This is a genomic window from Paenibacillus sp. FSL R10-2788 (assembly GCF_038003885.1).
Classification (GTDB): domain Bacteria; phylum Bacillota; class Bacilli; order Paenibacillales; family Paenibacillaceae; genus Paenibacillus_AQ; species Paenibacillus_AQ odorifer.
The window spans coordinates 4785174-4842844 of the sequence record NZ_JBBOQA010000001.1 but is presented as its reverse complement, the minus strand read 5'-3'; the positions used below and the strand labels follow the sequence as shown (position 1 = coordinate 4842844).

Annotated in this window: 59 protein-coding genes and 1 pseudogene (1 of these 60 only partly in view); 47 read left to right on the top strand and 13 right to left on the bottom strand. The window is 42.8% G+C overall.

The window, feature by feature from the left end:
* Nucleotides 1-61: 61 nt before the first annotated feature.
* Together NSQ50_RS21650 and NSQ50_RS21645 are read right to left on the bottom strand one after the other, a co-directional pair.
* Nucleotides 62-400 carry a hypothetical protein gene (locus NSQ50_RS21650; protein WP_036682871.1) on the bottom strand — a complete coding sequence of 113 codons (339 nt, stop codon included), beginning with the start codon at nt 398-400 and terminating at the stop codon, nt 62-64.
* A 7-nt stretch (nt 401-407) separates the two neighbouring features.
* Nucleotides 408-1448, bottom strand: a complete 1041-nt coding sequence (locus tag NSQ50_RS21645) for a DUF1385 domain-containing protein (RefSeq protein ID WP_370510857.1) — start codon at nt 1446-1448, stop codon at nt 408-410.
* A 113-nt stretch (nt 1449-1561) separates the two neighbouring features.
* Here NSQ50_RS21645 and NSQ50_RS21640 point away from each other — a divergent pair, with 113 nt between their 5' ends.
* From NSQ50_RS21640 to NSQ50_RS21620, 5 genes are all read left to right on the top strand, one after another.
* Entirely contained in the window at nt 1562-2053 is a 492-nt protein-coding gene (locus NSQ50_RS21640; RefSeq protein WP_036682865.1) for a YqhR family membrane protein, read from the top strand.
* A gap of 74 nt (nt 2054-2127) precedes the next feature.
* Nucleotides 2128-3198 carry a M24 family metallopeptidase gene (locus NSQ50_RS21635; RefSeq protein WP_076223552.1) on the top strand — a complete coding sequence of 357 codons (1071 nt, stop codon included), beginning with the start codon at nt 2128-2130 and terminating at the stop codon, nt 3196-3198.
* A 47-nt stretch (nt 3199-3245) separates the two neighbouring features.
* The gene (gene efp / locus NSQ50_RS21630) at nt 3246-3803 is read left to right on the top strand and encodes an elongation factor P (protein ID WP_038572538.1); all 558 of its coding nucleotides are present in this window, start codon (nt 3246-3248) and stop codon (nt 3801-3803) included.
* A 147-nt stretch (nt 3804-3950) separates the two neighbouring features.
* A complete protein-coding gene (locus tag NSQ50_RS21625) occupies nt 3951-4499 on the top strand; it encodes a dihydrofolate reductase family protein (protein WP_076223549.1) in 549 nt (182 codons plus the stop codon).
* A gap of 193 nt (nt 4500-4692) precedes the next feature.
* Entirely contained in the window at nt 4693-5946 is a 1254-nt protein-coding gene (locus tag NSQ50_RS21620; protein ID WP_036682855.1) for an aspartate kinase, read from the top strand.
* A gap of 134 nt (nt 5947-6080) precedes the next feature.
* Here the strand turns inward: NSQ50_RS21620 and NSQ50_RS21615 are convergent, their stop codons facing one another.
* A complete protein-coding gene (locus tag NSQ50_RS21615; protein ID WP_081382367.1) occupies nt 6081-6947 on the bottom strand; it encodes a YitT family protein in 867 nt (288 codons plus the stop codon).
* Between the two features lie 302 nt (nt 6948-7249).
* On the opposite strand from NSQ50_RS21615, the gene NSQ50_RS21610 reads away from it, so the two are divergent.
* The 29 genes from NSQ50_RS21610 (at nt 7250) to NSQ50_RS21470 (ending at nt 32299) form a co-directional block, all read left to right on the top strand.
* On the top strand, nt 7250-7513 hold the full coding sequence (locus NSQ50_RS21610; RefSeq protein ID WP_371915730.1) for a YqhV family protein: 264 nt from the start codon (nt 7250-7252) through the stop codon (nt 7511-7513).
* An 82-nt stretch (nt 7514-7595) separates the two neighbouring features.
* Nucleotides 7596-8597: a stage III sporulation protein AA gene (gene spoIIIAA / locus NSQ50_RS21605; RefSeq protein ID WP_036682854.1), complete on the top strand. Its 1002-nt coding sequence runs from the start codon at nt 7596-7598 to the stop codon at nt 8595-8597.
* A complete protein-coding gene (gene spoIIIAB / locus NSQ50_RS21600) occupies nt 8590-9108 on the top strand; it encodes a stage III sporulation protein SpoIIIAB (RefSeq protein WP_036682851.1) in 519 nt (172 codons plus the stop codon). The genes spoIIIAA and spoIIIAB overlap by 8 nt, the downstream gene beginning before the upstream one ends.
* A gap of 13 nt (nt 9109-9121) precedes the next feature.
* Nucleotides 9122-9325 carry a stage III sporulation protein AC gene (gene spoIIIAC, locus NSQ50_RS21595; protein ID WP_036682849.1) on the top strand — a complete coding sequence of 68 codons (204 nt, stop codon included), beginning with the start codon at nt 9122-9124 and terminating at the stop codon, nt 9323-9325.
* Between the two features lie 7 nt (nt 9326-9332).
* A complete protein-coding gene (spoIIIAD, locus tag NSQ50_RS21590) occupies nt 9333-9722 on the top strand; it encodes a stage III sporulation protein AD (protein WP_036682847.1) in 390 nt (129 codons plus the stop codon).
* A gap of 44 nt (nt 9723-9766) precedes the next feature.
* The gene (spoIIIAE, locus tag NSQ50_RS21585) at nt 9767-10999 is read left to right on the top strand and encodes a stage III sporulation protein AE (protein WP_036682845.1); all 1233 of its coding nucleotides are present in this window, start codon (nt 9767-9769) and stop codon (nt 10997-10999) included.
* A 27-nt stretch (nt 11000-11026) separates the two neighbouring features.
* On the top strand, nt 11027-11803 hold the full coding sequence (gene spoIIIAF, locus NSQ50_RS21580) for a stage III sporulation protein AF (protein ID WP_076223547.1): 777 nt from the start codon (nt 11027-11029) through the stop codon (nt 11801-11803).
* A gap of 43 nt (nt 11804-11846) precedes the next feature.
* Nucleotides 11847-12491 carry a stage III sporulation protein AG gene (spoIIIAG, locus tag NSQ50_RS21575; RefSeq protein ID WP_036682839.1) on the top strand — a complete coding sequence of 215 codons (645 nt, stop codon included), beginning with the start codon at nt 11847-11849 and terminating at the stop codon, nt 12489-12491.
* A 67-nt stretch (nt 12492-12558) separates the two neighbouring features.
* Entirely contained in the window at nt 12559-13476 is a 918-nt protein-coding gene (locus tag NSQ50_RS21570) for a SpoIIIAH-like family protein (protein ID WP_076223544.1), read from the top strand.
* Between the two features lie 147 nt (nt 13477-13623).
* Nucleotides 13624-14133, top strand: coding sequence for an acetyl-CoA carboxylase biotin carboxyl carrier protein (accB, locus tag NSQ50_RS21565; RefSeq protein WP_036682835.1), 510 nt, complete (start codon nt 13624-13626; stop codon nt 14131-14133).
* Nucleotides 14134-14187: 54 nt separating this feature from the next.
* Nucleotides 14188-15531 (top strand): acetyl-CoA carboxylase biotin carboxylase subunit, encoded by a 1344-nt coding sequence (accC, locus tag NSQ50_RS21560; RefSeq protein WP_038572530.1) that lies wholly within the window; start codon nt 14188-14190, stop codon nt 15529-15531.
* A gap of 115 nt (nt 15532-15646) precedes the next feature.
* Nucleotides 15647-16063 (top strand): Asp23/Gls24 family envelope stress response protein, encoded by a 417-nt coding sequence (locus NSQ50_RS21555; RefSeq protein WP_076129649.1) that lies wholly within the window; start codon nt 15647-15649, stop codon nt 16061-16063.
* Nucleotides 16064-16137: 74 nt separating this feature from the next.
* A complete protein-coding gene (gene amaP / locus NSQ50_RS21550; protein ID WP_036682827.1) occupies nt 16138-16677 on the top strand; it encodes an alkaline shock response membrane anchor protein AmaP in 540 nt (179 codons plus the stop codon).
* A 15-nt stretch (nt 16678-16692) separates the two neighbouring features.
* Nucleotides 16693-16926: a DUF2273 domain-containing protein gene (locus NSQ50_RS21545; protein ID WP_036682825.1), complete on the top strand. Its 234-nt coding sequence runs from the start codon at nt 16693-16695 to the stop codon at nt 16924-16926.
* 257 nt (nt 16927-17183) lie between these two features.
* Nucleotides 17184-17636, top strand: coding sequence for a transcription antitermination factor NusB (gene nusB, locus NSQ50_RS21540; protein ID WP_036682824.1), 453 nt, complete (start codon nt 17184-17186; stop codon nt 17634-17636).
* A gap of 42 nt (nt 17637-17678) precedes the next feature.
* The gene (gene folD, locus NSQ50_RS21535) at nt 17679-18536 is read left to right on the top strand and encodes a bifunctional methylenetetrahydrofolate dehydrogenase/methenyltetrahydrofolate cyclohydrolase FolD (protein WP_036682821.1); all 858 of its coding nucleotides are present in this window, start codon (nt 17679-17681) and stop codon (nt 18534-18536) included.
* Between the two features lie 11 nt (nt 18537-18547).
* Nucleotides 18548-19927: an exodeoxyribonuclease VII large subunit gene (gene xseA / locus NSQ50_RS21530; protein WP_076146804.1), complete on the top strand. Its 1380-nt coding sequence runs from the start codon at nt 18548-18550 to the stop codon at nt 19925-19927.
* The gene (xseB, locus tag NSQ50_RS21525) at nt 19905-20162 is read left to right on the top strand and encodes an exodeoxyribonuclease VII small subunit (RefSeq protein ID WP_036682818.1); all 258 of its coding nucleotides are present in this window, start codon (nt 19905-19907) and stop codon (nt 20160-20162) included. Before xseA ends, xseB begins: the two co-directional genes overlap by 23 nt.
* Complete coding sequence (locus tag NSQ50_RS21520) at nt 20149-21096, top strand: polyprenyl synthetase family protein (RefSeq protein ID WP_076098644.1); 948 nt, start codon at nt 20149-20151, stop codon at nt 21094-21096. The genes xseB and NSQ50_RS21520 overlap by 14 nt, the downstream gene beginning before the upstream one ends.
* 99 nt (nt 21097-21195) lie before the next feature.
* Nucleotides 21196-23100 (top strand): 1-deoxy-D-xylulose-5-phosphate synthase, encoded by a 1905-nt coding sequence (gene dxs, locus NSQ50_RS21515; RefSeq protein WP_036682816.1) that lies wholly within the window; start codon nt 21196-21198, stop codon nt 23098-23100.
* A gap of 45 nt (nt 23101-23145) precedes the next feature.
* Nucleotides 23146-24048, top strand: a complete 903-nt coding sequence (locus tag NSQ50_RS21510; protein ID WP_036682815.1) for a TlyA family RNA methyltransferase — start codon at nt 23146-23148, stop codon at nt 24046-24048.
* Nucleotides 24049-24313: 265 nt separating this feature from the next.
* Entirely contained in the window at nt 24314-24787 is a 474-nt protein-coding gene (locus NSQ50_RS21505; protein ID WP_235219482.1) for a hypothetical protein, read from the top strand.
* A 31-nt stretch (nt 24788-24818) separates the two neighbouring features.
* Nucleotides 24819-25268, top strand: a complete 450-nt coding sequence (gene ahrC, locus NSQ50_RS21500; RefSeq protein WP_036682813.1) for a transcriptional regulator AhrC/ArgR — start codon at nt 24819-24821, stop codon at nt 25266-25268.
* A gap of 46 nt (nt 25269-25314) precedes the next feature.
* On the top strand, nt 25315-27042 hold the full coding sequence (gene recN / locus NSQ50_RS21495; protein WP_036682812.1) for a DNA repair protein RecN: 1728 nt from the start codon (nt 25315-25317) through the stop codon (nt 27040-27042).
* A 138-nt stretch (nt 27043-27180) separates the two neighbouring features.
* Nucleotides 27181-28293, top strand: coding sequence for a SpoIVB peptidase (gene spoIVB / locus NSQ50_RS21490; protein WP_081386897.1), 1113 nt, complete (start codon nt 27181-27183; stop codon nt 28291-28293).
* Nucleotides 28294-28490: 197 nt separating this feature from the next.
* Nucleotides 28491-29306 (top strand): sporulation transcription factor Spo0A, encoded by an 816-nt coding sequence (gene spo0A / locus NSQ50_RS21485; protein ID WP_036682806.1) that lies wholly within the window; start codon nt 28491-28493, stop codon nt 29304-29306.
* Between the two features lie 182 nt (nt 29307-29488).
* Nucleotides 29489-30463: a tyrosine-type recombinase/integrase gene (locus tag NSQ50_RS21480; RefSeq protein ID WP_076141579.1), complete on the top strand. Its 975-nt coding sequence runs from the start codon at nt 29489-29491 to the stop codon at nt 30461-30463.
* A 509-nt stretch (nt 30464-30972) separates the two neighbouring features.
* A complete protein-coding gene (locus NSQ50_RS21475; RefSeq protein ID WP_076223542.1) occupies nt 30973-31842 on the top strand; it encodes a hypothetical protein in 870 nt (289 codons plus the stop codon).
* Nucleotides 31823-32299 (top strand): hypothetical protein, encoded by a 477-nt coding sequence (locus NSQ50_RS21470; RefSeq protein WP_076223538.1) that lies wholly within the window; start codon nt 31823-31825, stop codon nt 32297-32299. Before NSQ50_RS21475 ends, NSQ50_RS21470 begins: the two co-directional genes overlap by 20 nt.
* A gap of 744 nt (nt 32300-33043) precedes the next feature.
* Here NSQ50_RS21470 and NSQ50_RS21465 read toward each other — a convergent pair.
* The 4 genes from NSQ50_RS21465 to NSQ50_RS21450 all read right to left on the bottom strand — a co-directional run bounded on the left by NSQ50_RS21465 (nt 33044) and on the right by NSQ50_RS21450 (nt 36777).
* Nucleotides 33044-34741, bottom strand: a complete 1698-nt coding sequence (locus NSQ50_RS21465) for an AIPR family protein (RefSeq protein WP_076223536.1) — start codon at nt 34739-34741, stop codon at nt 33044-33046.
* 311 nt (nt 34742-35052) lie between these two features.
* Nucleotides 35053-35448 (bottom strand): hypothetical protein, encoded by a 396-nt coding sequence (locus tag NSQ50_RS21460; RefSeq protein WP_076141575.1) that lies wholly within the window; start codon nt 35446-35448, stop codon nt 35053-35055.
* Nucleotides 35448-36197, bottom strand: coding sequence for an abortive infection family protein (locus NSQ50_RS21455; protein WP_076223613.1), 750 nt, complete (start codon nt 36195-36197; stop codon nt 35448-35450). Before NSQ50_RS21455 ends, NSQ50_RS21460 begins: the two co-directional genes overlap by 1 nt.
* 238 nt (nt 36198-36435) lie before the next feature.
* Nucleotides 36436-36777, bottom strand: coding sequence for a restriction endonuclease (locus NSQ50_RS21450; RefSeq protein ID WP_076141574.1), 342 nt, complete (start codon nt 36775-36777; stop codon nt 36436-36438).
* 707 nt (nt 36778-37484) lie between these two features.
* On the opposite strand from NSQ50_RS21450, the gene NSQ50_RS21445 reads away from it, so the two are divergent.
* On the top strand, nt 37485-39329 hold the full coding sequence (locus NSQ50_RS21445; RefSeq protein ID WP_076141573.1) for an NACHT domain-containing protein: 1845 nt from the start codon (nt 37485-37487) through the stop codon (nt 39327-39329).
* Nucleotides 39330-39797: 468 nt separating this feature from the next.
* On the opposite strand, the gene NSQ50_RS21440 is transcribed toward NSQ50_RS21445, so the two are convergent.
* On the bottom strand, nt 39798-40289 hold the full coding sequence (locus NSQ50_RS21440; protein ID WP_076141572.1) for a GIY-YIG nuclease family protein: 492 nt from the start codon (nt 40287-40289) through the stop codon (nt 39798-39800).
* 66 nt (nt 40290-40355) lie between these two features.
* Entirely contained in the window at nt 40356-40550 is a 195-nt protein-coding gene (locus tag NSQ50_RS21435; protein WP_076141571.1) for a hypothetical protein, read from the bottom strand.
* Nucleotides 40551-41210: 660 nt separating this feature from the next.
* On the opposite strand from NSQ50_RS21435, the pseudogene NSQ50_RS21430 reads away from it, so the two are divergent.
* The 4 genes and pseudogenes from NSQ50_RS21430 to NSQ50_RS21415 form a co-directional block, all read left to right on the top strand.
* Nucleotides 41211-41336, top strand: a pseudogene (locus tag NSQ50_RS21430) (sporulation initiation factor Spo0A C-terminal domain-containing protein); the annotation flags it as partial.
* Between the two features lie 719 nt (nt 41337-42055).
* On the top strand, nt 42056-42418 hold the full coding sequence (locus NSQ50_RS21425; protein WP_340949711.1) for a hypothetical protein: 363 nt from the start codon (nt 42056-42058) through the stop codon (nt 42416-42418).
* Complete coding sequence (locus NSQ50_RS21420; RefSeq protein WP_340949709.1) at nt 42403-43215, top strand: YrpD family protein; 813 nt, start codon at nt 42403-42405, stop codon at nt 43213-43215. Before NSQ50_RS21425 ends, NSQ50_RS21420 begins: the two co-directional genes overlap by 16 nt.
* 60 nt (nt 43216-43275) lie before the next feature.
* Nucleotides 43276-43719, top strand: coding sequence for a stalk domain-containing protein (locus tag NSQ50_RS21415; RefSeq protein ID WP_076141569.1), 444 nt, complete (start codon nt 43276-43278; stop codon nt 43717-43719).
* Nucleotides 43720-44084: 365 nt separating this feature from the next.
* Here the strand turns inward: NSQ50_RS21415 and NSQ50_RS21410 are convergent, their stop codons facing one another.
* The 3 genes from NSQ50_RS21410 to NSQ50_RS21400 form a co-directional block, all read right to left on the bottom strand.
* The gene (locus NSQ50_RS21410; RefSeq protein ID WP_340900762.1) at nt 44085-44939 is read right to left on the bottom strand and encodes an IS3 family transposase; all 855 of its coding nucleotides are present in this window, start codon (nt 44937-44939) and stop codon (nt 44085-44087) included.
* Between the two features lie 20 nt (nt 44940-44959).
* Nucleotides 44960-45649, bottom strand: a complete 690-nt coding sequence (locus NSQ50_RS21405; protein ID WP_340900311.1) for a helix-turn-helix domain-containing protein — start codon at nt 45647-45649, stop codon at nt 44960-44962.
* A 163-nt stretch (nt 45650-45812) separates the two neighbouring features.
* Nucleotides 45813-47555, bottom strand: a complete 1743-nt coding sequence (locus tag NSQ50_RS21400; protein WP_076146975.1) for an ABC-F family ATP-binding cassette domain-containing protein — start codon at nt 47553-47555, stop codon at nt 45813-45815.
* Nucleotides 47556-47941: 386 nt separating this feature from the next.
* Between NSQ50_RS21400 and NSQ50_RS21395 the strand changes: the two genes are divergently transcribed.
* The 4 genes from NSQ50_RS21395 to NSQ50_RS21380 all read left to right on the top strand — a co-directional run bounded on the left by NSQ50_RS21395 (nt 47942) and on the right by NSQ50_RS21380 (nt 50735).
* Nucleotides 47942-48415: a hypothetical protein gene (locus NSQ50_RS21395; protein WP_076223001.1), complete on the top strand. Its 474-nt coding sequence runs from the start codon at nt 47942-47944 to the stop codon at nt 48413-48415.
* Between the two features lie 416 nt (nt 48416-48831).
* On the top strand, nt 48832-49608 hold the full coding sequence (locus NSQ50_RS21390; protein ID WP_076223003.1) for an RNA ligase family protein: 777 nt from the start codon (nt 48832-48834) through the stop codon (nt 49606-49608).
* Between the two features lie 38 nt (nt 49609-49646).
* Entirely contained in the window at nt 49647-50000 is a 354-nt protein-coding gene (locus NSQ50_RS21385) for a cyclic-phosphate processing receiver domain-containing protein (protein WP_076223005.1), read from the top strand.
* 339 nt (nt 50001-50339) lie between these two features.
* Nucleotides 50340-50735, top strand: a complete 396-nt coding sequence (locus NSQ50_RS21380) for a DUF488 domain-containing protein (protein ID WP_076223007.1) — start codon at nt 50340-50342, stop codon at nt 50733-50735.
* Nucleotides 50736-51011: 276 nt separating this feature from the next.
* Here NSQ50_RS21380 and NSQ50_RS21375 read toward each other — a convergent pair whose 3' ends face one another.
* Complete coding sequence (locus NSQ50_RS21375) at nt 51012-51431, bottom strand: hemerythrin domain-containing protein (RefSeq protein ID WP_076223009.1); 420 nt, start codon at nt 51429-51431, stop codon at nt 51012-51014.
* Between the two features lie 387 nt (nt 51432-51818).
* Here NSQ50_RS21375 and NSQ50_RS21370 point away from each other — a divergent pair, with 387 nt between their 5' ends.
* The 4 genes in view from NSQ50_RS21370 to narI are tightly spaced (each overlapping or abutting the next) and all read left to right on the top strand, a layout consistent with a single transcriptional unit that may run on beyond the window.
* Nucleotides 51819-55493, top strand: coding sequence for a nitrate reductase subunit alpha (locus NSQ50_RS21370; protein ID WP_076223011.1), 3675 nt, complete (start codon nt 51819-51821; stop codon nt 55491-55493).
* Nucleotides 55483-57054 (top strand): nitrate reductase subunit beta, encoded by a 1572-nt coding sequence (narH, locus tag NSQ50_RS21365; protein ID WP_076223013.1) that lies wholly within the window; start codon nt 55483-55485, stop codon nt 57052-57054. The genes NSQ50_RS21370 and narH overlap by 11 nt, the downstream gene beginning before the upstream one ends.
* Nucleotides 57047-57613 carry a nitrate reductase molybdenum cofactor assembly chaperone gene (gene narJ, locus NSQ50_RS21360; RefSeq protein WP_036675989.1) on the top strand — a complete coding sequence of 189 codons (567 nt, stop codon included), beginning with the start codon at nt 57047-57049 and terminating at the stop codon, nt 57611-57613. The genes narH and narJ overlap by 8 nt, the downstream gene beginning before the upstream one ends.
* On the top strand, nt 57610-57671 hold the start of the coding sequence (gene narI / locus NSQ50_RS21355; RefSeq protein WP_036675990.1) for a respiratory nitrate reductase subunit gamma. The gene runs 625 nt beyond the window's last position; 62 of the gene's 687 nt are visible here — the first part of the coding sequence; its start codon is at nt 57610-57612; its stop codon lies beyond the right edge, outside the window. Before narJ ends, narI begins: the two co-directional genes overlap by 4 nt.

The following is a 57671-nucleotide window of genomic DNA, read 5'->3' as shown; positions in this document are numbered from 1 at the left end:
AAAGCATCCCGCACGTTATTTTGAAACGTGGAGATGCTTTTTTGTGCTTGTCATAATTTAGTTAATGGTACTTCGGAAGCTGATCATCGTTTTTCCCTTTATTTCCTTCGATGACTTGGAAGGGATAACTTTTGCGTTTGCCTGGTGCTGCTTGTGTCTTGCGAATCCCAGCTACCTTGGTCATGGTTTTCTGCGAAGGTTTGACTTTGATTCTAGATCCATTACTGCTGCGAGCGTATTTCCCTGGTCCCATTTTGTAAGCATAATAGATAATCGCTAACAATACTAAGGGGAGAATCAGCTTCGACAGCGTGTAGAAAGGCTCAGTCAAGACTCCAATCACAAAACCGAATATTGCAAGAATTACTGAAATCCAAAAAATTAAAGCATGCCTGATCATAGGACACTCATCCTTTCGCAGGATCCAATATGCCGCCTGACACACTTGCCTCCGTATATCCTCTGGCTTCAATCTCTGCATCAAGCTCACGCATACGATTGAAAGAGGCGATGGATACTTCTACCTGATCATCCTTTGGTTCTTTGGTAGTGAGCAGCTGCAGCCATAGTCCAGGATATCCCAAGTATTTAAGACCTGGAATTTCTCTTACTGCGTTGGTACCCTTCAGAACCTCAAACGAAACACCGATTACGACAGGCAACAGAATAATCCGTTGGATCACACGTTCCCAAAGATTATCCCATGGTACTACGGAGTAAATAATAACGCCGAGGATAATCGTCAGCATCATAAAACTGCTTCCGCAGCGGTAATGCAGACGGCTGTATTTCTGAACGTTCTGGACAGTCAGCTCTTCGCCTGCTTCAAAGGCGCTGATGACTTTGTGTTCCGCACCGTGATACTGGAATAGCCGCTTGATCACAGGTGTTTGCGAAATCGCCCATAAATAGACCAGCAAGAGGACCATTTTAATGCCGCCTTCTATGAGGTTGTGCAGTACATAGTTATCAAATGCATTCTTGAATAAAAAATCTTCGACAAATACTGGGACAAGCGTAAAAATGAGCTTTCCGAATAAGAAGGAGAGAATACCCATTACAGCAACGCCAAAAATCATTCCGAGGCTCCAGCCTTCGTCCTTTTTCTTCGGCTTAGCTTTCTCTTTCGCCAGTTCTTCGGGTTCCAATTCATCTTCGGCATAGGATTCAGCTGAATAGTTCAAGTGCTTAGAGCCTTTGGCGCTGGCATCTATAATACTGACAAGGCCGCGAAGCAGCGGAATCTTGCGCAGTTTAGTGACCCAGCTCTTATCGCTTCTTGGCACCTCCAAAAATGTAATCTCCTGATTCTTTCGTCGCACGGCTGTTACATTAATATGCTTGCCGCCGAACATGACGCCTTCAATGACGGCTTGGCCGCCATAGCTGGGAGTTTCCTGGGACAACCAATTCACCTTCCCGTAATTAATATGATTTATATAATACATTGTAACTAATTTTTGAAGACATTACTAGTTGGATCGCCTTTTGCTGCACATACTACCTTATAGGGACAAGGAGAGACAAATCGGTATTAAAATACGGAAAGCGAGGCAATTCTATGAGCAAATCACATCAACAACAATCAGATCATACTAATATTTGGTTTTTTGCGCTCGAATTAGGTTTTTTCGCAGGTTTGATTTGGGGAGGGCTGCACTGGTTAATCTACTGGTTCAGCTTTACCAAGGTTAGTCCTGGTTATTTAGCAGAGCCGTTTTTTAAACATACTTTTCTGACAACAATGTATGGACATCTCGTGGGTTATTTGTTTTTCATCTTATTTTCAGTGATAGCCTCACTGCTATATGTGCTTATTCTGCGCAAGCTGAAGGGACCTTGGCCAGGATTGGTTTATGGTGTTTTGTGGTGGGTAGTTATATTTATTCCCGGCTCGCAAATGTTTCTTATGCAGCCGCCTTTTAAGCTGCCGTGGAACACTGTGATTAGTGAGTTCTGCCTTTTTTTACTTTGGGGGATGTTCATTGGATACACAGCGGCGATTGAGTATACCGACGAACGAAAGCGTGAGCAAGCGACTGCACTTGCCTAACGGCTCGAAAAAACTTCTCAAGGGGATATCCCTATGTTAAAATACAATGTGGCTATTTCGAGAGGAGAATGAAAATGGGTAACGAGCGCGTCTCCAAGCTGCGTAAGGTTTTGCAGGATAAAGGATTGGAAGCAATGTTGATAACCAGCGGTTATAACCGCCGCTATTTAAGTGGATTTACCGGATCGTCCGGTTATGTATTGGTGACAAGCGATGATTGTTATCTGCTAACTGACTTCAGGTACATGACACAGGCTGCGGATCAAGCGGTAGGAGTTAAGGTTGTAGAGCATGGTCCTAAATTTATTGATACAGTACGCGAGTTGCTGCCAACAGGCAGTGAGGTACGTGTTGGTTTCGAACAGGATGATGTCTCATTCAGCGCTTATACCTCATATGCGGAAACCCTTAAGCCGGCAGTGTTAGTTCCAGTTTCCAAAGCCGTGGAAGACCTCCGTATGTTCAAGGATGCTGAAGAGCTTGCTGTTATGCAACGTGCAGCTGATCTGGCTGATGCTACATTCAATCATATTCTGAATGTGATCAAACCAGGCATGACTGAAAGAGACGTCGATTTGGAAATGGAATTCTATATGCGTACCCACGGGGCAACTGCGTCATCTTTTGATACGATTGTTGCTTCAGGTGAACGTTCGTCCATGCCGCATGGCGTAGCAAGCAGCCGTGTAATTCAAGGTAATGAATTTATTACGCTTGATTTCGGCGCATTACTCGATGGATACTGCTCAGATGTGACTCGTACCATTGCACTCGGAGCTCCAGATCCGAAGCTGAAAGAAATCTATGATATTGTGCTGGAAGCTCAGCTACATACGTTGGCACATATCAAACCGGGTATGACTGGACGGGAATGTGATGCACTGGCACGTGATATCATCGCTAGCTACGGATATGGTGATCAATTTGGACATAGTACGGGTCATGGACTTGGAATGGAAGTTCATGAATGGCCGCGTTTGTCCAAGCTGAGTGACGATATCATGCAGCCGGGAATGGTGGTTACTGTGGAACCAGGTATCTATTTGCCGGGGATTGGCGGAGTACGTATTGAAGACGATATTGTGATCACCGAGAGCGGAATATCGCTGCTGACCCATTCGTCCAAAGAATATACAGTACTGTAAGTATGAAAAAGTAGTGGTTTAATTATCGAATTCAGGAGGGATTTTTAGTGATTTCAGTAAACGATTTTAAGACAGGCTTGACCGTAGAGGTGGACGGTGATATTTTTACCGTTCTTGATTTCCAGCACGTTAAACCAGGTAAAGGTGCAGCGTTCGTTCGCTCTAAGCTGAAAAACCTGCGCAATGGTAACACTGTAGAGCGTACTTTCCGTGCAGGTGAAACTATTGGCCGTGCTATTATTGAGAACCGTGGCGTGCAATATTTGTATGCAAGCGGATCTGAGCATGCTTTCATGGACAACGAAACCTATGACCAATTCGAATTGTCCAGCAAGCAGCTTGAATGGGAATTGAACTTCCTTAAAGAGAACATGACTGTAAACATCATCAGTTACCAAGGTGAAATCCTTGGGATCAACCTGCCTACCAGTGTAGAGCTGAAGGTTGTTGAAACTGAGCCAGGTGTGAAGGGAAATACAGCTCAAGGCGCTACTAAATCGGCCAAGCTTGAAACAGGTCATTCTGTACAAGTTCCTTTGTTCATCAATGAAGGAGATGTGCTGCTTATTGATACTCGCGAAGGTAAATATATCTCCCGCGCGTAGGAAGCATCATACTTGCTGAACTTATAACCAATCAGCCTCCCCCGTTATTACGGTGGGGGGTTTTTGGTATATAAACGAGGATGCATGAGGAACAGTATAGGTGTGGGATATTATACTTACGAATTAAAGGATTAGAAGGAGGCGCATATGAGAAAATTAATTATATCTGAGTTCATATCCCTTGATGGTGTTATGGAAAATCCACAATGGACCTTCTCATTCGGAAGTGAAGAACAGGAGCATTTCAAATTTGCTGAACTGAAAGCTGCTGACGCTCTAATGTTAGGACGGACAACCTACGAAGGTTTTGCAGAGGCTTGGCCAAATATGGTTGAGCAGACGGGTGAGTACGGTGAAATGATGAATGGATACGCTAAGTACGTAGTCTCCACAACTCTCGAAGAAACAACATGGAGCAATTCAAGCTTGATCAAGGGCGATCTTGTTCAGGAGGTGTCCAAGCTGAAGGAGCAGCCGGGGAGAGATATTCTCGTTTTTGGCAGTCGTACGCTTGCGCAGAGCCTCATGCAGCTTGGCCTTGTCGATAAATATCAGCTTCTGGTCTTCCCGATTCTGCTGGGTAGCGGTCAGCGACTGTTCGATAACGTTGGTGAAGAGAAGACGTTGGAGCTAGTGGACTCCAAAAGATTCAGTTCTGGAGTGATGGCCTTGACTTATCGACCAGCTTCCCATTGAAATATTGGAAGACGAGTGAAATGAGGTCAGCTAGTGTGTTGAAGCTGACCTTATCTTTTTGTTAGCTTCTGGAAAATCAATAATTTTTTAATGAAATCATTAACGCATTACGCTATTTTCGTATTATACTGGTTTAAAGCGGGAAACCGATTAGAAGCAACTACATAGACCGATATGGGGAGTGAGTGGGACTTTGTCACTTTATGTTATGAAATTCGGAGGCAGCTCCGTCGGCGACACAGAACGCATGCAACGTGTTGCCAAGCGCATCGCAGACAAGCAGGATGAGGGACATCGCTGCGTTGTAGTTGTATCTGCTATGGGGGATACAACAGATGATTTGATCGATACGGCGAAGCAATTAAACGGGCAGCCGCCTGCACGTGAAATGGATATGCTGATGACAACAGGAGAGCAGATTTCCGTTGCTCTTTTGTCCATAGCTCTTCATGGGATCGGGCGGAATGCAGTATCTTATACAGGATGGCAGGCCGGGTTCCGTACAGACGAAACCCACGGTAGAGCTCGTATCAATGATATTGATCCACACCGTGTAGTAGCGTCTTTGGAACGCGAACAGATCGTTATCGTTGCCGGTTTCCAAGGTATGACTTTGGATGGTGAGATCACTACCCTGGGCCGCGGAGGATCGGACACGACAGCTGTAGCCCTTGCGGCTGCTATTCAAGCAGATGTATGTGAGATTTATACCGACGTTGATGGTATCTATTCTACAGATCCACGCATTGTGAAAACAGCCCGTAAGCTGAACGAAATCTCTTACGATGAGATGCTAGAGCTTGCCAATCTGGGAGCGGCCGTACTACATCCGCGTGCAGTGGAGTATGCTAAGCGTCATCAAGTTAAGCTGGTCGTTAGATCGAGCTTTAATCATAATGAAGGTACTGTTGTGAAGGAGGAAGCAAGCATGGAGCAAGGTGTCGTAGTTAGTGGGATTGCTTATGATAAGAATGTAGCGCGTGTCAGTATTCTAGGAGTACCTGATGTACCGGGTGTACTCGCTCAAGTCTTCGGCAAGCTGGCTGAAGAAGGCGTAAACGTAGATATCATTGTACAAAGTGGTGTGCAGAATGAGCAGGCTGACTTCTCATTTACAGTTTCACTTGATGAACTGGATCGTGCGAAGGAAGTAATTAAAGAAATCCATAAAACTTTACCTTACCGTGAAGTGACGTCCGAGGATAACCTCGTGAAGGTTTCTATTGTTGGCGCGGGTATGGTTAGCCATCCTGGTGTTGCAGCTCAAATGTTTGATGTACTCTCCCAAGAGGGCGTAAGCATTAAGATGGTCAGCACGTCAGAGATTAAGGTTTCTTGTGTAATCGAATCCGGCAATTTGCCATCGATCATTCAGGCGCTTCACACCGCTTATAATCTGGATACAACTGAGCAGGCCTTTGTTGGTGGTCCTAAGGATCGTCGTTAAGAGCCGTTTAATCAATAAAAAGGGAGATCCTACAGCTACTTAGCTACGGGGTCTCCTTTTTGGGCATCAGCTATAAATGAAAAGGAACGCTGCAGGTTTGAATGCAGCGTTCCTTTTTACATCTATATGGGTATTTATCCTAAACGTCTAAATCGGCCTAGAATTTCAACAGTCTCAAGTACATTGACGAAAGAGCTTGGATCCGTCTCAAGGATAGTCTTACGCAGCTCTGACAGCTCATAGCGGGTCGTTACGGTCATCAGCATTGTATTGCCCTCGTGACTGTAACCGCCCTCTGCGTTGACTACTGTGATGCCATGAGGCAGCTCTCTAAGACGATTCAGCATTTTATCCCGTTCCTTGGTAACAATGAAGCAGGTTAGCTTGACATGACGAATATGAATCATATCAACCACTCTGCTTTTCACAAAAATACAGAGCATAGCGTATAAGGCTGAGTCCCAGCTTTTAAAGAAGCCTAAACTCAGAATAACGATCCCATCCATTACGAAGAGTACATTCCCAATAGGAATATCCCGCTTACGTGTAATAATCGAGCCTAATATATCAAATCCTCCAGATGAGCCCCCGGCACGGAGAGAAAATCCAACCCCGCCAGCAATAATTACGCCGCCAAAAATACTAGCCAAAATCGGGTCTTTGGTCACTTTCACCGCAGGAATAATTGTCATGAACCAGGTGGTAGCTAAAACGGAAAGCATGCTTAGTAAGATGTACTTTTTCCCCACTGCAATAAATCCCCAGATCAGAACAGGAAGGTTTATCGCAAAATAAATGATTGAGATGTACTTCGGATTAGTTACATACCCGATGACTGAAGCCACCCCCGCTACCCCGCCGCTTAGCAGTTGATGAGGAATTAGAAATAATCTCATCCCTGCGGCGACTAAAAAAGCTGAAAAAATAATGATTGCCGCTTCTCTTACTGGTCTGACTACGGACCGCATGCTGAGCGGTAGCCCGTAATTTCGAACGTGCATGACACAAATCCCCTCTTTTTCTTATGTCTTTTTAGTTTGCCTTTTTTTGAAAATATAAACTCACTATATTTCCTATTAAAAAGGATACCACAGATGAAGGCGTTCGTAAAAATTATTTTATCATACTGATTATATTTATTTATGAACCCACTCACTATGAATTCTTTCACAGTCTGATCTGTAAATCTGTCATTTCTCATTGTCTAAAGTGAAAAAGCCACGCATATCCATGAATAATAGAAAGCTAAACAAGCCTCAGATGTCTTTTGGTATGAATGAATTAGTAAAAGGAGTTGAGTTGATTGGACAAGTATGTGAGTTGGATGGCGACTCTGCGGTTGTTCTCGGGCAGTGCAGAGATTATAGCTGCCCTGATAATGCTCAGATTAAATCAGGTCGATAAGGCACTCGCTGTCAATTCTGGACTGGCTTTGGTAGGCCCGACCATATTGATATTGACGACAGCAATTGGCCTGACTGGGATGGCGCAGCAGCTGTCATGGAGCAAATTAGGCTGGGTGGGCTGCGGTGTAGCCTTTCTCTTAATCGGGATTTTGAAAAAATGATAGATGATAGGCATATTAGGCGCGTACAAGCATAAATATGGAATAAAGCAATTAAGTAGAGGACAGCTTGGGGGTACTTTGTATGGCAGATGACTGGCTGCAATTGTTTCCTGAAAAAGTAAGAGCACTGTTAAAGTGCCTTCCCCTTCCGCTGCTAGGAATGGTGGAGGAGATTCGTGTCCGTGAAGGTCGTCCGCTGGAAATTAACTACTCTGGTAAATATCACTTTCTAAGAGTGAATGGCAGTTTGACGCAGAGGCCTGAAGAAGCTTACAAGCCGGATCGGGAAGACACTCATCGACTGCTAGATCTGATCAGCAACCATTCGCTATATACGATGGAAGAAGAGCTGAGAAAAGGATTTATTACGATTCCCGGCGGTCATCGGATAGGACTTGCTGGTAGGACAGTACTGAGTGGCGGAGGTGTAGAGCATCTTCGTGATATCACTGGCTTTAATGTCCGTATTGCTCGTGAAGTACCTGGAATCGCAGATGGAGTGCTGCCTTATTTACTGGACAAGGGGCGGCAGCGAATGATGCACACCTTGATTCTCTCCCCTCCACAACATGGCAAGACTACCCTACTCCGCGATCTCGCAAGACAAATCTCCTTAGGAGAATTGGGCAAGCGCGAAGGGAGTAGACCGGGGCTGAAGGTGGGAATTGTTGACGAACGGTCTGAAATTGCTGGCAGCCGGCGTGGTGTTCCCGCCTTTGACGTGGGTCCGCGGACAGACGTTCTTGATGGGTGTCCCAAGGCAGAAGGCATGATGATGATGATCCGGTCGCTATCTCCAGATGTATTAATCGCGGATGAGATTGGCCGTCCTGAAGATGCCGAAGCGGTTACCGAGGCACTGCATGCCGGAATATCTGTCATTGCTTCCGCTCACGGAAAAGATGTAACAGAGTTGGCTCGTAGGCCGGGTCTTGGAGGACTGCTGGAACAAAAGATGTTCGAGAGATATGTCATACTCCATCGTTCAGAAGCAGGCCTCACGTTTCGTATTCTGGATGGCCAGAAAAGAGGAATGCTGCTTATCTCTCCCGGGGATCGACTAGGTGGTGATTTGCATGCTTAAGCTGTTCGGTGCTGTGCTCATTGTGGTGGCTGGTACGCTTGCAGGTCTCCAGTTTGCTCGTCAATATGCAGACAGGCCCAGACATATCAGAGGTTTAATAGCAGCACTACAGCGGTTGGAAACAGAGATCATGTACGGCTTCACCCCACTGCCGGAAGCCATGCGGCGGATTGGGAATCAGTCTAAGGACCCGCTGAAATCGTTGTTTGTCAAAACAGCGGAGGAGATGAGCCCTCCCTATGACAGAAGCGCCCAGGATGCCATCCAGCGGGCGATGGAAGCATATTGGAAGTCTACCGCTATGAAGGGGACAGAAAAAGAGATTCTTCGCCAGCTCAGCTGTACTCTCGGCACAAGCGATAGGTCGAATCAGAGCACTCATATCGCGTTAGCATTGCAGCAATTGAAGCAGGAGGAGTCGGTGGCCAGAGAGGATCAAGGCAAATATGAAAAGTTAAGTAAAAGCCTGGGTCTGCTGCTTGGAGTACTGATCGTCATTTTGATCTTTTAGCGAGGTGCCAGGAATGAATATTGAAGTCAATGCGATTTTTCAAATTGCCGGCATTGGCATAATTATCGCCATGATACACACGGTGCTCAAACAGATGGGAAAAGAGGATTTCGCACATTGGGTCACCGTGATCGGGTTCGTAGTCGTGCTGTTCATGGTGATTCGTATGCTGGACGGGTTGCTGCAGGAAATAAAAACGATCTTTCTTTTTCAATAGGCGTGCTATGGAGATTATTCAAGTTGTTGGGATTGGGCTGATATCGACCATATTGATTCTCGTACTGAAGGAACAAAAACCGATGTTCGCCTTTCTTCTTGCTACTACAACAGGAATTCTAATTTTTATGTTTCTGATCGGCAAGATCGGAATGATCCTCTCTACACTGGAGCGGGTGGCTGAGTCATCGGGGATGGAAATGATTTATTTGAAGACTGTTTTCAAAATCATCGGCATTTCCTATATCGCAGAGTTTGGTGCACAGATTGTACGAGATGCCGGTCAGGAATCCATTGCTTCCAAAATAGAACTCGCCGGCAAAGTGCTAATTATGGTACTAGCCGTACCCATCATCAGCATCATTATCGAAACCGTCATGAAGCTACTGCCTGCTTAAAGCAATCGTAAAGAGAGCTGAGCAACGAATCGGGAGGAGAAATTATGCAAGAGCGCAGTGTTTTCCGTCCTCCAAAACTAAAAATAATACTGCTGCTGCTTCCATTCTTTTTCATTCTATGGTTTGCAGGTACAGCTCAGAGTGTGCAAGCTTCCTCAACACCAGAATCCGGCAGTTCTTCCCCGGTAGACCAGTGGGTCAAGAGCCAGGTGAATAATTTGCCAAAAGATAAAGTGGAGTCGTATTGGGATCAGCTGATGAAGGATTATGGTGGTTTTTTCCCGGACGGGGCCACACCTACGCTAATGGACATGCTGCTTCCAGGAGATAAGGGGCTCAGCTTGAAGGGTGTGTTATCTGGGCTTCTAGGCTTTATGTGGCATGAGGTGCTGTACAACGGAAAGCTGCTCGTGACGATTGTGATGATCAGTGTGCTCAGCATGATTCTGGAGACGCTGCAAACCGCTTTTGAGCGAAAAACGGTCAGTAAGGTCGCTTATACGCTCTGTTATATGGTGGTGCTGGTAATTGCCGTGAACAGCTTCAATATCGCTATTGGTTATGCAAAGGATGCTATCGACCGGATGATCGATTTCATGATGGCGATGATTCCACTGCTGTTCGCGCTGCTGGCTTCGATGGGGAATATCGTTACGGTCTCTGTCACCCATCCGTTAATTGTTTTTATGATTCATACGGTTGGCACCATGATCCACACCCTTGTTTTTCCGCTTCTGTTCTTCTCGGCTGTGCTGCATCTGGTCAGCGCATTGTCGGAGAAATATAAACTAACCCAGCTGGCTAACCTGCTGCGAAACATCGGTGCTGGACTGTTAGGTGTACTGCTAACTGTGTTCCTAGGTGTAATTTCCGTTCGAGGGATAACAAGCTCAGTAACGGATGGAGTCACCATTCGGGCCGCTAAATATATTACAGGGAATTTTGTTCCGGTCATCGGCAAAATGTTCGCGGATGCCACAGACACAGTAATCTCAGCTTCACTGCTGGTGAAGAATGCGATCGGGTTATCGGGTGTCATTATCATATTGTTCCTGTGTGCTTTTCCGGCAATCAAAATCCTGGTGCTTGCCCTTATCTACAACATAGCCGCCGCTGTGATGCAGCCGCTGGGAGAGACACCGATTGTAGTCTGTCTCCAGACGATTGGAAAAAGCATGGTGTACGTATTCGCTGCTTTGGCTGCTGTTTCCTTAATGTTTTTTATGGCGGTTACGATCATGCTGACTGCGGGCAACTTGACCGTAATGATGAGGTGAAGCAACAAAACCTTTAGGAGGGAAACCATGAGCTGGTTGGGCGGTTGGCTGCGGGAGATCATCCTGGTTGTGCTGTTGGCGTCATTTGTTGAATTGCTGCTCCCAAGCAAATCCATGGAGCGTTATGCAAGATTGGTGCTAAGTCTCCTAATCCTGCTCACGATGCTCAGCCCTATCGTCTCTCTCCTGAAAGGTGATGCAATCTCCGAACTGAGTGTCGCTATGGGACAGCAAGAGAAAGAAGGCGGTTTGTTCACTGGCGGAGGGAAGGGAGACCCATCCTTGGAACAGATTCTGGCAGATGGGCAAAAGCTTGCACAAGGCCGTCAGGAACAGAGTCTGCAGCTCGCTGCCGAAGAGGTGGCGGGTCAGATGAAAGAGCAGATTATCAGCGAGACCGGCAAACGCGGGGTTAATGTCACCGTAACGCTGGGCATGGGGAAGTCTGGCGGCACCGGTAACGAAGATGTTCCTGTCATTTCTAATGTAAAGGTCTCTATGCCTCAGACATCGGCTAACTCCCCGGGTACTTCCGGAGCTTCCAGCACAGCGACTACAGCACCCATTACAATCACTCCTGTAGCACCTGTAGAAGTTAAAATTGGCGCTAATCCGGCAGATAACGTAGAGAGTGAAGCAACATCATCAGATGAACCTAATAAAGCAGTGAACGGAACTGTGGCGGAAGACAGCGCGTCCTCGAGTGAAATGGAGTCCATTGTAAAGCTGCTGGAACTGAAGTGGGATTTGGATCCCAAAGTCATTCAGGTGGATGGCAGCGTGGCTAGTAACGTCAAATCATGAGCTTGCAGTTTCTAAATAACTATAATTTTTAGGAGGGATGGGAGTGGGCAATTGGCTGAAAAAGCTTGAGCAGTGGGCTGGGGGTGGGGCCGGCAGTCCAAAGAGAAGCCATACCTTTCGCTGGCTGATCATTCTGGGTCTGCTGGGCGCAGCGATCATGCTATTCAATTCCTTCGTCAATGTGAAGAGGATTGATAACGAGAATACAGGGCGCGAGCCGCCGCTGAATCAGTCCTCACAAACGGCGTTGGTGCAGAGTGATCCAACCACAACAACCAATTCGTTCGACAGCATCGAACTAGCGATGGAGAACCGGATGAAGGAGATTTTGGAGAAAATCGTTGGCGTTGGTACAGTCGATATCATGGTTACAGTGGAGTCTACAGAAGAAATTGTCGTGGTGCGTAATATGAATGACTCCCAGCAGCTTAGTGAAGAGACGGATGCCAGTGGGGGAAAACGTCATACGACACAATATACGAGGGATGGCGAAATCGTAACCTACTCGCAATCAGGGGACGAAACACCCATTGTGACGAAGCGGATTAAACCTCAGGTACGCGGCGTACTGGTAGTTGCCAAAGGGGCAGAGAACAAGGTTGTTCGTGGACTCGTCGAGCAGGCTATAGAAAAAGGCTTGAACGTCCCGATCCAGCGCATTTCAGTAGTACCACGCAAACAAGAGTAGCAGGAGAAAGTCAATAAGTGAGTGCTTCCGAAGCAGCCACTAGATTAAATTTTAGGAGGAATATGGAATGAACGGCAAAAGACAAACGATATGGTTGGTTTCTATGCTCAGCTTGATGGTGGTCCTCTCTGCATACTATTTATTCACTGAAGACTCAGGTGCTTCGATTCCAAAAGACACGGCTGGCACAATGCAGGTTGATTCCCTGAAAGACACAGCAGGTGCAGCGTTGCCAACGGTTGGTGACAAAGGTGTTGTTGTGAACGAAGTTGTTAGTCAAGGCGATGTTGTTGCTGATGAAGGCGTTGTAGATAGCACTACTGGCGCCGCTACTACGGACGACAGCGCTACTGCCGCCAAAACGGATGACAGTGCTGCTACCGCTAAAACGGATGATAGCACTACTACTGCTAAAACGGACGACAGTACAACTACAGCTGCTAAGGACGATAGCAGTAAAGCTGCCGCAAATAGCAGTGACTCAGAGAAGGCAACAACCGACACTGCTGCTAAAGATGCCACGAAAACAGATACATCTGCTAAAGATACAGCCGCAAATACAACCACCAAGACTCCAGCCAAAAATGACAAAGAAATTCTCGATGAAGTAGCTTCTCAAAGTGTATCGGCGAGCAGCATGTTCACTAACTACCTTTATGAACGTGAGCAAAAGAATCTTAAGAACCAACAAGACTTGCTTGCTTTGATTAATGACATGGATAAAACACCTGCTGATAACGCAGTCGCTCAAGAACAACTTCTCAATCTTGAAGAAAAAGAATCCAAAATTACCGGTATCGAAGAACAGCTTCAACAAAAATATGGAGAAGCGATTGTAAAGGAAGAAGCTGGAGACAGCTACAAAGTAGTCGTTCTCAGCGACAAACTGGATGTAAAGCAAGCGGTTAGTATCGTGGATCTCGTAATGAAGGAACTGAGCGTGTCTCAAGATAAAATTAGTGTACAATACGTTTCCGAGCAATAATAAGCTGTAAAATTAAAAGAAAAATGACGAAAGAGCTCGGGTTGACCCGGGCTCTTTCCATTTTTACCGATTGTGATATAATACATAAAGTTATCTTGTCCGCTTAAGAAGTGGCTTCGAGAGAAAGCTGAAGGAGTGAACTGATATATGTTCAAGTTGAGCGAAATTAAGGAATTGATTAAATTGCTGGACCAGACCTCCTCTGTACATGAGTTGGAGATCGAAAGCGAAGGAATGAAGCTTGCAATTCGCAAACCGGATCGCCCTGAAGCTGATGGAACAGCAGTACAGGCGACTCCTTATGCTGCCTATCCCTTTACGCCTGCCCCGCAGCCGCAGAGCGTACCGCAAGTATCCTATCCGGTAGTTGGTGAAGTTCCTCCAGCGCAGCAGCCACAAGCAGCTGATGAAGGCAAACTACATAAAATTGTGTCTCCAATGGTGGGGACCTTTTATAGTGCCGCTTCTCCGGAAACGCCTTCGTTTGTTAATGTTGGAGACCGTGTAAGTGAAAAATCAACGGTTTGCATTATCGAGGCGATGAAACTGATGAATGAGCTGGAAGCGGAGATCAAAGGTGAAATCGTGTCTGTACTTGCTGAGAACGGTCAGCTTGTAGAATATGGTCAACCACTATTCTTGGTTAAACCGGAATAAATACCGCAGACTACTTAAGGAGCGGAAGCTTCGCAAAACTTTGGGAGGAAACGCATGAACATTCAAAAAGTGTTGATTGCCAACCGCGGCGAAATCGCGGTCCGCATTATTAGGGCCTGCCGTGAACTGGGCATTTCCACCGTCGCGGTCTATTCGGAACCCGACCGGGATTCACTGCATGTCCGGTTGGCTGATGAAGCTTACTGCATCGGTCCGATGCCGGCCAAGGACAGCTATCTGAACTTTACAAATATTATGAGTGTAGCCACCTTAACGGAATGTGATGCCATCCATCCTGGCTATGGATTTTTAGCTGAAAATGCGGATTTTGCAGAGATTTGTGAATCTTGCAATATTATCTTCATAGGACCTTCTCCAGATGCCATAAACCGTATGGGTGACAAGGCTGTGGCGAAGGAAACCATGAAACTGGCTGGAGTTCCGATTATCCCGGGCTCAGATGGTCTTGTAGGCGATGTAGAGGAAGCTGTCATGCTGGGCCGCGATATTGGTTACCCAATCATCGTTAAGGCTACTGCAGGTGGCGGAGGTAAGGGAATACGGATTGCTGAGGACGAGGAATCTTTGGTGAAGCAGATCACTGCTGCACAACAGGAAGCACAAAAGGCGTTTGGTAACGCTGGTGTATATCTGGAGAAATTCCTAACAGGCATGAAGCATGTGGAGATTCAGATTATTGCAGATAAACATGGCAATGTAGTGCACTTAGGTGAACGGGACTGCTCCGTGCAGCGTCGTCGCCAAAAGCTGATTGAAGAGGCACCTTGTTCAGTGCTCACACCTGAAATTCGTGAAGCAATGGGTAAAGCAGCTGTTCGAGCAGCGCTTGCCGTGAATTATTCGGGAGCCGGAACACTTGAATTCCTGCTTGGACCGGATGGACAGTTTTACTTCATGGAGATGAATACTCGTATTCAGGTCGAACATCCAGTAACGGAAATGGTTACAGGCGTGGATTTGATTAAGGAAATGATTTCTGTAGCAGAAGGCAATCCGCTGTCATTCACTCAGGAAGATATCGTGATTAATGGCTGGTCGATTGAATGCCGTATAAATGCTGAAGATCCAGAGCGTAATTTCATGCCTTCACCAGGAAAAATCGGCTTTTATTTGCCACCCGGAGGCCTTGGCGTTCGTGTAGATAGTGCGGCGTACCCAGGATATACGATTTCCCCTTTCTATGATTCTATGATTGCAAAACTGATTGTATGGGCTCCTACACGTCAGGAAGCGATTGCGAAGATGAAGCGCGCCTTGGCTGAATTCGCCGTGGAAGGCATTCATACTACCATCCCTTTCCATCAGAAACTGTTGGAGCATCCTGTATTTTTGGATGGTAACTTTGACATTAAGTTTCTTGAAGAGTATGAAATTTAGGACGACTTCGGTTTGTTTGTCATAAAGTTCGTCAAATGATATAGTATGTTTAATAAGAGACGTGCTTTACGCTTGAAATCATGAACAATCTTTCTTGAAAGGTGTGAAGTCTAAAATGAGTACATTGCCGACAGAATACGAACGGACGGAAATCGGTGAAATCCAGATTGCTCCTGAAGTAATCGAGGTTATTGCAGGTCTGGCGACCGTTGAGGTTAAAGGTGTAGCAGGTATGAGCGGCGGATTCGCCGGTGGTATTGTTGAACTTCTTGGACGTAAGAATCTGTCCAAAGGAGTTAAAGTAGAGGTTGGACAACGTGAAGCTGCGGTGGATGTTTCTGTAATTATTGAATATGGCAATCGCCTTCCTGAAGTGGCTGCTGAAATTCAACGTAATGTTAAGCGCTCCATCGAGACTATGACTGGTCTGACTGTTGTGGAAGTGAATGTGCATATTCATGATGTGCAATTCAAGAACAACAACACTGTAGACAAGAACGAAGAAACTGAAACGATTCTTCGTGTGAAATAGCAGTCATCGTTCTTCCATAAACCCCCGACAGCAAAGTCGAGGGTTTACTCTAATTTAAGGAGGTTATGAGACTCGTGGCAAAAATTTTGGACAGACTTTTGCTGTTTGTCTACAGTTTAAGTATCGGAATACTATCTGTTATTGCCATCCTCCTCTTAAGCGGTGCGATTCCTAGAACTTTGGAGATTGAGAATGGACCAGCAGCTTATATTACAGCAATAATAGTAGCAGTTGTCTTGTTCCTTCTGAGTATCCGATTTTTCTACATCTCTCTGCGCCGTGATCGCGCTTCATTGCCTTCGGTCGATCAGCGTACAGAGTATGGGGATATCCAGATTTCAATGGAAACTATTGAGAATCTGAGTCTTAAGGCTGCTGGTAAAGTGAAGGGAATCAGAGATCTCAAGTCACGTATTCGTGTCTCTCAGGCTGGCCTTGAAATTACAATTCGTGCAGTAGTGGACGGTGAGCATTCATTACCGCTGCTTACGACAGAAGTACAACGTCAGGTGCATGATTTCGTGCAGGAGACAACCGGCATTCCGGTTGCTGATGTGTCTGTATATATTGCTAACCTCACGCAGTCTCCAAGCTTCAAAAGTCGAGTGGAATAGAGGTGAGTTTCCCTTATGTCTTGGAAAGAAGTATGGGAAAGTCACGGGGGTAGAATCGCCGGAGTGACTTTCGGCATTGGTCTGGGTTTGATTTATTTAATTTGCGGTTTTTGGGATATGCTGTTCTTTGCACTGGTAGTGTTCATCGGATATACGCTCGGCAAAAGAAAGGATACCGCGCAAGCGCCCCTGTTTCAATGGCAGGAGTTGGTTTCGCGATTATCCGGACGCTGGCGTCCCTTTAAGTGAACCGCGATAGTCTTTTTCCCGGAGCAGGAAACCGTAAGTTTGTGTTGTCCGTTGCCCCCGGAAGAAAGGCATTGCGGTTTTTTTGCGACAAGGGACAGGTATATTTGCGAGCTTCCTCTGAAGGTATCTTCGCTTTGTGCAATAATCCTCACAGGATTAGGGAAAGAATGAATAAGTGTGAAGCGATATTTAGGTCGTAGACGTTGTTGCAGTACAAGTGAATATTTTAATGCGATATAAGATTTTAGGAGGAACACATGAAAAGACGTATAGCTAGAGAGATTATTGTCCAAAGCCTGTATCAGATGGAAATGAACGATGTGGAAAGCGCGGAAGCCGTAGAAATGCTGCTCGAGGAAGCTTCAGAAGAGAATGAAACCGAACGTGTAATCACGGACGAGATTCAGCTTAAACACTATGTGGTAGAGCATGTGAATGGGGTATGGGAGCACAAGGTAGCGATCGACGATATACTTGAACATTACCTGAAGGGCTGGCAAATGAGCCGTCTGTCACGTGTGGATCGTCAGATTCTACGTTTAGCAGCGTATGAAATGGTGTTCGCTAATGATGTGCCTGCGAAGGTTGCGGTGAATGAAGCGATCGATTTGGCCAAGCATTTTGGAACGGATGATTCCGGGAAGTTTGTTAACGGAGTACTCGGCAAGATGATCCAAGAGATAGATACTATTAAAGCTGACCATTCTTAATTTATAAACCATAGTAAAGTATATAAAAGGGGAGAGACTAACATGACAGCAGCAATCATCAGTGGTAAACAAGTATCCGAGGAAATTCGTATTAGCATTGCCCAAGAGGTTGCTGAACTGGCGAAACGCGGCGTAAAGCCCGGTTTGGCTGTTATTCTAGTAGGTGAAGACCCGGGATCTCAGGTTTATGTTCGCAATAAGGAGAAATCTTGTATCAGCTTAGGATTCCATTCGGAAGTGCATAAATTGGATGAATCCACTTCTCAAGAAGAACTTCTGGCACTGGTAGCAGAGCTAAACGGACGCGATGATATCGACGGAATTCTGGTTCAACTCCCATTGCCTAAGCATATCGAGGAGAAGGCTGTTATTGATGCAATCTCCGTGGAAAAGGATGTAGACGGCTTTCACCCTGTCAATGTAGGCAACCTGGTCATCGGTGCCGACAGTCTTCTTCCATGTACTCCTGCAGGAGTAATCGAACTGATTAAACGTACAGGAACAGGTATGGCAGGTAAACATGCCGTTGTAATTGGTCGTAGCAATATTGTAGGAAAGCCAGTTTCCCTCTTGTTGCAACGCGAAAATGCTACCGTAACTATGTGCCATTCCCGTACAGCTAATATGCAAGAGATTAGCCGTCAAGCGGATATTTTGGTTGTAGCGATCGGACGAGCTAATTTCATTGATGCTTCCTATGTGAAGCCGGGTGCTGTTGTCATCGATGTGGGCATGAACCGTCTGGATAACGGTAAACTCGCAGGTGACGTTGATTATGAAAGTGCAAAAGAAGTTGCCGGATACATCACGCCTGTTCCAGGCGGGGTTGGACCGATGACTATTACAATGCTGATGAGCAACACGCTGATTGCGGCTAAACGCCGTCACGGCCTGGAATAGGGGTAAGATTCATGGCGGCAGAGCGGCAGGTTTATTCGATAAAAGAACTCAACCGTTATATCCGCATGAAGCTAGACTCGGATAATTTACTTTCGGATGTGTGGATTCGCGGAGAGATTTCCAACTTTACACATCATGGCAGCGGGCATATGTACTTCACACTTAAGGACGAGAGCAGCCGTATTAAAACGATTATGTTCGCTTCTCATAACCAGCGGCTGCCCTTTATTCCGAAAGAAGGCGCTCGGGTAATTGCCAGAGGCAATGTGACCGTTTATGAACGGGATGGGCAATACCAGTTCTATGCCACACATATGCAGCCTGATGGGATTGGCAGTTTATATCTGGCCTATGAGCAGCTGAAGAGCAAGCTTGAAAAAGAAGGCCTTTTTGCAGAAGTTCGCAAGCGTTCGTTGCCGCGGTTCCCGAAGTGTATTGGTGTGATTACATCCCCAACAGGAGCAGCTGTACGAGATATTGTGATTACGCTTCAGCGGCGGTTTCCGCAGGTAGTTATTGTAATCTATCCCGTACTGGTGCAAGGCAAAGGCGCTGCGCCTTCGATAGTGAAGGCGATTGGCGCGCTGAACGCCATGGGTGAAGCCGACGTGCTTATCGTCGGCCGCGGCGGCGGTTCGCTGGAGGAGCTGTGGGCGTTCAACGAGGAGGAAGTCGCACGAGCGATATCGGCATCAAGGATTCCGGTCATCTCGGCCGTCGGCCACGAGACCGATTTCACGATTGCCGATTTCGCCGCCGACCTCCGCGCGGCTACGCCCACAGCGGCCGCTGAGCTGGCCGTGCCTCACGCCGGCGAGCTAGCTGCGCAGCTTCGCCAGCTGCAGCAGCGGCTGCGCCAAGCGCTGCAACAACGCGCCCAGCGTGGACGCGAGCGCCACTCGGTGCTGCAGCGCTCGCTGGCGCTGGCAGGCCCGCGCCGGACGCTGATTCAGCACACGCAGCGGCTGGACATGCTGCGTGAGCGGCTCCAGCGCTCAGCGGATGCACGGCTCAGCCGTTCCCGCGAGCGTAAGGCGGTGCTGCATCACAGTCTGCAGCGGTTCCATCCGCGCGACAGTGTTGCCGCAGCACGTCAGCGCACGGACAGCATGCGCCGTGAGTTAATGGGCGCTATGCAGGCTCGTTTGCAGGAGAAGCGATCTCGCTATGTGGCAGAGATTCGTCACCTGGATGCGCTGAGCCCGCTAAAAGTAATGTCGCGCGGCTACAGCTTAGTGTATGACGAGGCGGAAGAACATTTAATCAAATCGCTGACCGAAGTGCAGCTTGGCGATCTTGTGGTGATAAAGATGAATGACGGACAGCTGAACTGCCAAGTATGGGGGATGAAGGAGGATGGCAAAGACGATGACGAAGGAAGCGGAACTTGATTTTGAAGGCGCTATGGACCGACTGGAGGAAATCGTTCGTGAGCTTGAACACGGCGACGTTCCTCTGGAGAAGGCCATCGATTTATTTCAGCAGGGCATGAAGCTGTCGCAGCTTTGCGGCAGCAAGCTGGAACAAGTAGAGCGTAAGATCGAAATGATTACCCAAGAGGACGGAGAACTGCGCAAAAAGCCGTTTGGTGCACGTCTGGAAGGGGACGCCGATGAATCGCTTTGAGAATGATCTGGAGGGAAGCTCCGCAAGTGAAAGCATGCGGCAGCCGCTGGAGGATTACATCGCATCGATAAGTGATTTGCTCTCACAGGAGCTTGAGACTATTCTTCCCGCAGCATGGACGGTTCCGGAAAATTTACAGCAAGCGATGAAGTATTCGCTAATGGCAGGGGGCAAACGCCTCCGGCCGCTGCTTGTGATCGCTGCTTGTGAATCACTGGGAGGCAGCCGTGAAGCAGCCTTGCCTGTTGCTGCTGCTATTGAGATGGTACATACCTACTCGTTGATTCATGATGATCTGCCTGCCATGGATAATGATGATTATCGGCGCGGTAAGCTGACGAATCATAAAGTCTTTGGTGAAGCGTCAGCTATTCTTGCGGGTGATGCGCTTTTGACCCATGCTTTTTACAGTGTGGTACAAGCCTCCCGTAAATTTGGCATCCCTGCTGATAATGTTTTATCCATAGTGGAGGATCTGGCGGAAATGGCGGGTCCACGCGGCATGGTCGGCGGTCAGATTGCAGATATGGAAGGCGAGCAAGGACTAACAGATCTTGCACAGCTGAAGTATATTCATCTGCATAAAACCGGAGATTTAATTATCTTTTCGTTGTTAGCCGGCGGACGTATCGCAGGGGCAACAGAGAAGCAGCTTGAAGCTCTGCGTGATTTTGGCACAAGCATCGGACTCGCTTTTCAAATTCAGGATGATATTCTTGATTTGGTTGGAGATGAAGGCAAGCTTGGTAAAAAAACAGGCAGCGATATCAAACAGCAGAAGGTAACCTACCCTTATTTTATTGGGTTAGAGGAATCTCGTGCTGAGGTGAAGCAGCTTACAGAAGCAGCTCAAAATGCTGTGCTGAATGGCGGTTTTTACGACAACCAGCGCCTGCTGGAAATTGCAGATTATTTAATGGCACGTGATCACTAAGTATGAACTTTCGAAGCGGCTGTATTTCGACAGCCGTTTCGTTTGTGTTATAATGGTTTTTATATATTTTACAACATCTAGGAAAGCGGGGAACTATTCGTGCTGCTTCCACAAATAAATGATCCACAACAACTGAAATCACTGTCAGTCGAAGAATTAACTACTCTTGCAGAGGAAATTCGACGATTTCTGATTGAGAAGCTTACAGCAACCGGCGGGCACCTCGGTTCTAATCTGGGGGTGGTGGAGCTCACGCTGGCCTTACATTATTGCTACAACAGTCCTCGTGACAAAATGATCTACGACGTTGGCCACCAAGCCTATGTCCACAAAATACTGACCGGCCGTCAAGATCGCTTTGATACCCTGCGCAAATATCAGGGATTGTGCGGCTTTGTTAAGCGCTCTGAAAGCGAACATGATGTGTGGGAAGCTGGACATAGCAGCACCTCTTTGTCGGCAGCGATGGGGATGGCTATGGCTCGTGATCTTAAAGGCGAAGACAACAAGGTAATTGCCGTGATTGGTGACGGTGCGCTTACCGGCGGGATGGCTTTTGAAGCGCTTAACCACATTGGCCATGAGAAGCGTAAGCTGATGGTTATTTTGAACGATAATGAAATGTCGATTGCTCCGAATGTAGGGGCGATGCACAATTATTTAAGCAAAATTCGTTCGGACCGCCATTATTTGCGTGCTAAAGACGAGGTTGAAGGGCTGCTTAAGAAGATTCCGGCCATCGGTGGACGATTAGCGAAAACCGCTGAACAGTTAAAAAACAGTCTTAAATATATGATGGTACCCGGAGTATTGTTTGAAGAGCTTGGCTTTACGTATCTTGGGCCAGTGGATGGACATGATCTGGAGAAAATGATCGACACCTTCCATCAAGCAGATAACGTGGCGGGTCCTGTGCTTGTGCATGTGCTGACGACCAAAGGCAAGGGCTACAAACCGGCTGAGACTGATTTCTATAAATCGCATGCCATTTCCCCTTACAAAATTGAGTCGGGTCAGGCACTTAAAGCTGTAGGTCCTCCAATGTATACCGAAGTATTTGGCAGTACGCTGATTGAGCTGGGACGTGAAGATTCGCGCCTGATTGCAGTTACCCCTGCGATGCCAGGCGGTTCAGGGTTGTTTCCTTTTGCGAAGGAATTTCCGGATCGCATGATTGACGTCGGGATTGCCGAGCAGCATGCAGCAACCCTGTGTGCAGCTTTGGCTATGGAAGGGATGAAGCCGGTATACGCCGTGTATTCTACCTTCATGCAGCGTGCCTATGATCAGATCGTCCATGATATTTGCCGCCATAACGCCAATGTTATGTTCGCCATTGACCGTGCTGGATTTGTGGGTGCGGATGGTGAGACTCATCAGGGTGTGTACGATGTTGCTTTTATGCGCCATATCCCTAATATGGTTATGATGATGCCAAAAGACGAAAATGAGCTGCGTCATATGATGAAGACGGCACTTGAATATAATGACGGTCCAATTGCTTACCGCTATCCGCGTATTAACGGAACAGGCGTGGCAATGGATGCTGAACTGCATACCCTTCCTATAGGATCATGGGAACGACTGCGTACAGGAGAAGGATATGCTGTAGTGGCATGTGGTCCTATGGTTCAAGTGGCTGAAGAAGCCGCTGATTTGCTGAAGCGGGAAGGGATTCAGGTGGGCGTTGTGAATGCGCGTTTCCTGAAGCCGCTTGATAACTCCATGCTTCTTGATTTGGCTCATGCTGGGACCAATATGGTTGTTATTGAAGAGGCTTGCCAAGCGGGAAGTCTCGGCAGTGCGGTATTGGAGTTCTACGCGGAGCATGAAATTTATGACGCGCGTGTACATCTGATGGGTGTGCCCGACATCTTCGTGGAGCATGGCTCCATTAAAGAACAACGTCAGCAAACAGGCCTTACCGTAGAAGCGTTATGTGCACGTATCAAGTCCATGATGGCTTTAAGTGCTTATAATTACAAAACAACTTCGTCTTCCTAAGTGGAAGCCGGAAATTAGTAACCCTTGAACGATCGGGAGATGACCATGGAACACCGTAAAGAACGGATTGATGTACTGCTTGTGGAGCAAGGTTTTTATGAAAGCCGGGAGAAAGCTAAAGCTGCTATTATGGCAGGGTTGGTGCTCGCGGATGAGGAACGTATTGAAAAAGCTGGCATGAAGGTCTCGCGGGAGTCTACCCTTAAGGTTAAAGGCTCTGTGCATCCGTATGTCAGTCGTGGGGGCCTAAAGCTGGAGAAGGCTCTTCGCCAATTTAATATTGATCTTACGGGACGGAACATGCTGGACATTGGTGCTTCCACTGGCGGCTTCACAGATTGTGCGCTTCAGAATGGTGTAAGCCATGTGTATGCCATTGATGTTGGCTATAACCAGCTGGATTGGTCACTGCGTAATGATGAGCGAGTGAGCGTCATGGAGCGTACGAACTTCCGGTATATGACACCTTCAGATTTGCAGGGTCCTGTTCCGGACTTTGCCAGTATTGATGTATCTTTTATATCCTTAAAAATAATTCTCCCACCCCTCAAAGCCTTGCTGCAACGTCCAGCAGATATCGCTGCACTCATCAAGCCGCAATTTGAGGCTGGGCGTGAGAAGGTTGGAAAATCAGGTGTGATTCGTGATTCCGCGGTCCATAAAGAGGTATTGATTAATGTACTGACTATGGCTGCAGAGTTAGGATTCGGTCTACATGGATTAACCTTTTCACCAATTACAGGCGGAGAAGGCAATATTGAGTTTCTTGCTCACTGGAGACTGACGCCAGAAGTGGTGGAAGGCGAAGAAGTATCCGTACAGCCGGCAGCTGCTGTTGCAGCAGTCATTCCAGTGGAGGACTTCGCTTCCCTTGCTGATGAAGTGATTAAGCAGGCTACGAGTACTTTTAATGTGAGTTCTACTCATGGAAACTCCCCGCGCCGCTAGAGCTTTATGAACACCCCGTCAACCTCAAATGGTCAGCGGGGTGTTTTGCAGATTTGCTCAAATGGATTGAATTTATTAAAATAAAGACCCGGTATAAAATCCGGGTCTTTATATTTTGAATCTTTTTTGGATTTACTGTGCTCGTTGTAATTGTAAAATGCTGAATTAGCGAATAATATCAATTATGCGGAAAGCTCGTAAAAAAACAGCTTAGAAGCAGGATTTACCAGGGCTTCACGCGAATAAATCACCGAGGTGATTGATAGTGGCGGGTAGCTCTGACAAGGTCGTTATGGCGTTTATTGGGGTAGCATTATCGATTTTTATAATATATCGGGTATATGTATGGCTGCAGAGTTCTCCGCGTTCTTTTATGAAGGATCAAATTCCGTTCAATAAAGTGATTATTCCACATCCCTCTATTGATATACTTGAGGATGAAGGATATGAGGTCGTTGGAGGGAAATTAAAAATCCCCTTGTCTTTCAACGTAAATGGGGCGCAGATGTATAGCCGGTTATTTATAGATTATGTGGCGACAAAAGAGGAAGGCTCGTTATATTTAGTTATCCTTTCCAGACCACGCAAGCCTTTGGATTTCACTGGCAGCGGCTTACGTGATACCTTGCTTCCCTACCTGCTGATCTATCCGGAATGCAGCGGCGTTCTATATGTTAATGTAGCAACAGCATCGATCCATGTAATTAAGCTTGGCAAAGACGATGGAGAATCAAACTGAGTCCATATTTTTTATATACCAGGAGGCAACAATGAAGGGACAACGACATATTAAGATTCGTGAAATTATTACACAAAAGGATATCGAGACACAGGACGAGCTTGTGGAAGCCTTGCGTGAATCAGGTTTTCAAGTTACTCAAGCCACAGTATCTCGAGATATAAAAGAGCTGTTGCTCATCAAGGTACCCATGGATGATGGAAGATATAAATATTCACTTCCAACGGATCAACGGTACAATCCCATTCAGAAGCTTAAGCGCGTTCTTGTGGATAATTTTGTGCAGATCGATTCCTCGGCTAATCTTGTGGTGATGAAATGTTTACCAGGTACGGCTAACTCTGTCGCTGCTTTGATTGATAATATTGACTGGCCGCAAATTATGGGAACCCTTTCTGGTGATGATACAATCCTTATTATTTGCCGTTTACCTGAGGACAGTAAGACTGTAATTTCACAAATCATGGGTTATATTTCTTAATTATAATTAATCAGATGCCTGTCATCTTCTCGGAGGTGCTCTATTAGTGTTAGAAACCTTGTCTATACGCAATCTTGCCGTCGTTGAGGCGGTTGATGTGCATTTTTATCCTGGCTTCCACGTGCTTACGGGAGAGACCGGGGCAGGTAAATCCATTATTATTGATGCGCTTGGATTGATTGTTGGAGGCCGCGGTTCAGCGGATTCCATTCGTTATGGTTGTGAAAAAGCGGAGATGGAGGCGCTCTTCAGTCTTCCCAGCGGTCATCCCGTTTGGGAGACTTTGGAGCGTCTTGGCATTGAGGCCCAGCGCGAGGAGCATCTTATTATACGACGCGAGCTTACCTCTCAAGGTAAAAGTACATCACGTGTAAATGGACAGATGGTCAATCTTACCATGCTTCGTGAGATCGGCGAGCAGCTGGTTAATATACACGGCCAGCATGAGCACCAGAACTTGCTGAAGGCGGAACGGCATCTGGGACTGCTGGATACTTACGGAGAACCGATTATTGGTCCGCTAAAGGCAGTTTATCAGGAAAGGTATTCTGCCTTCGCGAAGGTGGAGAAAGAGCTGCGAGAGCTGCAGGAATCCAGCCAGAAGGCATACCAAATGCTCGACTTATATCGTTTTCAGCTTGAAGAAATTTCATCGGCCGGATTAAAACCGGGAGAAGATGAATTACTTACCGAAGAACGGGTCAAACTATCCCACAGTGAGAAAATGATGGATTCCGTATCGGGTGCATATGAGCTGCTTTACGACAGACAAGGCTTGGAATCGATCGGTAATGTCATTTCCAGACTTGAGGATGCAGTTCGTTACGATGAGAAGGGTCTGCGAACAGTGCTCGAACAGCTGCAGTCCTCATATTACCAGCTAGAGGATGCTGCTTTTCAGCTTCGTGATTACCGGGAAAATATCGAGTTCAATCCGATGCGACTTGAAGAAATCGAGAATCGTCTGGATTTGATCACTGGACTCCGACGTAAATATGGAGAGAGTGTAGAACAGATTTTGGCTTATTATGAACAAATTCACCGGGAAACTGATTTGCTTGAGAATAAAGATGAATATCTGGAGAAACTGACGGCGAAGCGCGATTCGCTGCTGTCTGTATTAATGGAAGCAGCTACGGAATTAAGTGAAGCACGCAAGCTTTGTGCTGCTGATCTGGCCACCCAAGTGGAGGGTGAGCTTAAAGACCTTCAAATGGAAAGAACCTCGTTGCAGGTCAAATTAGACACGCTGGAGGACCCCCGTGGAGTGGAATACAATGGTCGGCGTATTCGCCTCACAAGACAAGGGATAGACAGCGCAGAATTTATGATATCCCCTAACCCGGGCGAACCCCTGAGACCGCTTGGCAAAATCGCCTCTGGTGGTGAGCTGTCGCGTATTATGCTGGCAATGAAAAGTATTTTTGCGCGCCATGATGCAATTCCAGTTCTGATTTTTGACGAAGTGGATACCGGTGTCAGCGGCAGAGCCGCTCAGTCCATCGCAGATAAGCTGTTTAAGCTATCCTCTACCTGTCAGGTGTTCTCCATTACTCACTTGCCGCAGGTGGCTTGTATGGCTGACCATCAGTACTTAATCCGCAAAAAGGTTGAGGATGGAAGAACCATGACTGAAGTGGAATCCCTAACAAACGATGGACGTGTAATGGAGCTGGCCCGGATGCTGGGTGGCGTAGAAATTACCGAAAAAACATTGCATCACTCGCAGGAAATGCTTAATCTGGCCGAGGCAAGTAAGGCTGCAACAAGCTAAGCGGAGCAATGATTGACAGTAATAAAAGCCTGGGGGCAAGGTTATCTTATAGGTACGCAATTGGCGACCACCTTTTTCGTCAAGCGAAAGAAGCAAAAGGGAGCGTGACAGCCATTGAAGCCTAACCTCAGGAAGTTAATGCCAGGCCTTTTATTTGCCTTCTTTCTTAGTTTATCGGGCATAACGGGAACAAATCTAAGTTCTGCTGCACCACTGCATGGTGAACCAGCCAAGGTGACTGCACAAGGAATTCATTCCGAGCTTAAGGTGATCCCGGGAGGTCAAACGATCGGTGTGAAAGTGAAATCAGCAGGTGTTTTGGTTGTTGGTCATCATCTGATTGAAGTATCAGAGAAATCTAAGCTTTCCCCAGGAGAGGTCAGCGGTTTAGTGCCGGGTGATCTGATGATCTCCATGAATGGTGAGAAATTGGATGAGTTGTCCAAGGTGGCCAAGCTGGTGGATCGTGCTGGTAAAGCGAATAACCCCTTGACCATTGTCTTCAAACGCGGGGGTAAAGAGCATACAGCTAAGCTAAAGCCCGCGTATGACATTCATGACAAAGTGTGGCGGTTAGGCCTGTACATTCGTGATTCAGCAGCGGGTGTCGGCACATTAACTTTTTATGCTCCCGAGCAAGGTGTATATGGAGCTTTGGGACATGTGATTACAGACATGAATACCGGTACCCCAATTGTTGTAGGCAGTGGTCATATTGTTCAGTCCAGTGTAACCTCCATATCCAAAAGCCAGGATGGCGATCCGGGCGAGAAACGAGCGCATTTTTTGAAAGAAAGCCAAGTGCTTGGAAATGTGGAGAGTAATACTGACTTCGGCATCTTCGGTAAAATGACCTCCAATCCCGAGCACAGTCTTTACAAAGAACCGATCCCCGTGGCGATGAGCGATCAAGTCAAGGAAGGTCCTGCTGAGATCCTAACTGTAGTTGACGGACAGCAGGTGGAGCGGTTTAAGGTTGAGATCATTCATGTAGCACATCAGCAAACGCCAGCCACTAAAGGAATGGTGCTGCGGATCACCGATCCACGTCTTATCGATAAGACAGGCGGTATCGTTCAAGGCATGAGCGGAAGTCCTATCGTACAGGATGGCCGTCTCATAGGGGCCGTAACTCATGTATTTGTAAATGATCCTAAGTCCGGTTATGGGTGCTTCATCGAATGGATGCTTCAAGATTCAGGTGTGACCAAACAGGAGAATAGGTATTCATTAAATCTTAAGGCGGTTTAGCCTTAAGATTTTTTGTCGAACGATTACGAAGAACCTCGAACATTGAGATAAAATATTTAATTATAATCCAACACAGAAAAAAAATAAAGAAAAATAATTTTCGACAGAAGGGAATTCGATCTCCATGTCGAAAACGTAAGAGACAAGAAAAAAATGTTATTTTCGAATAGCAGATATAATTAAGGAGGAAGCAGCCAGTGCAGAATATTGAAGTGTTGTTGGCCGATGATAACAGGGAATTTACGAATTTGCTTTCCGAGTACATTTCTGAGCAAGAAGATATGACCGTAACGGGTATCGCCTACAATGGTGAAGAAGTGCTTCAAATGCTTAGCGAAGCGCGTAAAATTCCCGATGTTCTTATTCTTGATATCATCATGCCGCATTTAGACGGCCTAGGTGTATTGGAACGTCTACGTGATATGGATCTGAATCCTCAACCGAAGATCATCATGCTGACTGCTTTTGGTCAGGAGAACATCACTCAAAGAGCTGTACAGCTTGGTGCATCCTATTATATTTTGAAACCGTTCGATATGGAGGTCCTGGCAAATCGTGTACGTCAGCTTGTCGGCTCTCAAGGCAGCATGAGCTCCTCCTCCAACATGTACAATTATTCGTCGACGTCCAGATCGAATGTAGTGCCGCTCTCTAAGGGCAAGAACCTCGACGCTAACATTACCTCGATCATCCATGAAATCGGTGTCCCAGCGCATATCAAGGGCTATCAGTACCTGCGTGAAGCGATCACCATGGTATATAACAATATCGAGATCCTTGGTGCGATTACGAAGACGCTCTACCCAGCAATCGCTGAGAAGTTCAAAACCACGCCTTCACGCGTAGAACGCGCGATCCGCCATGCGATTGAAGTGGCTTGGACACGTGGCAACATTGACTCCATTAGCCATTTATTCGGCTACACCATTAATATCTCCAAATCTAAGCCTACTAACTCGGAATTTATTGCCATGGTAGCGGACAAGCTGCGGATTGAGCATAAGGTTAGTTGAAAGGGTTAGGGGCAGTGCGGGGTAAGGGATTGTGGGTTGCTGGTAGGTGTTTATAGGTAACGTAAAGATACCGATAAATATCCGAAAAGGTGTGTTTAAAACCGATAAATGTTTTTGAGAAGAGCTATAAATACCGCTGTTTATTGGGTTTCCAAAAATCCAATGAAGGGCGGTTTTTTCTTGTGACTGATGTTGAATTTCAGATTGATAACTTTATGCTGTACTGTTCTTCCAGGAATCTTTCTCGCAAGACCTTGGCAAGCTATGAACAAACACTAAAATTGTTCGCAATGTATTTAAGTAATTCATTTCAGATTGAAGAGGTAGGAAAAGTTCAAACAGGTCACATACGGCAGTATGTTAAATACCTTCGGGAACGTGGAAAATATACCGTAGTAAATGATGAACTGACTAAGTCAAATAATTATCCAGATCATCGAAGTGATTATAAGAAAGAAATATCATCGACGACAATTGCCAATTATGTTCGGAATATTAAAGTTTTCTTTAATTACTTGTACGAAATTGAAAAAGAGATACCAAAGAACCCAGTTGCAACACTTGAGAATCCAAAGATGGAACGAAAAGTAAAAAAGACCTTAACTTCGGATGAACTTAAAAGTGTGCTGTCACAGTTCGATAACTCAACATTTTATGGGTATAGAAACTATGTGATCATGCGGTTGTTACTCGACACAGGTATGAGGACAAGTGAGTGTTTGTTCTTGATGCCTGAGCACATTGACTTCAAACATAAAAGTATTCATATTACTAATGCAAAGAACAAAAAAGAACGATTTGCATACTTTTCCTATAAAACGGCGAATGATCTTAAATATTGGTTGCGATACAAGGATCGATATTCAGAGAGTGTCTTCCTATTTCCAACCATAAGAGGAACACAACTTGAGGTTCGAAATTACGAGAGGGCTTTGAGGGAAGCAGGGCAGAAGGTCAACATAGATATTACTCCCCATCAATTGCGTAATAACTTTGCGAAATACTATATCCTCAATAATGGTGATTGGTTTAGTTTGTGCAGAATTCTCGGACATTCATCTGTTGAGGTCACCCAAAGAGCCTATTTGGATTTTACAGATGAAGAAATTGGAAGGAAATATCAAAAGCATAGTCCAATCACGTTCATGGAAATTTAATTTTAGAGAAAAATTTATTGTTGTTTGGAACGCCTTCTGACTGTTCTGTTTTTACATCAGAAGTAAAGTACCATACTGCTTAGAAAAGTAGATAATCTAACAAAAAGAGTTATGAAAAATTAATAACAGTTGGATAATTAGAGAAATATCTATAATTTATTTTACGCAAAGGCGGAATGTCATCTGGCTATTCGCCGCCTTTGCTATCTTTCAACAGAGAAGGAACATCATCTATCTACTTGTTGTGGGTCAAAGGAGGCCTGAGTGATATTGAAAACAACAATAGGTACTTGATCGTGAAACGCTTCAGAAGAGATGTTGACGAAGCGACAGCTTATCTTGATCATAATAATCATAAATTGAAATTGAATGTACTGTGACTTACAAAGGATAACTGGTCTGAATGGAAGAATAAGCCGCACAAGTTAGCAGATGTTAGAGTTCTTATAATTACACATCAGCGTTACGTTAATCTCTGTCTCGATGACGAGTTAAGAGAATGTTTCAAATTGAGAAGAAATGTATTGATAATAGATGAAAAAGTGAGTATGCCTACTTTTTCTTATTCGAAACGTCTTTATAATGAAGTTCGGGGTTACTTAGATAGATCGCTTCAGGGTCAATTGGATAAAGTCTGCTTAAAACTTGATTTAAAACTAGAGAAGCTTAAAGAGGATAGAATGCAGAATAAATGTGTCAGAGTAGAAATTGGGATTCATCCAAAAACTTTAACAAACTTCGAAAGCTTGATGCAAGCGAATAAAAATACCAATTCAATTCAATTGGACAATAAATATCAGAAGGATAATTTAACAGAAATGCTTAAGGGACTTCCTTTTTGGTATAGTGAAAGCTGTATCTACAACAATGGGAACATAAGCACGTTTGATCCAAAGTATCAACTTTGGGGTTTATATAACAATATCATCTTAGATGCTAGTGCTGGGATTGATGGTGCATACAGTAATAAGGATATTTTCACTGTAGTCGGACAAGAGCGGATAATAGACCATAGCAATTCGTTATTCACAATCGTAAATTTCAACACAAGTAGTTCAAATCTATTGGCAAACGAAGATGAGTTCTATCCTGAGATTTGCAAAATGATAAAGAAACGACATGCTCCTACTGATAAGACTCTCATTCTTTGTCATAAAGACAATGCAGTACAAATTCGAATGAAAATGTACGAAACTGGGATTGACTCTATATGCATTGGTGACGAATACAGTGATCAAGGGTATGCAATCAACTGGTTTGGTAATCTTATCGGTAGAAATGATTACTCTGATTTTACTCAGTGTTGGATACTTGGAACTCCAAACATTCCATACGATCAATACTTACTTATTGAAGTACATGATATACAACAGAACTGATTTGGGTAAGAAGTCACTAGATATTCATTCTGGTAGATTTAAAAATGATGAATTTAAGTCATTTCAAACAGGCTATATCGCTGCTGAATTGTATCAAAGTATAAAACGTATTCAACGAAACGAGATGCCTAGCGGACAATTTTTCATCGTCAACAGTGACAGTGCCATCGTTGATGATGTGCTTGGGCAAATAAAAGGCTCAAGTAACAGAGAATACATGAAGCTAGGGTTTAAGGAAAAGCAAGCTTCATCCAAAGTCGTTGCGCCTGACAGAGTTGATCAATTGATTGAACATCTTAAAGGCTTACCAGCAGGGAAGTATTCTAAAGCTGAGATTATTGAAAGAATGGGTTTATCAAGAAGTAACTTCGGTAAACTACTTAAGAATAGTAGGTTTGTAGCTAATGAAACAGCTGGTTATTTTAGGTCAATCAACAAAGCTATACATGTCTATTAGCATTTCTTCTCAAGTCGTACTCTTTATCTTTATATAGAGGGGAGTACGAATTGGAGTGAATAATAAAGAAAGTATATTGGATTTTGGGATGCTATTTTTCGGAAAGTTAAGGCATAGTTTAGGGGGAGTAGTATCTAACCAGCCCTGAGGGGGTGTGGGGGTGGTGCGGCAGGTGCTATGTTGTTTATGTTCTGCGAGCGAAGCGAACTAGAACATAAACAACATAGCAGTTGGTTTAGCACCCCCACTATTGTTGGGTATAGCGAATCAATATGTGATTAATTGTGAACGTTACATAAAGTCCTGTCGCTTCGCTCCTATCGTGCCGTTGGCAATCTTGCATCGACATCTATGTTTTATGCGAAATTATGCAAAGAAGATCAGGAAGAATACAGAAGAGAGATAGAAGCAGAACTGAGGGCTGAATTTGAAGCAAAAATGAGAGCAGAGCGGGCTTCTGAAATGAGAGCCAATAGAGATTGGGAATAGATTCTTCAGGTGAAGACATCTGGGGGGAATTGTTGAATAGAACGTGTCTATCACTTGTATTAAATAAAATCCATCCTGTGTTAAAGGATGGATTATATAAATTCCACTTCATTCTTTTTATAACCGTATTCTTCGCAAACTGCTTGTTACCCTTGAAGCCTTCTTCAGAAATCGGCATAGTAGCAAAGGGATTGTGAAATATCTTGAACCTATATCAGAAGCCATTTTCCAATATTCTATTTCAACCATAATGTACTACAAGGAATTTTCTTTTTTGATTTTATTTACTTCATCAACTAGAGATTCGCATTTTCTTACATTTTTAAATAATGTAGGTACTACAGCTGAATTTCCAAATAGATCATTGAGACACTGGTAAATCAAATCGTAATTTAATGTTACTCGTGCAGTAAAGTCAAACATATTTATGTATGAATCGAATTCATAATTAGGGTTTTTGAATAAGTTTAATGGCATCTCTTGAAATACTAAATGAGCAATTATCCTGTTACCATGTACAGATATACTGTATTCTCTATTTTGTTTGAAAATAGAGACTTCTTGGATTGCATCATCAAGTTTTCTTTGTATTTGAACGCAACGCCAAACATAAATACCTGAAACACTCGGGTTAAATAGAGCAGTGTAAGGGGCTTTCTCGATACTTTCCCACAGTTTACCAATTTCTCTTTTCAATTGTACAGTGATGCTTGGTTTATTGTTAGCACAAGCAAGAGCAGTGGTACTGTCCGCTAGGTCAAATGATTTTTCTTTTTTATTCTGTGTCTCTGTTCTCATAATATAGTATGAGATTTTATCTATGGCTAGTTCGGTTTGGATACGGCTTTGTTCTGGATCTAAGGCTACAAAATCCCTGTTCTCTATTTTATTCTGTTTATTATTATTTTTCGTTATATTCTTACCAAATTCTTCATCAGTATTTTCAAGTGAAATTATTCGTACCTGTACAAAAAGGTTCTCTAATTTTCCGCCTTTATTTTTTAATACAGCAAATTTTCCTATTGTTCCAACGGTTTGAGCACCATTTACAATGCTTACATCCTCACACCTAAAGTGACCAAAAGAATTGTCACCACCACCTAAGGCAGATTTTACTATTGATTTGCAAATAATAGTTATACCATTATTGTAGTACCAAAAATTATTTGGCTCTTTTTCTATTGTAGTTCTGATTTCTCTGTTTATTTCAGTATCACCAATTAATTCACGTAAATTTTTCGTGAATAATCTGTTATCATATTTATTCCACCATTCTGAAATCTCAAGCCCATTTACTTGTCCATAATATGCCTTTAAAGGTTCCTCTTTTTTCCCCCATTCCTTTAGACCAATTTCCAAATTTATTGGCTCCCCAGAGATACCAATTTTTAATGAATCATGCAATCGAGTTTGGTTCATTATTGTGGTTGATAAAATATCGTTAGCGTCATTCATTTCATTCTCGAAATTCTCGAAATCACGCTTTGAAAGCTCTGATAAATTTATCCCAGTATACGCTAATACCACTTGGATTTTTATATTGAAATCTCCGATAGCCTTCATAATTAAATTAGAAAGATTCTGTACTTTTTTATTGAAAACATTGAACTCAAAATTGACTAAGTCTCTTGTCCCTGAGATGAATTTTTTAATATCGCCATTTTCAGGTTCACCAGTACCATTGCTTATCCATTTGGATTGGACAATATATAAAATCTTCATTTTTTCATCATAAAAAATACCGTCAATGCCATTGTCATTAGAGCCATCAACCACAAATTTACTTGCTGTACTCGGATCAACTTGTGCCAGGTTTTGAATTGTATAGGCTGTTAATGCTCTTGTTAGGAAAAAGTTTGCATTTTCATCTGGGTTACAGTCAGATAGATCAATAAGACCATTATATACACTGTTTAAATAATTTTTAATTTGTGTCACATGAATAATACTCATCTAGACAACTCCTTAATAGTAAATTCTGAATTTGCCATTGGTAAAACTTAATTATAATTTCATGATGGTGAATAAACTGATTACGGTAAAGTTTGATGATATTGCCGACCCTTGGATCATTGCAGATTAGACTAGGACACTACGGCAGTCAGAGACTTGTTACATCTACCGTTAAGGTTGTTTATTAATATTAATTGTACTGCTTGATGTCTATTAAAAACAGGCATATTCTCGTTAGCGACCTAACGTGATTACCGAATGTGCCGTATATGAAACCGTAGTTTTATGTATACAACGAAAAACTAATATCCTCAATCTTCTTCTAAAATGAATAGACGATTGTTCTCATTTTTAATATCATTACTCTCATAGCAGGATTCACAACATGCAATGGAATCAGCATCAATTTCTTCCAATGACAGAACGAAACTAGTAGTGTTCGAATGACAAAGTACACAATTAATACCTTCACTGTGTCTGAATACAGCAAGATCAATTTTTTGATTCACATGAATATCTAGTAGTTCTTCCTCCGAAAGGATTTTTGTTTCGTATCCAACATCCGCTCGAATCGTTGCTACAAACTTGTTACATTTTGGACAACTTATGTCTTCGTTATCCTTGAACCCACGTAGGATAAAAGCTTGAACTTCGAAATAACAACCACAGTCACATTTCAGGTAATTGTATTCCACTTCTCTACTCATTACGATTCCACCTCTGTATTATAGTTTTTATCTACTTTGTTTTGTTCTTCCCATGTTGAGAACAAAAAGTCAGCCATTGCCCCAGCTAGGTTCACAGCAAGTTGGGCATGACGCTTTGAAGGTTTTATTGTCCTCTGATTACGTCCATGTGCATCACCCAGTTTATTACGTACAGAGCCTAATCCATGAATAACAGAAGCACAACCTCCTAGGATTTGCTTAAATATTTCTTCTGTATGATTATCAGGAGCGAGGTTTAATGCTGTTTGTACGCCTTTATATAACTGAGGTAATTCCCATTTTTCCTCATACTTTATTGCTGTTTGAACCATAATGAATTTACAGACACTCTCCAATAGAGTACGAGCCATCGTGATTGCACCTTCTGGGTCAGTCTCACGTCTTTCAAGAGATTTTGTCCATGCTTCTTGAATATAAGAAGCATTAACTTTACCTATTAATGAGTCAGAAATAACACTATCTGCTGGGGACGATGAATCATTTTCAAGCATTTCTAAAAGATTATTGAAAGCGTCCCGTAGATATTCTCTACGTCCTCTGTATGTCGGTGATACTTCGGTGATATGTCCCCAAAACTCGGACAAAGTACGGCAAGTAGAAACGAAACGTGGAAGGCTGTTTTTAATGCGATCGACCTTAATTAACTTTTCACGTAAAGAGCGATATTCCTGTTCATTAGAATCGCCACCTGTAGCCTTTGAAACCAACACGGTTTTTAATTTCTCCATATCAATAAGTAGTTCGTTAACCAGTCTCACCTCATAGTTCAATTATCTTTGATGATCATAACAGTAGATTCTTCCATTAAAACGTCTTTGTTTGGATAAGTAGTAATTCTTGATTTTGTTGGTGACTGGTTTTCCGCATTTGGTACATACAAATAAGTCCTCTTCTTGCTTGATGGGAACAGCAACAGTCGAAGTAGTTATAACATCAACTTGCTCCCTGTTCATTCACCTTAATTGTCTATGCTGCATTGACCTTCGACATCTTTTCAATTAACACATCTCTGTCCCATAACTTAACCCCAAGATGCTTTGCACTATCTCTAGCCTGCTCTGTAAATCTACTATTGGTTATGACCCATGTTTCGGCACAGCCATATATGTCTTTGCTCGTGTAAGCTTGCTGAATGGCTTCATAACCTACATTCTTCTTCCATCGTTTGGCTTGGATAACAACTTTCTTCGTTGCTGAGGACAGAATAAGATCAGCGCCATAGTCACCTTTGCCACCAGTGTGTTTCACTTGCCATCCTTGTCGTTTGAAAAAATGTTCCAAATAACGCTCAAACATCGTGACGCTCATTTTGTCAATCTCGTTGATATTTGCTTTTTTTTAATTTTTCTTGTACATAAGCAAGACGTAAGGTAATAGTTATTGTCAGCACAATGATAACGGCAATTAGTAATAGATTTAACCAAGAATCTCCTAATGATGCTCCATATTTGCTGAAGGTGAGATTGAATGCCAGTATAAAGGCACAGACTACAATTATCTGCATTGCCACTTCTATTAAAGAGGGTTCTTTTTTCGTCTTCTAGCCAATTTTTGCTGCTCCTATCAACTTGTATTATGGTAGTATATGTATAGGTCATTATAACTATCTTTGTAGATTAATGGAATACATGAAGTCGAAATAGAGTTAGAAGAAAATGCACTGGATATGAGCAAATATGATGATTTCGCAGTCAAGGTTATCAGATTGATAGTGATGAATAAGCTTAGAATCACTAATTGCATTGAACACTGTAGTTTTAGATGTATTTGCTGAAGAAATATAGGTACGCAAAGTAAGATAGCCCAAAGCATGCGTTTTGGGCTTATATTAAGTGAGTATGGTGTAAGAGATCAAAGAGGTTAATGATGTTGAATATATTAAATTTTAGAGTGCCAAGTGTATTAAGGAGAGTGTAATTTATATGAAATTCTAATGTTGAGAGAACACATATAAATTATCAGGGTAGATAAAGTATTAAATTTATGAATTTATAATTTAGTAGGAGTGAATAGACGTGGATGTAGAGTTGGCTAAGTTTGGTGTAGAAATATTCGAGAGAAATATTGAAAGAATCGTAAAAGGTATATTTCAAATCTCTAAAAATAAAGGGAATTCGAAAGATGTTGAGTGTGGAGAGGCATTTCAGAATTATTTAAATAATGCTTATGCTAAGTATAGTAAGATTAAAACTATATTATACAATAGAGAATCTGTATTTCTAAAGGATTTTTATGTTAGTCAGAGCCTTACTTTCAATGGTCAACGTATAGAGACTGAGAGTATAAAAAAGTTATTAAGAATGGGCAATTACTTTATCATAACTGGTACTGGTGGTATTGGGAAAACAACTTTTATGAAAAATGCGTTTATGAATATTATTTTAGAGACTGATCGTATTCCGCTTTTTATTGAGTTGAAGGATATGAATGGAAGAGAACTAAACTTATTGGATACTATTTATAAATCATTGAATAATTTAGGTTTTGATCTAAGCCAAGAGTATTTAGAAAAATCATTATTATTAGGAAAATTTGTATTGTTTTTTGATGGTTTTGATGAAATAGAGAATGTTAAAAGAGAAAAGGTAAAGAGAGAACTATTAGAATTAACAGATGTATATAAAGATAATAAATATATTGTCTCGTCAAGAAATAGTAATGAGTTCAGTGAATGGATATCATTCAAGGAGATGGATATAGATTTATTAAGTTTAAGTCAAGCAAAAACAATGATAGAGAAACTAGAGTATGATAATGATACAAAAATAGAATTTATCAAAGCGTTAGAAGATTCTCTATTCAAAACACATTATTCTTTTGCATCTATACCATTGTTGTTAACAATAATGTTTCTCACTTTTAATCAACATGCTGATATTCCTGAAAAAAAACATGAGTTTTATGAAGCTGCTTTTGATGTTCTTTACTCAAAGCATGATGCTACAAAAGGACTAAAGAGAGATAGATTCACTTCTCTTTCTATTACAGAATTTAAAAGAATATTAAACTATATTTCTCTTTTTAGTTACTTAGAAGATGAAATATCATTTAATAATACTAAACTTATTGAATATATTTCTACTGCAAAAGCATTAGAAGAAAAAGAATTTAACGAAGATGATTATAAAGAAGACCTGCTCAAATCAGTTTGTATACTAATTGAAGAAGGGTTTAGTTATAAATATTCACATCGATCATTTCAAGAGTATTTTGCTGCAAAATGTATAGAGGTTTTACATGATGATGGAAAAAAGGAAGTATTACTCAGGCTATTTGAGGATAAACCTTTTAGTATAAAACAAGATATAGTTTTTAAAACACTATTCGATATAAATCGCAATATACTTGAACAGGGATTGTTTATTAGATTACTTAACGAATTTTTCGAAGGCATTAATGCGCCTACGGAAAAAGAAAAATTACTTCTTTTTTTAGAAACTTTATATTCATCTATTAATTTGGAATATGGGCTTATAGGATATGAAGATATTCTTGATGAAAAAGACGCAATTTCTTTCACTCAAAAAAACAGTATGAGTCGATATCATATGCTTCTCACATTTCTTATTGATAACTATTCAAATATTGTAGAATATCCTCCTAAGCCAAATGTTAATGAAATGCGAGAGGATGTTAGCATCATGAAGCTATATTATGAAGATGAAGAAGCTGTTAATCATGGTGAGTATAAAATTGGTTTCAATAAAATCAAACAAATACCTGATTTAACTCAATTTGTCATTAGACAGTCTCAATATAGGTTGTGGGAGATGAGATGTTTAGAGTTAATACATACCAAAATAAAAGAATCTTTAGATAAGAACAAATATCTTGATAGTCTATTTAAAAAAAGAAATTAAGTAGTGTTAAACGTCAATACTTCATAGTTTCCTGTATGAAAATACATCGTCCCCCTATTTTTTTTGCAAGATATATACAAATGGAAGCAATTAGGGTGTCGCAAAATTGGTGTTTTGCGACATTCGATAATTAAAGCGAGATTAAAGGTATTTCGTTATGTATTTTTATTTATGTTTTTGTATTTTATATTCATTTAAAGTAATAAGAGAACTGATCAGGTGTTTCAAAACCAATGATATACAGAGAGTTAGCGAAACGGAAAGTAGGTACAGAGCCTTCAAATTGAGGTCTTTTTTGTTTGGATAAATTGCGGTAGGGTAGGGGGGAGTGGTTTCGAGTATTAGAAACTAATTGAGATTCTAGAAAGTGGTAGGCACTTCAGCCGATCGAAAAAGTTTGCTTTATATCACGCTTGTTCCTAACAGCAGCCACGATCAAACGTGTTGCTGTCTAAATGTTTCATAATTTTAATAGGTGTATACAAGCTTTTTATTATTTTTTGGTTTAAGAGTGTTGATCAGAAATAACTCGTAGATGTCTAAGTCTTCTTCAAAAGGAACAAAGCGACCATGGATTACAATAGCTTCATCCATAAGATCAAAATCCGAAGTATACTTGTGTTCTTGCATTCTTTCTCTAAATGATATGGTTTTCCCCACATACTGTAATGAATCGCTTTTATAAATGCAGTATACTATTCCACCTTGGAACATGTCGTAATTATGAAATATTCTATGTGCAGTAGTGGAAAAATGTGGTTTTGTAATTGTAAGAAATAATGAAGAGAGCGGTATAATGCTTTTCTTTTGAATGCATTCAGTCCGCAATTCTATCTTATCCATCCAGTCCCCATTTAGGGTGATCTCATTGACTTGTACCTTTTGATAGTGATTCCCTACCCGACGCTTCATATACCAATCGTGCTCGTTATGCATGTCGGTATTCAGATTTTTACCCATTCTTTTTAGTCTCCATTATCAAATTTTAGTGTGAGGTATAAATAGTAGTCTCATTTTTAATACTGATTAATTGTCCTTATTAGCCTCCTTAGACATTTCTGTATACATTTCTGTCCATTCATGTTCAGTAGCCCATTCATCGTCTGGTTTGATCGTCTTGGGCTGTGCATCGGAGATTTCACGAACAGTTTCTTTGTGTTCTTCGATAAACCTTTTGAAAGCAACGTTACGTTCATTCTTACTTTTCTGATCTTCGGTCATTTGCTTCACCCCCTCTCATTAAGCTTAAAGCCAGAAGGAAGTATTAACGGTAACGGTGTTTTAGTCGTTAGTGTCATTTCTTTATCTTTGCTCTCTGAAGTAATTCGGATGCAGTCTTACGTCTCGTCTGACTTTCTTCAGGTGATAATATACTTCTCGTTCTTGAAGATATGCTATCTTCACGGTACTTCTTTCTTCCTCTGTTTCACAATCAGATTCAAAATTGTTTATCTGTATTTCCGCATTTGAATCAATCGTTATAAGACCCCAACTGTGAAATTTGTTTAGAAGGTACTGAACATCATATTCGACATGGTATTCAATGTATAGTTCTCCTTCGAAGCATTTTACGAATATAAATACAAAATAAAATAAACATAAAAAGTTAAATATGGAAACAAGCGTAATATATAATGAAGGTTATTCTTTAGATTAACGGATAGTAAATACAAAGCTTATATTGAGAGAAGACAGTGCACCTAGCTTGAAGGATAGGTTGGATAAGTTGTGTATTTGGTAAAATTGGAATTTGTATAAGGAATGTAGTATAGTGGAAATGAAAATAAACCAACCAATATTTTAACTGGAAGCCAATAAATAGCTTTGAGCGCCTTTATTTACATTTAATTGGAAAGTCGTTAAACCCTTACGGCTCTAGGTGGCAACATCGACTCCATTAGCCATTTATTCGGCTACACCATTAATATCTCCAAATCTAAGCCTACTAACTCGGAATTTATTGCCATGGTAGCGGACAAGCTGCGGATTGAGCATAAGGTTAGTTGAAAGGGTTAGGGGCAGTGCGGGGTAAGGGATTGTGGGTTGCTGGAAGGTGTTTACAGACAGTATATAAAAACCGATAGACTTGTTTTGAATCCGATAAACTTTTTCCATCTCACCCGATAAACCTTTTTGGTTTATTGGGTTTTGTTTTTGTAGGAAAAGAGATGGAGGATTTGTATGGAGTTATCGGATTTGGAGTTTTTTTTAGAAGACTTTTTAGATTGTCAAAACAAGAATTTATCACGTAAGACCGTTAACTCTTATGAACAATTTTTAAAGTTAATTCTTAAAGAATCAGCATGATGTGAATAAGGAGAATTATTTAAAAATCCTGTTGAGAATATCTCACAAATAAAAACTGTAAGAGGATAGAAAAGGGGATATGTTAAGAAGAGTTTAATTGATTATTTAAGCACTGTTTCTTATAGAGGAAGCGAGATTGCGATAAAACCACTTAATGATTCAAAATATCTGCTGAGTTTTCACCCGAAGCAATCTGCAAAGTAGCTCTGATTTCACTGATTTCTTTACGATGAAATTGGGCTTTTATTATATAGCGAATTAAGAAAAAAATTTAGGATTTAATATATTGACTATTAGATAATAATATAGCGAAAATCGCATTATTATAGTCAAAAATACAAAATATTACAAGGGAATATATTCTATTTTATTTATCTGATATGACATACAATTATCTCATTCCAAAAGGAGGTAATTATATGAATTATAGTAAAAAAATATTAACTAGTCTTCTTATTTCAAGTTTTGCGGTTTTCCCTGTTTCAGCTTTTGCTGACGACACATTACCAACTTCAAGTCTGGAGTTGGCAGAGATTAATGTGGTGCATCAAGAGACTCAAAAGGTTGCCGATTATCAACTTGCTGCCGTACTACAAATTGCTAAAAATGCTGTTGAAGAAGAAAGAGATAGTAAAGTAGCTTTTGCAAAAAGTGCTGACCAAACTACTTATGATTACATTACTTTCGATGAACAATATACTTATTTTTATGAAGAGTCGGCTAATGCTGCCCCAGAATTATGGGTAGTAGATAAGACAGATACTATGTGGAAAGTCTTCTAGCGGGAAATGTTAATGAATTTAATGAGGCTAACAGTATTAACGTCGCTCCTAGAGCTGGATTTATTGGGGATGGTGTAGGCGGTAGAATGAATGTTAATACTACTGGTAGCTATCTTATGGCACTAATGCAACTACCATTAGCGGACAGTAATATAGTGAGTCTGGATAGACCGAATCATATTGCTTTTAACTATGGTGGATTTGAATATACTACGACTGTTACCGATGGTATTGGTTCTTGGGCAGCTGACATGGGTGTGGAACTTTATAATAATTTAGGGCCAAGTGCTACGTCTTATGGATGGAAACCAGTAATAATTCTCAAGAAAAAAAATCGTCCATATGTAAGTGAGACAAATACAGGTTGGGATCAATATCAAAGCGCTACTTTCGATCCTAGCTATAATCAAGTACAAACAAAAAATGGTTATAAACCTGGCACAGCTCCATTAATGTATTTTTGGTACAATTATAATGGAAAAGTAAGAATCAAAATTGATGGAACATCTATTTGTCCAACACTCGGGGGCTATTCTCTTCAAGACACACCAAATATAACAATAATGGAATCAAATGCAAGCTGGAATATTGCCTCAATAAGCAGATGGAAACTGTTATCAACTGTTTGGTCTAAAACTGATACAGGAAAAAATAGAACGACTTTTTCTAATATCAAAGTTGACGGAACACCTATTTCTAGCAGTGCATTATCAGGCCCACTGAACGATCATTCGAATGTCACTGTCAGTGGAAATAATGTAATTACAATTGTTGTAAATAGTGACATTTACAATTAAAATAATGGACAGTAGATACTTTTGTGTCTATTGTCCATTATTATTTAAAGGAGGAATCGTATGAAGGTAGTTTTTAAAGCAATCTTACTTACATCTGTTATTACGTTAATGCTAGGAGGGACTGGCGTAAACGCTTCACGCAGCAAGCCAGTCATTTACATTAATGATGAAAAGTTAGACATTTATGCAAATGTCACTTATCTTGGAACAACTCTTGTCCCTATGCGACCCATTTTTGAAAAGTATGGAATGTCGATTGAATGGGATAATAACACAAAAACTGTGACAGCATCAAAAGATAATAAAGTTATAGTGTTAACAAATAATTCTTATGATGCATTATTAAATGGAGAAAAAGTTGTATTAAATCAAGCACCATCACTTGAACCTACGAGTAATATCTTTTATGTAAATCTGAGATTTATTTCTGAAGCATTGGGGGCAAAAGTGAATTGGGAAAAAACAGAGAATGATGCTAAGATTCACATTGATTTTGCAAAGTAGTTTTTATTTATTATCATAAATATCAAATAATAAATGCCTACCGTTGATATGGAATGGCGTTTATTATTTGCGTTATATTATAAATTTGGTAGTAATTTAAAATGATTAGTTAGAAAATATCTCCTGCTTAAAGAACGTATGCTCGGTATATAATGCATATACAAAAAAAATATTCTATAAGGGGGATGTTGGCATAGATTTCTAATGATAAGTGAACCACTGTCCGCGGCAAGAGCTATCAACAAATCAATGCAGCAAAAAGACACTGAGAATCTGAAGTGCTCCCTGTCAAGTGGACAGTGTAAAAAACAAAAATAGTTAGTTTAGATACCTCAGTTCGTATTGCCAGAACTGAGGTATCTTCGTTATGCAGCTCGTCGGTATTCGCTAGGTGACAAGCCATCCAAACACTCTGTGTAGCGGTAATTATTGTAGTAGTGAATATATTTGCTAACCTCTGTAAGGACATCATCATAGGTGTCATACTTTGTAAGATAATAGCTTTCTGACTTGTATGTACCCCAAAAACGCTCAATAGGTTGGTTGTCCAAACACCGACTCACACGAGACATGCTTTTCTTAAATCCGTATTTTATATGAAGTCGGTTGTACTCATGAGACGTGTACTGGAAGCCTCTGTCGCTTTGTAAAAGAGGGGATACGCCAGGATTCTTTGCGTAAGCCCTCTTCAACGTATCCATCACGAGTTTATTGTTGTTAGAATGGCTTAATACCCATGAGACAATGGAATTATCATAGACATCAATAATAGCGCTCAAATAGGCTTTGCGCCCATTCCCGTACTTCAGTTCAGTCACATCTGTACACCATTTTGAATTAGGAGAATTGGCATCAAAGTTACGGTTCATTACATTTTCAGCTACATGGATCTCCGTAGCTTTCACATAACTTGCTCGTTTTCTGCGAATGACCGCTTTAAGCCCAAGAGCACACATGATTCGGTAATAACGCTTTTTGTTGTACTTCTTTTTGAGCTTTCGGTTTAATTGCGTACGCATTTGACGATAGCCAAGTATCCCTTTTCGCTTGTCATAACGAAGCTTTACTTCTTTGGCTAACGCACGAATTTCAAGTTCCATGCTAGAGGGTTTCCATTTTAACCACTTGTAATAGGCAGATCGAGCAACCCCAGCTAACGCACACAACTTCGTAATTGCGTGACCTTTTTCTTTGTTCAGTTCTTGAATCGCTTGATACAAGTTTACTTGCCGAACGAGGGTTAGCGTGTATTTCGTCGCTTGATCTCCGCCAACTTTTTTGCGAAGTCATTCTCCATCTCTAGGTATTCATTTCGCGCTTCTAGCTCTTTAATCCGTAGCTTAAGACGTTCATGCTCATCTAGTTCTTCTACAGGCTTTTTGCGACCGCGATTGTCCTGAAGAGCCTCCTCCCGGCCAGCTTGATATTTCCGAACCCATGCGTAAACTTGCTGATAAGATACTCCGTACTTTTCAATCGCTTTCTGATAATCCAATCCATTAGCGATGGTATATTGTGCAATTTCAATGCGTTCTTCGAAAGTTGTTTTACGTCCTTGGTTCATATGAGATAGTCCTTTTCCTGTATGTGTAGGTTTCAATTCTATCTCATTAGTATACTTGGTAATCCATTTTGTCAAAACACTTCTGCTTGAAATATAATGCTTGTTTGTCACCTCTTCAACGGAGCAACGACCAGACAACACTTCGTTAACAGCAGCAAGCTTCAATTCCTTTGGGTATGATTTCCATGTTCTCGATTCCCTCAACCCGTCCAAACCATCTGCTTTATATTTCCTAATCCATTCTCTAACTGTGTGTGAACTAAGACCTAGCTGCTTTGCCTCATAGTTTGGATTTGACTTGTGCTCAAGGCACAGCCCTACGACATGTAATTTTACTTTTAAAGATGTTGGACTTCTATTAGACATTAGAAAAACTCCCATCATTGTAGCAGTAGAAGTTTTTGTTTTTTCTACTGTCTACTATGATGGGAGCTTATCAATCTATTCATCAGTGTCTTTTTTGTGGATACTTTTCCACCAACATTTTATTTCATCGTTCTTGTAATCATTTCATTCAGAAGGTTGGAATTTAAAGTAACTTAATCAGCTCTTCTAGCTCGTCAACCATACCTTTCGCAAGTTCAAAATTATTGTCTTTTAAAGCTAATTCTATTTTCATTTCAACTGCTTTTTTATTTTGTTCATTTTCTAAATAATCTTTATCAAAATGACTGGCATAAATCATCTTTCTGAATTTTCGCATACTCATTTTTCTAATCGTCTTCTCGTCAATGATTAGTACATAATCCATACCATTTACTACGGAATAGAAATCATGAGAAATCATGAGAATCGCACCTTTATAGTCTTCAATGGCTTTCTCCAGTGCGATTTGTGTATAGGTGTCTAAATGGCTTGTCGGTTCATCAAGAAGCAATAAGTTTGCTTTGCTAGCAGAAACTTTTGCCAATTGCAGTATATTTTTTTCGCCACCAGATAAAGATTCTATCTTTTGATTAAGAATTTCTCCTTCAAAGCCATAGTTTGAAAGATGTGCTCTAATCTCGTCATAAGTTGCAAACCCGGCATCGATGAAGTCTTCTAGTATGGTATTAGAATCCTTTAGCACTTCGTCTTGAAGCTGAGAAAGATAAGCCACTTTAATATCAGAATTCATTTTAATTGAATCATGATTATTTTTAAAGATATCTCGGAGTAAAGTCGTTTTCCCGGTACCGTTTGGACCGATAAGGGCTACTTTATCTGTAGGTTTCATCTCAAAGTTAACATTTTCTAAAATCAACTCATCAAAGGAAACACTATAATTATTCACATTTAAAACAGTGATGTCTTCTTCAAATTCATTGTCCACACCAAAACTGATTTTTGGTTGCTTAATATCAACGAATGGCGCTTTAATTTTTCGCGCTTCCAATCTTTCTTGAAACTTAACCCTAGCTTTTAACGCTCTCCCTCTAGATGCTTCTGAATTATAGGTTGCGATCGCTCTAAGATTATCAATAATGTTATCGTATCTCTCTATCTCTTCTTGTTCAGCGACTGCGATTTCTTGTAACTCAATTTTCGTCTGAAGTAATGAGAAGTTATACTCAATATATCGCCCATCGAACTCTTGGATCTCCATATTTTCAAGGTGTATAATTTTGTTAAAACAATGATTCAATAGATAACGGTTATGCGTAACCACTAGCAATATTCCTTTGTGAGCATTAATAAGATTTTTAAGTGCATTTAGGTTTTCAAAATCTAAAAATACATCGGGCTCATCCATAATCATTAAGTCTGGATTAGTCAGCATTTCCTTCATCACTTGAATAAGCTTGAATTCCCCACCACTTAGGTCGGATACCCTAGCATCTTTTAGTTTCAAGAGGTTGGCTAAATTTAGTTTCTTATTAATATTGCTTTCAAAATCATTTCCATCCATTAAATCAAAGGCATCTAGAGCTAATTGATACTTTTCGAGTAATGAATCAATATCTGATGATGTTTCCATTTCAGTGAGAATAGCTGTTATTTCATTTTGTATCTTAATAAATTCTTCTCCTATATATTCAAAAACGGTTGTTTCTTTAGATTTGTCTAGTTGCGAAAACTGACTTACATACCCAATTTTGCAGGTTGGGTCCATCTCTAGCTTGCCTTCGAACAAATATTTTTCTGGATCCATTAGTATATCGATCAGTGTACTTTTACCACTGCCGCTTGTTCCTATAAAAGCGCAATGTTGTGCCTCTTCAAGCGTAAATGAAATGTTTTTATATAGTTCTTTTTGCGGGAATGCGAAGGATAAGTTATCAACTTTTATCATAGTGTTACCTTTCTTAACTAAAAATAGTGACTATTATAAGATGTATTGAAGAGCACAGATTTTGAGTTTACCGTTGATAGAGTAACACTGTTTACAAGCAACTTCAATCATTTCGCATTAAAGGTGTTAAAATCATCTGATAATACAATCTTACAGACTATTAAATTATGGTCATAAAACCTATAAATACCTTATGGCTACAACTCGGAATTTATTGCCTTGGTAGAAGATAAGCTGCGGAAAATATTCCATTTAATGTTATAGTGGATTTAGTAAGAATAAATCCTTTGTTTTTTTTAAGATACGTACATGCTTGAATTTATTAAGGAGAATCATAGCTACAGATGTAAATAACTTAAGTGTAATATTAAAATTATGGAGGGAATATGAAATTTCATTTGAGATATGTAATTCTATCTTTTTGTGTACTATTCTTTTTGTCAGGATGTAGCTGGAATGCAATCACTGAAAAAGAATTAGATAAATTTATCGAACGTGAAAATTTGGATTATGTTTCTATACAAAAGTTAAACGACGAGGAATATTACATTTTTAGCTTGCCCTATATTTATATTTATCGTAGTGCTTCTGACTATACTAAATCTACGGGTATGATACGAGATGAGATAGTTATTGGTGGTTTGGAGAAAGGTTCGATTGGACTTGTAATTAATAATACGCAAGTTTTAAAAGATGCTAAAACATTTTCAGTAGTGATTGACAGTAAAACTCGTGAGTATGAATATACAGGTGGAAAATATCTAATTATAAAAGATAGTAGAATTTGGAATCCGACTGCCCAATTAAAAATTATTTTCTCAAATGATGAAAACGAAACAATATTTGAATCAGATTATTAAAGAAGATTTATTAGTTTTTTACAACTATTTTCATGTTCTTATTTTGCTGATTTTCTATTACATGAGTATCACTTGAAAATACATATAAGAACCCTCTTTGCTGCTCCAACATTACCATTAACGGATGATGAAAAGAATGGGTAGAAGATTATGAAAATATTAATTTGTCGTATTAGTGAATGTAACGTATTGAAGGTATAAACCTCATGCGTAAACCACAAAGTGATTTCGTAGATTCTGATGATACCTATCTTCAAAATTAAATTGAAACAAATAAGGAGAACTCTTTATGACAATCCCATCAGGAATAACATGTGAACACGTAATCAGTGGTAAAATATTCCTTGAATATCTTTGGTTTATGTTTATAAGAGCAAGAGTCATATAAACTGAATTTGAAAGTGGGAGAATAGTTTATGGATTTAAAGAAAATTAATTCTTTAACAAAGTACCCTAGCATTCTTACATATCATCAACTAGGTGAACGAGGTCGGTTAAATGATGTTTTAACGGAGTCAAGAGGCTTCGCAGAATTAGACGATATTTTTGTTTACGAAAAAGTTGATGGTGAAAATTCAAGGATCATTTTATTGAAAAATGATGTTAATGAAGTTGATTATCTAATTGGTTCCAGAGAAGAATTGTTATATGCAAAAGGAGATAGAATCGGTAATCCTTATGGGAACATTGCGGAATTTCTTAAGCCGTTAGCAGAAAAAGTAATTGCAGATATCTTTCCTAAGGCTGACTGGGCATTAACCGTAATTTATCAGGAATCTTATGGAGGAAAAACTAAAGCATCCAAGAACTATTCTGACAGAAAAACTCAAGGGTATCGTGTATTTGATATGTTCTCCTTGAATAAGGATGAATTATATAGACTTCTTAAGTTATCGCAGGAGAAAATTGCGGTGTGGCGTGATCACGGAAATCAACCATTTTATGATGAAATTGAGAAGAAGAGATTTATTGAAAGCATGGATTTGCAGTCCGCACCACTTCTTGAAACCATAAAGGGTTCCGAGTTTCCAACTTCTCTTGAGAGTACATATTCTTATTTAAAAAGATTCGAGAATACTCAAGTAGGAATCGACGCAACAGGCAAATCAGAAGGAATCATTGTTAGAACAACGGATCGTAAACAAATTAGAAAAATACGGCTTGAAGATTATGAAAGAACGTTTAGAAAGTAATAGAAAAATAAACATTTTGCCAAAAATTGAGGTTCGATATGATAAATGTTTATCTTGATGACTTACGAGACTGTCCAGAAGGATTCACCTTGGCAAGGACATTTGAAGATGCTGTTAAACTATTTGAAAATAATGAAGTGAATATCCTAACTCTTGACCATGATTTAGGTGAAGGCGCCGATGGAATTGAACTAAAGAATGGGTATGATTTCGTAAAATACTTTTGTGAGTATGGTTTAAGGGCGAATAAGATATATCATCATACGGATAATCCTGTAGGAAGAAGGAATATGTACGAGACCTTATTGGCTGCTCAACGTAGAGGTTTTATAAATGAAGATATAGAAATTTACTATTATCCCGTAACCGTTAATAAATATAGTGGAGATTAATAAGAGGATTCTTTATTATGGAATGAAGCTATTAGTACGAAACAATAAAAAAACGGAGTGGGATAATATTATTAGTTCTTTTAGCAACGATGGATATGATAATAGTTCTGACCAGTAAATGCAATTCTGTGAGGCTCTTCTACATGGTTTAGGATTTAATCGGCAATCAACCTGCTTACGGTACCACATTCCCTCCAAGTTACTGTCCTTGGCAGGAAAATTTGTTCCATGGTATATTCAGTGTACTAAGAAATCGCTCTTTTGGAATAGCTGACCGCACGTTCGATACAGCAATTGGACAACGGTCCGTTCCAGTATGGATGCCAGGAGGGAGACTACATGTTGGAGAATACCTGCCGCAATTTAGATGAACATCAGTACTCTATATGTCTGAAGCGGATTTATGAGCCGGCGGATCCGGAGGACGGGTACCGGATACTGGTGGACAGGCTGTGGGCACGCGGAATTACGAAACCACAGGCGGCATTAGACGAATGGATGAAGGAGATTGCTCCAAGCCCGGAGCTGCGCAAATGGTTTGACCACATGCCGGAGCGTTTTGCGGCATTCAGTGACCGTTATATCCGGGAACTGGAGGAAGATCCGACGCGCGTGAGACTTGCAGCGACAATCCGTGAACGGGTGCTGAAACAGGATGTTACGTTGGTATATGCCGCGAAAGACCCAATACATAATCATGCGAATGTATTATATAAATGGCTGCTTTCCAGATAAAAAGCACACGGATCTCCCCCGAATCGTTAAGGATTTCGAGGGAGGCCCGTGTGCTTTTTTTAATAAATAAAATTAGATGCTGGGTGAATAGATTCATAATCAAATTGTTGTTCAATTGGAGTGCGGTCCGAAAAACTCATAATGAATTTGCTCTTCTTTCATCCCGAGCCTGGGCAGTTCGCCAATCATCGCTTCCATTGTTGGGCGAATACACGCTGCAAGAATTACTGATTAACAAAGCTGATTTGCGTGCCATCCTGCAAGCTAGAAATGAGGTCACGCCTCCTCAAACAGAAGACGTTCTTCATCCCGGCTATGAATCGCGTTCACAACCAGCAGCGCGTGGAACTGGTGAAGCACCTCCGGAGTGAGGCCTTCTTCCGCAAGCAATGCTTTGACATCTTTTACTATAATCCGCAATAATTCATGATCACGTGTAAGCCCAAGAACTGCGTCTTGCAGGTTAGGATTCTTCCGGGCCATTTCCTGGTAGAACCCGTCTTCCTCCGCGTCAGCATGGCTGATAATCCGCGTCTCCCAGTACTCAATTAGATGTTCGGCGGCCTGATGCGCCACTTCAAATTCCTTCGCTTCCAGCAGTTCTTCCACTTCTTCGGTCTTGGCTACAGCGCCGGAGAGCCCGCCCTGATGAATGGCATGGTGGGCATGCAACTGGCGTAGTGAGGGTCCTGGCATGTTGCTTCATCCTCCCGTTTTTCGAAAATATAAGAATCTATATGTTTCATATGATAATGATCATTCTACTTCTCGCTGAAACGGTACCGTCTTCAAAAAAGGACGGTAAAGCCGTTTCCACTTGCCAGTATAGCACACGAATTTGCAGAGGAATTCCCGCTAAGGAATTCCCCGGACCAAAAAGAGGGAAGTCCCTAATGGGATCCTCTGCCCGGGAAGTAAACGGCAGGAACACAGCTTTTCTCCTCAGTGGGAAAGGCTTTTTGCTTTTTATTCAGATCGAGGGAATTCCCGAGGTTCAATAGGTGTTTCCCTAATGGGAAGCACGGCCGGGTAGATCCATAATGGTATTAATTGAATAAATTTTGAAGGGAGTGTTCTGGATCGATGAAGAAGAAATTCGGACTTAACTTTTTTAAACCGGTTGAAAGCTATTCCGGAAACTGGTCCATTCTTGAAGAGAAAAATAGAGATTGGGAGAATATGTACCGCCAGCGCTGGTCTCACGATAAAGTAGTGCGTACCACTCACGGAGTCAACTGTACAGGCTCCTGCAGCTGGAAGGTGTTTGTGAAGAACGGAATCATTACTTGGGAAAATCAGCAGATCGATTATCCTTCCTGCGGACCGGATATGCCGGAGTTTGAACCGCGCGGTTGTCCCCGCGGAGCTACCTTCTCGTGGTACGAATATAGTCCATTGCGCGTGAAATACCCGTATATCAGAGGGAAACTGTGGCGGCTGTGGCAAACGGCGTTGAAGGAGCATGACAATTACATCGATGCCTGGGCCAGTATTGTTGAAGACCCCGAGAAGGCTAGCCAGTACAAGAAGGCGCGCGGTAAAGGTGGACATATACGTGTAGCCTGGGACGACGCGCTGCGGCTGATCTCGGCCCAGCTGATCTACACGATCCGGAAATACGGTCCCGACCGCATCGCCGGCTTCACACCGATTCCGGCCATGTCCATGGTCAGCTACGCATCGGGGGCGCGATTCATATCACTACTAGGCGGTCAAATGCTCAGTTTCTATGACTGGTATGCTGATCTTCCTCCGGCTTCCCCGCAAATTTGGGGCGAGCAGACGGATGTTCCAGAATCTTCGGATTGGTACAACGCCGGTTACCTGATGATGTGGGGCTCTAACGTACCGCTAACTCGGACGCCGGATGCCCACTTTATGACTGAAGTACGCTATAAGGGAACCAAAGTCGTGTCGGTGGCACCGGATCTCGCAGAGAACGTCAAATTCGCCGACAACTGGCTGGCCCCGAATCCAGGGTCGGACGCTGCGCTTGCCCAGGCCATGACGCATGTCATTCTGCAAGAGTTCTACCAGGAACGCCAGGAGCCGATGTTCCTGAATTATGCGAAGCAATATACAGATATGCCTTTCCTGATTCTGCTTGACCCTCATGAGGATGCCCTTAAAGGCGGACGTTTCTTGCGGGCGAGTGATCTTGGAGATAACTCCCAGCACTCAGACTGGAAACCGGTAATCTTTGACGAGGTGGCTGGTGAGATGATGGTTCCGAACGGTACCATGGGGCAGCGCTGGGAGGAAGGAAAGAAATGGAATCTGATCCTCGAGCGGGAAGACGGCAGTAAAGTAGAACCCGCCTTGACCATCGAAGGCCACGGAGAAGAGTGGACGGAAATCGTGTTCCCGTACTTCGATAATGCCGGCAACGGCACCTTCAGACGGGTGATTCCGGCCCGCAAAATACGGCTTGCCGACGGTGCAGAACGTTATGCCGCCACAGTCTATGATCTGATGATGAGCCAGTATGGCATCGCACGTACAGAAAGTCCGCTTAACGCAAAGGGATATGAGGATCAATCCTCTTATTACACCCCGGCATGGCAAGAGAAGATTACGACGGTAAAGGCGAGTGTCGTAGTTCAGATTGCCCGCGAATTTGCCCAGAATGCGATTGATACGGGTGGACGCTCTATGATCATCATGGGCGCAGGGATTAATCACTGGTTCAACAGCGATACCATCTATCGTTCCATTCTGAATCTAGTGGTGCTGACCGCTTCCCAAGGTGTTAACGGCGGCGGCTGGGCGCATTATGTTGGTCAGGAGAAATGCCGTCCGATTGAAGGCTGGTCAACGGTTGCTTTTGCCAAGGACTGGCAGGGTCCGGCACGTCAGCAGAACGCGACTTCGTTCTTCTATTTCGCAACAGAGCAATGGCGTTATGAGGAGAGCGGCACTGATTCACTGAAATCGCCGACTGGAGGGGATGTAGCTTACCAACATCCGGCTGACTATAACGTATTGGCTGCCCGTCTCGGATGGCTGCCATCCTTCCCGCAATTCAACAAGAACAGTCTTCTGTTCGCCGAGGAAGCCGCACAGCAAGGCAAGAAGACTAACAGCGAGATTATCAGTCACACCGTGGAAGAGATTAAATCACGGAAAACACGGTTTGCCGTGGAAGATCCCGGCGCACCGGAGAACTTTCCCCGTTCATTATTTATCTGGCGCTCGAACCTGATTTCAAGCTCTGCCAAAGGGCAGGAATACTTCATGAAGCATTTGCTCGGAGCTTCCGACGGTCTGCTGGCCGAGCCGAATGAAGAACAGAAACCGGAAGAGATTATCTGGCGTGAGGATGTCGAAGGTAAGCTCGATCTGATGGTTGCCCTGGATTTCCGGATGACGACAACACCCCTCTATGCAGATATCGTGCTGCCGGCCGCAACCTGGTATGAGAAAACAGATCTGTCGTCGACTGACATGCATCCGTTTGTTCATCCGTTCAATCCGGCAGTTAACCCGCTGTGGGAATCCCGGTCGGATTGGGATATTTACCGCCAGCTGGCTGAGGTATTCTCCGAAATGGCAAAATCGCATCTGCCTGGCGTTTATAAGGATGTTGTGATGTCACCGCTCGGCCATGATTCGGTAAGCGAGATCTCACAGCCGATGGGTCTTGTCAAAGACTGGACCAAAGGCGAAGTTCCGGCTATCCCGGGCAAAACAATGCCGAACTTTACTATTGTAGAGCGTGATTATACTAAAATTCATGACAAATACATTTCACTCGGACCTAACCTCGCAATCGGCAAAGCAGGCGCGCACGGCATCAGCTTCTCTGTCGCCGAAGAATATGAGGAATTGAAGAAGCTCAGCGGTGTTTATTTCGATGAAACGATTAAAAACGGACTGCCGAAGCTGCAGACTGCCCGCCAGGCCGCAGATACGATTCTTCACCTGTCTTCGGCTACCAACGGGCGCGTGTCCCAGAAGGCTTACGCTGCAGCGGAGAAGGATTCAGGAGTAGAGCTGCGGGATATCTCGGCGGACCGGGCCGCAGAAAAGATTACGTTCCAGAGCATCACCGCACAGCCGCGGGAAGTCATTCCGACACCGGTATTCAGCGGGTCGAACAAGCAGGGACGGCGCTATTCACCGTTCACCACGAACATTGAACGTCTCGTTCCGTTCCGGACGCTGACCGGAAGACAGCATTTCTACATTGACCATGAAATCTTCCAGCAGTTCGGCGAAGCGCTGCCGGTTTACAAGCCAACGTTGCCTCCGATGGTCTTCGGGCCGCGTGACAAGGAAGTGAAGGGTGGACAGGATTCTCTGGTTCTGAGATATCTGACACCGCACGGGAAATGGAATATCCATTCGACCTATCAGGATAACCAGCACATGCTGACGTTGTTCCGGGGCGGTCCAACCGTGTGGATCAATAATGAGGATGCTGCGGCACATCACATTGAGGATAATGACTGGCTCGAAGTCTACAACCGTAACGGTGTCGTAACTGCACGCGCGGTTGTCAGTCACCGGATGCCGAGAGGCACCATGTTTATGTACCATGCCCAGGACAAGCACATTCAAGTACCGGGCTCTGAAATTACGGATACGCGCGGCGGAAGCCACAATGCGCCTACCCGGATTCATCTGAAGCCTACCCAGATGGTCGGCGGATACGCACAGCTCAGCTACGGTTTTAACTACTATGGTCCGATCGGCAACCAGCGTGATGTCTACGTAGCCGTCCGCAAAATGAAGGAGGTCAACTGGCTTGAAAATTAAAGCGCAAGTTGCAATGGTAATGAATCTGGATAAATGCATCGGCTGCCACACCTGCAGCGTGACCTGCAAGACGACCTGGACGAACCGTAAAGGTGCGGAATATATGTGGTTCAATAACGTGGAAACGAAACCGGGGATTGGTTATCCGAAACGCTGGGAAGACCAGGAGCTCTACAAGGGCGGCTGGCAGCTGCGCAAGGGGAAGCTGGAGCTGAAATCCGGCAATAAGCTGTCCAAGATTGCGCTCGGCAAAATCTTCTACAACCCCGACATGCCGGAGATGAAGGATTATTATGAACCGTGGACTTACAATTATGAGCATCTGACGAATGCAGGAGAGCAAAAGCATTCCCCGGTGGCGCGGGCTCATTCTGCTGTAACAGGCGAGAAGATGGATCTGGAATGGGGGCCTAACTGGGAGGATGATCTGGCGGGAGCGCATGTAACCGGCCCGCTTGACCCGAATATCCAGAAGATCGAGGAAGAAATTAAATTCAACTTCGAGAAATCGTTTATGATCTATCTGCCGCGCCTCTGTGAACACTGCCTCAACCCAAGCTGTGTCGCCTCCTGCCCTTCAGGTGCGATGTACAAACGGGATGAAGACGGGATTGTTCTGGTCGACCAGGAAGCCTGCCGAGGCTGGAGATATTGCATGACTGGCTGTCCGTATAAAAAAGTGTATTTCAACTGGCAGACCAACAAAGCGGAGAAGTGCACCTTCTGTTTCCCGCGTGTGGAAGCAGGACTGCCTACGGTATGCTCCGAGACCTGTACAGGCCGAATCCGCTATCTCGGGGTTCTGCTGTATGATGCCGACAAGGTTCTTGATGCCGCATCCACCCCGGACGAGAAAGATTTGTACAAAGCACAATGTGATCTGTTCATGAATCCGCATGATCCGGAAGTCATTGCCCAGGCGAGAAAAGATGGTATCTCTGAGGATTGGCTGGAGGCAGCCCAGAACTCACCGGTCTATAAACTGGCGATTGAGCACAAGCTTGCCTTCCCGCTTCACCCGGAATACCGCACACTGCCTATGGTGTGGTATGTGCCGCCGCTTAGCCCGATCATGAATTATTTTGAAGGTAAAGATTCGCTGAAGAATCCCGATATGATTTTCCCGGCTATCGAAGAGATGCGCACACCGATCCAGTATCTGGCGAACATACTGACCGCAGGCGATACGGAGACCGTCAAAGAAGCCCTGCAGCGGATGGCCATGATGCGCTCCTACATGCGCGCTAAATCCTCAGGCCAAGGGTTTGACGCTAGCCGTCTTGAACGTGTCGGTATGACAGCACAGCAGACAGAGGAAATGTACCGGCTGCTCGCGATTGCCAAATATGAAGACCGTTTCGTGATCCCAACCTCCCACAAGGAGCAGCACATGAACCCTTACCGTGCCCAGGGCTCGACCGGTTTCGGAAACGGGATGGGCGATATGGGCTCCGGCTCCGGTTGTGACGGCTGCGGACCTGCCAGCTCTGCCGGCGACACGATGAAGACCGGCAAGGAAATGTATGAAGAGAATTTCTACGGGGGGATTTGGCGTGATTGATCTGATCAAACTGCATGATTACAAGGAATCCTTCGGTTATTTCGCCCTGCAGCTCATGTACCCGGAGAAGCTGGACTTTCATCCGGCTTTTCTGGAAGAGGCGTTTGACAGTACTCATCCGGGTTATGCCCATGTGCATACCTATTGGAAGCAAATGCAGAGCTTCAGTCTGGATGAGATTCAGGAGAGTTATGCCGCTACATTTGATTTTCAGAAGGACTGCGCCTTGTATATGACCTATTTCAAATTTGAGGAGGCCAAGGAACGGGGGCAAATGCTCGCCAAGTTGAAGCTTCTGTACGAAATGTTCGGTCTGGAAATGCCGGAGGAAGAACTACCTGATTATTTGCCGCTTATGTGTGAATTTCTATATGCCGCGCAGTGGTTGGAAGTCCCGGGAGCGCCGGAGAATTTCCGGATGCTGATAGCGATTCTTGAGGATGGTACGTATCATCTGCTCAAGGCTCTGGAACGAAATGAAAGTCCCTATTTCCATCTGGTCAAGGGATTGCGCGAAACATTAAAAGCTTGTGCTGAACAGGAGGCCCTGAGTCAATGAATATGCTGGGTCAGTTTTTATGGGTCATTTTTCCCTACATGTGTATGGTGATCTTTAT

Coding starts and splice junctions, on each gene's coding strand:
- folD (WP_036682821.1), top strand. CDS start 17,679: ATGACAGCAGCAATCATCAGTGGTAAACAAGTATCCGAGGAAATTCGT.
- NSQ50_RS21650 (WP_036682871.1), bottom strand. CDS start 400: ATGATCAGGCATGCTTTAATTTTTTGGATTTCAGTAATTCTTGCAATA.
- NSQ50_RS21425 (WP_340949711.1), top strand. CDS start 42,056: ATGAATTATAGTAAAAAAATATTAACTAGTCTTCTTATTTCAAGTTTT.
- NSQ50_RS21645 (WP_370510857.1), bottom strand. CDS start 1,448: ATGTATTATATAAATCATATTAATTACGGGAAGGTGAATTGGTTGTCC.
- NSQ50_RS21545 (WP_036682825.1), top strand. CDS start 16,693: ATGTCTTGGAAAGAAGTATGGGAAAGTCACGGGGGTAGAATCGCCGGA.
- xseB (WP_036682818.1), top strand. CDS start 19,905: ATGACGAAGGAAGCGGAACTTGATTTTGAAGGCGCTATGGACCGACTG.
- nusB (WP_036682824.1), top strand. CDS start 17,184: ATGAAAAGACGTATAGCTAGAGAGATTATTGTCCAAAGCCTGTATCAG.
- NSQ50_RS21470 (WP_076223538.1), top strand. CDS start 31,823: ATGATATACAACAGAACTGATTTGGGTAAGAAGTCACTAGATATTCAT.
- spoIIIAB (WP_036682851.1), top strand. CDS start 8,590: ATGCTTAAGCTGTTCGGTGCTGTGCTCATTGTGGTGGCTGGTACGCTT.
- NSQ50_RS21465 (WP_076223536.1), bottom strand. CDS start 34,741: ATGAGTATTATTCATGTGACACAAATTAAAAATTATTTAAACAGTGTA.
- ahrC (WP_036682813.1), top strand. CDS start 24,819: ATGAAGGGACAACGACATATTAAGATTCGTGAAATTATTACACAAAAG.
- NSQ50_RS21395 (WP_076223001.1), top strand. CDS start 47,942: ATGAAATTTCATTTGAGATATGTAATTCTATCTTTTTGTGTACTATTC.
- NSQ50_RS21615 (WP_081382367.1), bottom strand. CDS start 6,947: ATGCACGTTCGAAATTACGGGCTACCGCTCAGCATGCGGTCCGTAGTC.
- NSQ50_RS21635 (WP_076223552.1), top strand. CDS start 2,128: ATGGGTAACGAGCGCGTCTCCAAGCTGCGTAAGGTTTTGCAGGATAAA.
- NSQ50_RS21440 (WP_076141572.1), bottom strand. CDS start 40,289: ATGGGTAAAAATCTGAATACCGACATGCATAACGAGCACGATTGGTAT.
- NSQ50_RS21555 (WP_076129649.1), top strand. CDS start 15,647: ATGAGTACATTGCCGACAGAATACGAACGGACGGAAATCGGTGAAATC.
- NSQ50_RS21415 (WP_076141569.1), top strand. CDS start 43,276: ATGAAGGTAGTTTTTAAAGCAATCTTACTTACATCTGTTATTACGTTA.
- NSQ50_RS21640 (WP_036682865.1), top strand. CDS start 1,562: ATGAGCAAATCACATCAACAACAATCAGATCATACTAATATTTGGTTT.
- NSQ50_RS21380 (WP_076223007.1), top strand. CDS start 50,340: ATGTTGGAGAATACCTGCCGCAATTTAGATGAACATCAGTACTCTATA.
- NSQ50_RS21435 (WP_076141571.1), bottom strand. CDS start 40,550: ATGACCGAAGATCAGAAAAGTAAGAATGAACGTAACGTTGCTTTCAAA.
- accC (WP_038572530.1), top strand. CDS start 14,188: ATGAACATTCAAAAAGTGTTGATTGCCAACCGCGGCGAAATCGCGGTC.
- spoIIIAE (WP_036682845.1), top strand. CDS start 9,767: ATGCAAGAGCGCAGTGTTTTCCGTCCTCCAAAACTAAAAATAATACTG.
- NSQ50_RS21520 (WP_076098644.1), top strand. CDS start 20,149: ATGAATCGCTTTGAGAATGATCTGGAGGGAAGCTCCGCAAGTGAAAGC.
- NSQ50_RS21455 (WP_076223613.1), bottom strand. CDS start 36,197: ATGGAGAAATTAAAAACCGTGTTGGTTTCAAAGGCTACAGGTGGCGAT.
- NSQ50_RS21370 (WP_076223011.1), top strand. CDS start 51,819: ATGAAGAAGAAATTCGGACTTAACTTTTTTAAACCGGTTGAAAGCTAT.
- spoIVB (WP_081386897.1), top strand. CDS start 27,181: ATGCCAGGCCTTTTATTTGCCTTCTTTCTTAGTTTATCGGGCATAACG.
- spoIIIAD (WP_036682847.1), top strand. CDS start 9,333: ATGGAGATTATTCAAGTTGTTGGGATTGGGCTGATATCGACCATATTG.
- NSQ50_RS21625 (WP_076223549.1), top strand. CDS start 3,951: ATGAGAAAATTAATTATATCTGAGTTCATATCCCTTGATGGTGTTATG.
- NSQ50_RS21510 (WP_036682815.1), top strand. CDS start 23,146: ATGGAACACCGTAAAGAACGGATTGATGTACTGCTTGTGGAGCAAGGT.
- NSQ50_RS21390 (WP_076223003.1), top strand. CDS start 48,832: ATGGATTTAAAGAAAATTAATTCTTTAACAAAGTACCCTAGCATTCTT.
- NSQ50_RS21450 (WP_076141574.1), bottom strand. CDS start 36,777: ATGAGCGTCACGATGTTTGAGCGTTATTTGGAACATTTTTTCAAACGA.
- accB (WP_036682835.1), top strand. CDS start 13,624: ATGTTCAAGTTGAGCGAAATTAAGGAATTGATTAAATTGCTGGACCAG.
- NSQ50_RS21385 (WP_076223005.1), top strand. CDS start 49,647: ATGATAAATGTTTATCTTGATGACTTACGAGACTGTCCAGAAGGATTC.
- NSQ50_RS21375 (WP_076223009.1), bottom strand. CDS start 51,431: ATGCCAGGACCCTCACTACGCCAGTTGCATGCCCACCATGCCATTCAT.
- NSQ50_RS21400 (WP_076146975.1), bottom strand. CDS start 47,555: ATGATAAAAGTTGATAACTTATCCTTCGCATTCCCGCAAAAAGAACTA.
- spoIIIAA (WP_036682854.1), top strand. CDS start 7,596: ATGGCAGATGACTGGCTGCAATTGTTTCCTGAAAAAGTAAGAGCACTG.
- spoIIIAC (WP_036682849.1), top strand. CDS start 9,122: ATGAATATTGAAGTCAATGCGATTTTTCAAATTGCCGGCATTGGCATA.
- NSQ50_RS21405 (WP_340900311.1), bottom strand. CDS start 45,649: ATGTCTAATAGAAGTCCAACATCTTTAAAAGTAAAATTACATGTCGTA.
- spoIIIAF (WP_076223547.1), top strand. CDS start 11,027: ATGAGCTGGTTGGGCGGTTGGCTGCGGGAGATCATCCTGGTTGTGCTG.
- NSQ50_RS21570 (WP_076223544.1), top strand. CDS start 12,559: ATGAACGGCAAAAGACAAACGATATGGTTGGTTTCTATGCTCAGCTTG.
- xseA (WP_076146804.1), top strand. CDS start 18,548: ATGGCGGCAGAGCGGCAGGTTTATTCGATAAAAGAACTCAACCGTTAT.
- NSQ50_RS21460 (WP_076141575.1), bottom strand. CDS start 35,448: ATGAGTAGAGAAGTGGAATACAATTACCTGAAATGTGACTGTGGTTGT.